Below are 42741 nucleotides of genomic sequence, written 5' to 3'. Positions count from 1 at the left end.
TGGGAAGGGGAGTCCGAGGGGAAAGCCCTTTCTGCAAGAAAGGGTTGCCCCTCGGAAAACAATACCTGTCCCCTGCGCGGGGCGCGGCTTGCTCCCAGGCGTGATTTGCACTATGAAGCTCGGGCCTTGCCGAAAGGCGTCCACATGGACGGGTTTCGGCGGCAAGCCGCTGGTATCGGGATATCGCAGGCAGTGCGGGTATCCCTTTTTCTTTGTCCGCTATCGGTTGCGGACGCACCTTCATCCCATACGGAACAACGACCATGATGCGCGATCTTCCCATGTCTTTTGCCGCTGGACTCCAGCCCGATAACGATGGTTCTTCTTGCGAACAATATGTACCCCAGGGCGTCTGCTCCAAGCACATCAGCTACCAAGTGCGGGACGGCAAGGTCTATGGCGTGCATTTTACGGGTGGGTGTGACGGCAACCTCAAGGCCGTTGCCGCCCTGGTGGAAGGCATGGCGCTGGAGGATGTTTTGGAACGGCTGGAAGGCATTACCTGCGGCAAGCGTGGTACGTCTTGCCCGGACCAGTTTTGCCATGCCCTGCGGCGTCATCTGTAGCCCGTCCAGGGCTGCTGCCGTGGGAACGTCCGCGGTGGTGGCTGTGCGGGGCTGAACCCCGTGAATGCCGCTTACCGGCGGCGGATGCTGCCCTGGCTTGCGTTGCCGTCTTGGTGGTGCTGGTGATCGTTGATGATGCCTTTTCCATTGTCCGGGGAAGGGGTGGTCTGGCGTGGTGGGCGGGGCGAAGAGGGGGCCGGATTTTCTTGCTGGTTGATCCTGTCCTTGGCTCCGCTGCTGTTGCCAGTACCCTGGGCTTGTCCGGGAGGGGTTCCTCCGGTGCCGGAGCCGCTCAGGTCGCGGGAAAGCATGCCTGCGAGGTGTGTTACGGCCACGGCAAAGTTCAAATTTTGCCCCCCGTCATAGTAGAACGTGTTGATGCCCAGCACCTGGCCTTGTTCATCCAGGAGCGGACCGCCGCTGTTGCCGTGGGAGATGGCCGCCGTGGTCTGCACCAGGCTGACGCCTTCTTGGGTGCGTAGGCCGCTGACCACGCCTAGGGAAATGGAATTTTCCAGGCCCAGGGGGTGTCCGATGGTCATGACTTCCTGGCCGACCTCCGGCGGTGTTTCGGCCAGAGGCAGGGCTGTGCCGGGGTGCTGCACGCGGATCAGGGCCAGATCCTGCCGTCGGTCGGCATACACCAGCCGCAGGGAGTGTTGGGTTTCGCCGTCGTTGGTTTCCACGTCGATGGATCGGGCGCCTTCCACCACATGATGATTGGTTGCCACGAGCGATCCGTCCCCCACAAAAAAGCCTGTGCCTTCGGAGATGGCGTTTCCCGTGTCGCAGATCACGCGCACCACGGAGCCTTGCACTTGCTTGTACAGTGTGCGGGCATCCAATGTGCGGGCGTCTGAGGGCAGGGGATGCATGATGGTCAGGAACAGAAGGGTCAGCAGAGTGATTCGAAGGGGCTGGTGAGCGGCGTTCATGAAAATTTCTCCACACGGGGGTAGTGTCGGCGCAGGGCGTTTTTCGGGACGCCCCGGGCCGGCGCGGACGATGGTCCGGCAGCATTCGGGGAGCGGATCACTGCCAGGGCATTGGTTCGTGGGCAAAAGCAATACGTTGAAACATGCGGCATTGGCAAGGCCGGGCAGCGTATCGTGGGTTGTCTGGTTTTGTAATCTGACGGAATTGGTGTAATTTATTTTTACCACCAGTGTGGTCTGTACTTTGCAGCTTGGTACGGTTGGAGGATTCTTTTTTCTGGGGGAAAACCGGTATTGGAATTGGGACAGAAGTGTGCGAAACTTCGGAATTGTAAACACCGTACGCGCCGCTCGCAAAAAGGGTATCTGCTTTTCTGCCGTTTTGCATGGTGTCCTAGAGCGGTGCGTCGCCGTTTCAACATTGGGCGCAATGGTGCGGCTGATGCTTGTGCTTGTTGTTTTGTGGCCGGTATGATTCACAGTGTGGATGCGCGATGAACCGACCGGCTCCCCCACCCCACAAAAGGAGATCCACCAATGAAACGTTTTCCGCTGATCGCGCTGTTGCTTGCCGGTCTTTTCCTTGCGGCTTGTTCGGGCGCGCCCACGCTTGACGCGTCTTCGGACGAGGCGCTCAATGCGTCGCTGACAGCCATGGCTGAGGAGCTGTCCACCGAGAAAAAGGAACAGCTGGCGGGGTCCATGTTGCTCTTGGGTATGAAGGGCGCTTTTTCCGGCAAGGAAGGGGCTGCCGTGTTTGCGGAGTATGATGGATGGACCGCGGAGGAGCTTGTGGCGGAAGGTCGCAAGCTGGCGGCGCAATCCAAAGAATAGACGGGTCAGGCAATGTTGAGAGAAAGGTTTTTGGTTCCACGCGCCGCAGGAAATTGCGGATGGCGTGTGGAAGCGTTTGAACGGGAACCCCCCTTGAACGAATAGAACAACGTTTGCAGCATTGCCGTACACAAGGCTCCGGTCGCTTTTGAAGAGTGACCGGAGTCTTTTTTTGCGTGGAGTCGAAAAGAGGGATGTTTCCCGGGCCGGAACGCCGGATCCTTCCGGAACGCTGTTGCAATGCGTCGGCGTGAAGCAAAAAGGATCGAAATTTCAGCATATTCAAATCAAAAAAGCCGTGTTGCACGGTTTTTTATCAAAATCACTTGACGAAGTCTTTGAGCGCTCGTAAGGGTAGGGAAACAGTTTTTAGAACGACGTTTCGCACAGTGGAACGAGCTACAAACTGTTCCATTCGAAGCGCCCGGGAGCGGGGTTCGAATGCGTCGTGGGACTGCTCCGGTGTCGGATGCCGAATCCTTGATTTGAGGAACGGCGCGCAGGGCAAGCAAACAACGGCGCACCACCGATGGGAGTGGCGCGGTCACACGGCGAAGCGGCAAGGGTTGGGAGTCGGGAAATGAATAAACACAACCACAGCTGTTGTTGTGTTGCATGGGCGGTCCCGAAGGAAGAAGGGACCGGGAGTGGTACCATGAGGGAGTATGTTTTGAGTATCTTCGGCCTACATGCGGACTTTGGGGAAGAAGCCGTGGAGCGTCGTGGTCTGAATCACAGAATATTCTGGATTCCGTTTTTGTTGATCACCGCGTCCATTGCCGTGGCCTTGCTGGTTCCGGAAACCTTTGAAAAAGTGGTTTCCGTTGGACAGACGTACATTCTGGACCATTTCAGCTGGCTGTTTTCCTCAACCGGGCTGTTTTGTCTGATCCTGGTGACCGTTGCCTATTTTTCCAAGTTCGGCAACGTGGTCATCGGCGGAAAGGATGCCAAGCCCATGCTCAGCCGCTGGCAGTGGTTCTCCATCACCCTGTGTACCACCATCGCAATCAACATTCTTTTTTGGCCTATTGTTGAGCCTCTGCAAGACATGCTGGCACCGCCGGCTGCTATGGGCTTAGAACCGAACTCACACGGAGCTGCGAAATTTTCGCTCTCCTCCATGTACATGAACTGGGGATTGATTCCCTATGCGATCAACGCGCTTCCGGCCCTGGTGTTTGCGGTCTGCTACTACAACTTGAAGCGGCCCTTCAGCCTCGGCTCCATTCTCTACCCCATTCTCGGCAGTCGGGCCAATCGCGGGGTCGGGAGCGTGGTTGACGTGATTTCATTGTACGCTTTGGCCCTGGGCATGGGTACGTCCCTTGGTACGGGCGTGCTCATGCTCGCCAGGGGGCTTTCCCGGGTGCTGCCCGGTTTGCAAAACACGCCGGGGCTTTGGGCCTTTTTGCTCAGCACGGTGGTGGCCATCTGCATCATGACCTCGGTGAGCGGGGTGCTGCGCGGCATGCGCATGGCCTCGGAATTTAACGCCAAGCTGTTTTTACTGTTGATCATTTTCGCATTCATGGCCGGTCCCACGGTGTTCATCCTGGACTTGAGCACCGAGGCGTTCGGCTCCTTTGTGGATAACTTCTTTGCCCGGTCCCTGTTCACGGACGCGTTCCGGGTGGATTCCTGGCCCCAGCAGTGGACGGTGTTTTCCTTTGCCAACTACATGATCTGGGCGCCCATTTCAGCCCTGTTCCTGGGGCGCATCTCCCGCGGGTACACGGTGCGGCAATTTTTGAGCACCAACGTGATTCTGCCCGTGACCTTTGTATTTATTCACTCGTCCGTGTTCAGCGGCACCGCCATCTGGCAGCAGATCGTCGGCGGGGTGGACCTGCAGGCCAGCATTGCCACGGGCATTGATGAGGCCGTGTACATCCTGCTGGAAAATCTGCCCTTGGGCGGATTGGTGGTGCCGCTCTTTCTCTTCATCGTGCTGGTCTCCTTTGTGACGGCGGCGGACTCCTCCACCAATGCCATGGCCTCGCTGACCACCACGAACCTCACGGAAGACAATCAGGAAGCCCCGGTGTTCCTGAAAGTGGCCTGGGGAGCCATTATCGGCGCTCTGGCCTTCATTATGTTGGTGTTCTCCGGGTTGGACGGCATGAAGACCCTGACCTACCTCGGCGGTACACCCATCACCCTGGTGATTATTGGCGCGGCATTCTCCCTGGCGCGGCTCATCCGCACCGGAGACCGCTACAACAACGTGTAACGTTCCGAATCGGACAAGCATTGGAAAAGAGGGAGCCAGAGTTGTCGAATCTCATCAATTCCGTGGAGCGCGCCCTGGATGTGTTGCTCTACCTCAACCGTGCGGACGGCCCGGTGGGGGTGTCGCAGATCAGCAAGGACATGGGCATGCACAAGAGCACCGTGTTCCGTACCCTGGCCACCTTGGAAAGTCGGCGGTTCGTGTTCCAGAATCCGGATTCCGGTAAATATTCCCTGGGTGTGAGCCTCTATTCCATGTCCAACAAAATTCAGTTCTACGATGTGTTCAAGCCGTTTGCCCGGCAGCTGGGCGAGGAATTCAAGGAGGCGGTCAACGTCTCGGTTCTCGAATCCACGGCCGAAGGCGTGTTTCGCAGCACCATCGTGGTCAAGGAGGACAGCAAGGACAATGTATTATCCGTCAGCCCAACGATCGGGACGAGCATGGATTGTTATTGTTCGTCCGTGGGAAAGTGCCTGCTCGCCTTTTCCCCCGACGTCCCGGTGGAGTCACTCAAGAAGTATTCGTTCGCTCGGTATACGCACAAGACCATAGCCGGTCCCGAGGAATTGGCCGAGGAACTGGCCCGTGTGCGCGCCATCGGGTTTGCCGTGGATGACGAGGAGCAGGAGATCGGCCTTACCTGCGTGGGCGTGCCGATTTTCGATCCGTCAGGACAGGCTGTGGCGGCCATGAGTATTTCCGGTCCCACGCCGCGCATGCAGGCCCACGATACCGAGAAACTGGCCCAGCGCCTGCGCGAAGTGGCCGCGGAAATCACCACATTGCTGTAATGGCCGGGCGGCATCGGCCGCCCCCTGCTCTGTTCACCCTTAACCGTATTTTACGAACATGGTTGTTCGTATAATGTTTCAGGAGCGCAGAATATGAAGATTCTGGCCATCAACCCGGGCGGAACCTCCACCAAGATCGCCGTATTCGACGGTGCGGAGGAACGGCTCAACGTCAACGTCAAGCACGCCGAGGACGAGCTGCACCGGTTTGCCGCTGTGTTTGACCAGCTGCCGCTGCGCAGGCAGGCGATTCTCGACGTCCTCAAGGCCCAGGGCGTGGCCCTGGAGGATCTGGCCGCCGTGGTGGGTCGCGGCGGGCTGTTGCGGTCTGTTTCCGGCGGCACCTACGCCGTGAACCAGGCCATGGTGGACGACCTGCGCAACGCGGTCAGCGGGGAACACCCCTCCAACCTGGGTCCGGTGCTGGCCAAGGACATTGCCGACCCTCTGGGCATTCCTTCCTTTATCGTGGACCCCGTGTCCGTGGACGAGTTCGACGAGGTGGCCCGTGTTTCCGGCCTGGCCGACATCGAGCGCCCGAGCTGGCTGCACGCCCTGAACCACAAGGCGGTCTGCCGCAAGGTGGCCGGGGAGTTGGGCGGCTCCTACGCGGACTTCAACTTCATCGTGGCCCATCTCGGGTCGGGCATTTCCATTGCCGCGCACCGGCGCGGGCGCATGGTGGATGGCAGCGGCGGGCGCTCCAACGGCCCGTTTTCCCCGGAACGCTGCGGATCCTTGCCGGCGTATCCCCTGGTGGGACTTTGCTTCAGCGGAAAATACACCCATGAGGAGCTGGTGCGTAAGATCAGCACCCAGGCCGGCATGTTCGATTATCTCGGCACCAAGGACATGGTGGAGATCGAACGCCGCTACGCCGAGGACGATGCCGACGCCGTGCTCGCGCTGAACGCCTTTGTCCTTCAGACCTGCAAGGACATCGGCGGATATGCCGCGGCCCTGGAGGGCAAGGTGGACCGCATCATCGTCACGGGCGGCATTGCCCATTCCGACTTGATCCTGCGGCTCATCCGGGAACGCGTGCAGTGGATTGCGGACGTGGCCGTGGTTCCCGGGGAAATGGAAATGCAGGCTCTGGCCCTGGGGGCGCTCCGCGTGCTCGACGGCACGGAGTCCGTGGTGGAATACGCTTTTTGACCGTTGGAGCATACTATAATGATAGCCGATTTTCAGGAGTTGATCAGCAAGGTGCGCGGCGGCCGGGTTTTCCGGCTCTGCGTGGCCGAGGCCGGAGATCAGGAGCTGTTGCAGGCCGTGAAAATGGCCGTGGACATGGGCTTTGCCTATCCTGTGCTCACCGGTGACAAGGACCGCGTTCGGGAAGCGGCCTTGGCCGTGGGACTGGAGGAGTACGAATTGCTGGCCGGGGACTGCCCGGAGCAGAGCGCGGCCCTGGCCGTGCAGGCCGTGCGAGAGGGACGCGCCGACGTGCTCATGAAGGGCGCCATCAATACCGCACACTACATGCGCGCCATCCTGAACAAGGAGAACGGGTTGCGGAGCGGCCGGTTGCTCAGCGCCCTGGCCGTGTACGAGGTGCGCGAGTACCACAAGCTCATTTTCTGCAGCGACAGCGGCATCAACGTGGCTCCGGATCTGGAGCAGAAAAAGGACATTCTCGCCAATGCGCTGGAAGCCATGCGCCGTATGGGCATGGAATCGCCCAAGGTGGTGGCGCTCACAGCCAATGAGGTGGTGCACCCCAAGGTGCAGGCCACGGTGGACGCGGCCGAGCTGGTCCGCCTGGCCGGGGAGGGAGCCTTTGGTTCCTGCATCGTGGAGGGACCCATCGCCTTTGACGTGGCCTTTGACCGCCATGCCGCGGAGCACAAAGGCATCGACAGCAAGGTCAGCGGCGAGGTGGACCTGATTTTGGCCCCCAACATTGAAACGGGCAACGCCCTTGGCAAGTCCTGGCTGACCCTGAATAAAGCGAAGTGGGCAGGCTTGGTGCTTGGAACCACGCACCCCGTGGTGCTCGGATCGCGGTCCGACACTGCGGAGGTGAAGATCAATTCCATCGCCCTGGCCTGTCTTTTGGCCCAATCGTAGCAACCCGGTACGTGTATTCAATGAGTTGTTGAATAATCCGGACGCTGCGCTTCGTCGTTCGTCAACCCGCAACGACTATGCAACCTGAGGAGTGGAGCAATGCAAAAGAGTCTTGGTTTCAGCCCCCGCGTGTTCATCACGCTGTTTTTTGCAGGCATGGCCTATGCCATCACCTACGCGGTCCCGTTCGTCCAGTATGTCTTTTATGATCCCACCCTGCACGCCCTGGGCGCCACCAATGCCCAGCTGGGTACGTTGATCGCCATCTTCGGCATCGGCAACATCGCGGGCGCGCCCCTGGGCGGTCTCCTTTCCGACCGCTACAACCATAAGACCATGTACATCATGGGCCTGATGGGTACGTCCCTGCTGTCCATCCTGCTGGCCTACAACCTGAACTATCCGTTCGCGGTGTTCGCCTTCTTCGGCTTCGCCATTTCCGGCCTGTTCCTGCTCTTCCCGGCCCACATCAAAGTGGTGCGCCTGCTGGTGGACGAAACCCGCCAGGGTAAGGCGTTCGGCTGGGCGGAATCCTTTGCCGGCATCGGCAGTGTGATCATCAACGCCATCGCCATGTGGGTTTTTGCCCGCTACGTGAACGAAGTGCTCGGCTTCAAATCCGTGCTCATCTTCTTCGGCTTGTGCGGCATCGCCTGTTCCGTGGTCCTGTACTTCCTGGTGGACAACCCGGCCAAGGCCATGTCCCGTCGCGGCAGCGAGGAGCAGGAAGAAAACAAGAACAAGGCCGCCATCACCCTGAAGGACTTCTTCATCGTGTTGCGCTGCCCGGGAACCTGGTTCTCCGGCATTGCCGTGTTCGCCACCTATACTCTGTATTGCTCCCTGTCCTACTTCACGCCCTACTTCACCAACGTGCTCGGCGTGACCGTGGCCTTCTCCGGCTGGCTGGCCATTTTGCGCCAGTATGTGATCCGGTTTGGATTCAGTCCTCTGGGCGGATTCCTGGGCGACAAATTCAACTCCGTGACCAAGGTGCTCTTTGTGAGCTGGCTGGGCGCCATCGGCGTGCTGCTGACCATTCTCTTCCTGCCCGAAGGCACGCCCCTGGTGCTGGCCATCGGCCTGATGCTGCTCATGAGCATGCTGACCTTCTCGGCTCGCGGCGCCATGTTCGCGGTGCCGTCCGAGGTGAAGATCCCGGTGAAATACGCGGCCATCACCGCAGGCATCGTCTGCGCCATCGGCTATTCCCCGGATCTGTTCATCTTCATTCTCTTTGGTAACTGGATCGATACGTACGGCAACGACGCCTACAACATGATCTTCATCTACAACATCGTGGTCTGCACCATTGGCGTGATCAGCGCGTTGCTGACCTTCCGCTACAAGAAGTCCCTGGCCGACAAGGTGCAGGAAGAGCAGGCCCGATAAACCCTTACGGTTTGCACGCAAACCGTAGAAACACATTGTCAAGAGGATTGCTATGGAGTCCATCATTGTCAGATCGGAACGGTGCAAGCAGTGCGGATTGTGCGCTGCGCACTGCCCCAATGACGCCATCAGCTTTTCCGAAGAGTTCAACGAGGCAGGCTACAACTTTGCCTGCGTGGACGAGGAAAAGTGCGTCAGGTGCGGCATCTGCTACACCATGTGTCCGGACGGCGTGTTCGCCATCGTCAAGGACGCGCAAGCCGCGGGAGGTCAATAACATGGGCGATATGATGAAAGGAAACATCGCCATTGCCGAGGCCGCGGTACGGGCCGGGGTGCAGCTCTATGCGGGCTACCCCATCACCCCGTCCACCGAGATCATGGAATACCTCTCGGGACGTTTGCCCGAACTGGGGCGCAGCTTTGTGCAGGCCGAAAGCGAATTGGCCGGCATCAATATGGTCATGGGCGCTTCCGCCTGCGGATTCCGCGCCCTGACCGCCTCCTCCGGTCCCGGCATCAGCCTGAAGCAGGAAGGCATTTCCTGCATTTCCGACGAGGAATTGGCCTGCGTGGTCATCAACGTGGTGCGCTACGGCAACGGCCTGGGTACCCTGTATTCCTCCCAGTGCGACTACTTCCGCGAGACCCGGGGCGGCGGCAACGGCGACTACCGCTGCATCGTGCTCAGCCCCTCCAGCATTCAGGAAGCCGTGGATCTCATGGTCCCGGCCTTTGAGCTGGCCGAGAAGTACCGCATCGTCACCGTGTTCATGACCGAAGGCGCCCTGGGCCAGATGATGGAGCCGTGCGACCTGCCCGACTTCATCGAACCGGAGCGGCACGCCTGGGCCTTGGACGGCAAGTACACCTACAAGAAGATCGGCATCTTTGACCGTGATTCCATGAAGGAAGCGGTGGAGCTGAACGAAAAGCACGCCTTGATCAAGGCCAATGAGCAGCGCTGGGAATCCGGCTATGTCGAGGACGCGGACTATGTGTTCGTGGCCTACGGGCTGCCCGGTCGCTCCGTCATGGGCGCGGTGGAAGAACTGCGCGCCGAAGGCCGGAAAGTGGGCTTCATTCGTCCCATCACCACCTGGCCCTTCCCGGAAAAGGCTTTTGCCGAGGTCAACCCCGGGGTCAAGGGCTTCATCTCCGTGGAGGCCAACGCCACGGGTCAGCTCATCGACGACGTGGCCCTGACCGTGAAAAAGACCTTCCGCGAGCGCAACGTGCCTACGTGGTGCCTGCCCTGCGTGTATGGGGTGCCGTCCATCAAGTCCACCAAAGAGGGACTGGCCCGCATCATGAACGGCGAGCTGAAGGAGGCGTACTAATGGCCAAGGAAAGAAAAGTCCCCGCACTGATCGACAACGCCATGTCCTTCTGCCCGGGCTGCGGCCACGGCATCGTCATCCGGCTCATTGCGGAATGTCTGGAAGAGCTGGACCAGCAGGAGAACATCATCTTCCCCATCGGGGTGGGCTGCTCCAGCCTGCTCGGGGGCGGCTTGGTCACGGACCGGCTGCATTGCCCCCATGGTCGCGCCTCGGCAGTGGCCACGGGCATGAAGCGCGTGACCCCCGAAACCACCATCATCGCGTATCAGGGTGACGGCGACGCCTACAGCATCGGCATCGCCGAGACCATCAACGCGGCCTACCGCAATGAAAACATCACCATGATCGCCATCAACAATACCAACTTCGGCATGACCGGTGGCCAGATGAGCTGGACCACCATGCCCGGCCAGGTGACCACCACATCGCCCAAGGGCCGCGACTGCGGCATCACGGGGCAGCCCATCCGCTTCCCCGAACTGGTGGCCCAGGAATTTGGCGTGGCCTACTCGGCGCGCGGCACCGTGACCTCGCCCAAGCACGTCAATAAGCTGAAGAAGTACATCAAAAACGGCATTCAGGCCCAGATCAACGGCGAGGGGTACTCCGTCATCGAAGTGCTCTCCCCCTGCCCGACCAACTGGCGCATGAGCGCGCTCAAGGCCATGGAACGGGTGGAACAGGAGCTGATCCCGTACTACCCGCTGGGTGAATTCAAGACCAGAAAGGAGAATAAGGATGCGTGAGATTCTCTTTGCGGGATTCGGCGGCCAAGGCGTGCTGACGTCCGGTCTGGTCATGTCCCAGGTGGCCGTGTTCAAGGGCCAGAACGCCACGTGGATTCCCTCGTACGGCTCGGCCATGCGCGGCGGAACCGCCAACTGCACCGTGAAGTACGGCGAGGGCATGATCTACAACCCGGCCCAGGAAGAGCCGGACCTGCTGCTGGCCATGAATGGTCCGTCCTTGCAGGCCTTTGCCCCCATCGTCAAGCCTGGTGGCATCATCCTGGTGAACAGTGATATCGTGTCTGAGGACCAGCAGGTGCGCGACGACGTGAACGTCTACCGTGTGGCCTGTTCCACCCTGGCCCAGGAAATCGGCCAGCCCCGGGGCGCCAACATCATCATGGCCGCTGCCGTCATCAAGCTGCTGAATGATTTCAGCATGGAGGACGGCATCCAGGGCATGAACGACATGTTCCGGAAAAAAGGAAAAGAAAAATTCGAAAGCGGAAACGTCCAGTCTTTCGAATGCGGATACAACGCGGTCTAGTCTGAAAACCCCTGGCCTCCGGGCGTGGTGCGGTCTTTCGCCCGGGGGCCGTTTTTTCAGCCGGACATTTTGTCCGCAAACAAATTATTCCGACTGCCTGCTTGGAACGAATTTTCCGCAGGAGCCGCAATGCCTTGCCCAAGGAGGGCGTATGTGTCCCTTTGATCAGTTTGTATCGAATCTACGAAATACTTTTCCCGAGGAACGGGTCCACACCGATGAGTTGTTGGTGAAGGCCTATTCCGTGGACGGCAGCCCGTTCGAGCCGCGTGCCAAGGCCGTGGTGGACGTGGCCTCGCCCGAGGATTTGCAGGAGTTGCTGCGTCTGTCGCGCGAGCACAAGGTCAGCGTTACGTTCCGTGGCGCGGGAACCGGCGTCAGCGGCCAGACCATTGCCGAGGAAGTCACGGTGCGGTTCGTGGGACCGCACTGGAAGCGCATCGACGTGCTGGACAACGGCGACCGCGTGCGCGCCGGCTGCTGCGTGGTGGGCGGCGATGTGAACGAGGCGCTCAAGCCCTACGGCCGGTTCATGACCTCGGACCCCTCGTCCGTGGGCAGCGCGTTTATCGGCGGCATGGCCGCCACCAACGCCGCGGGCCTGAGCTGCGTGGTGGCACGTAACATCTACCACATGATGACGGACCTGCATTTCACGCTCATGGACGGCGCCACCGTGGACACGGCCGATCCGCAGAGCGTGGCCGCGTTCCGCAAGAGCCACAAGGCCATGCTGGACGAATTGCTGGGGCTGCGCGAACGCATTTTGAACAACGAGGAAATGGACGCCAAGGTTCGCCGCAAGTTTTCCATCCGCAACACCGCGGGCTACAGCCTGAACGCCTTCACGGACTATGACGATCCCGTGGAGATCCTCCAGCATCTGATCATCGGTTCCGAAGGCACCCTGGCGTTCATCCACGACATCACCCTGCGCACCGCGCCCCTGGAGACCTTGCGTTCCACGGCCCTGGTGGGCTTCGACTCCCTGGATACCGCCATTGAGGGCGTGCTTCAGCTGGAGGCGAATTGCCCCATGTATGCGGTGGAGTTTTTGAACTCCGTGTCCCTGGGCTGCCTGATGGAGTTGGAAGAGTTCCCCGAAGGGCTGCGCGGCTTGGGCAGCGATGCCTGCGCCCTGCTGCTGGAGACCACGGCCGTGGACGAGGCCCAGCTCACGGAGCGCGTGAATAAGGTCACGGAACTGCTCACCCCGCTCAAGCCCGCTCTGCCCGTGAAGTTCGAGACCGATCCCGCCGTGTGTGAGCATCTCTGGAACCTGCGCCGGGCCTTGTTCCCCATCCTGGCAGGCACCCGGGCCCCCGAGGAATATGCCTATTCCGAGGACTATTGCGTACCCATCAAGAATCTGCCCCAGGCCTGCAACTCCTTTGTGGAGATTCTGAACAAGCATGGGTTCACCAAATCCGGTGTACACGGTCACGCCCTGCACGGGAACATCCATTTCTCCATTCCCTTGCAGCTCAACAATCCCACCGAGGTGGGCAAGGTGGCCATGGTCATCGATGAGGTGGCCGACGTGGTGCTCTCCCTGGGGGGCGCGCTCAAGGCCGAACATGGTACGGGCCGCGCTGTGGCGCCGTTCGTGCGCCGGGAGTGGGGCGACGATCTCTACAAGGTCATGCAGGATCTCAAAAAGGCCATCGACCCGGACGGCCTGCTCAACCCCAACGTGATCCTCAACGACAACCCCAATTGTCACCTGGAAAACCTCAAGTATGCCGGTCCTGTGGATCGGGCCATCGACACCTGCGTGGATTGCGGGTTCTGCGAATACGTGTGTCCCTCCGGCGAGGTGGGATTGTCTTCCCGGCAGCGCATTTACACCCTGCGCGCCATTGCCGGGCTGATCCAGGCCGGGGAAACCGAAAAGGCCGAGCGCTGGCAGAAGAAGTTCGATGAAAAGGGCCGGGATACCTGCGCCACGGATGGACTGTGTTCCAAGCGTTGTCCCCTGGGGCTGGATATTGCCGGGTACATGCGCAAATTGCGGCACCAGGCCGCCACTGAACGGACCCACAAGGTGGCCGGAAAAATCTGCTCCAACTTTGCCTTTGCCCAGCGCGCCGCCTCCACCATGCTGAATGTCGCTTCGGCCGCGCATAAGCTCATGGGCCACAATCTGGCCCGAGGCACGGGCAAGCTGACCAAGTCCATGATGGGCATGCAGATGCCGGACCTGCGTGAGGTGAACCTGCGCGGCGGCTCCCCGTTGCCGCTGCCGGGGCGCGCCCTGGGGCGCGACAAGGTCGTGTATTTCCCGTCCTGCGCCGTGCGCAGCATGGGCTACACCAACGACGAATCGCACCACAACCGCCCGCTCATGGAAGTGACGGTGCGCGTGTTGGAAAAGGCCAAGTTTGACGTGGTGCTGCCGCATAAGACCAATGATTTGTGTTGCGGCAAGGCTTTTGAAACCAAAGGTTTGTTCGAGGAGGCGGACCTCAAGGCCTCCGAGCTGAACAAGGCGCTTCTGGAAGCCACGGAGAACGGCAAATATCCCGTGCTCTGCGAAACCAGCCCCTGCCTGGCGCGCATGAAAAAGACCCTGGACGAGCGTCTGGTGCTCATGGAGCCGGTGGAATTCGTGTTGCAGTACCTGGCGGACCGGTTGCGGTTCAATCAGGTGCCGCGCAAGGTGGCGCTGCATGCCACCTGCTCCATGCGTGAGATGGGCCTTGTGGAAAAATTCCGGGAAGTGGCTGAAAAGTGCGTCACCGACGTGGTCATTCCCGAAAAGATCTTCTGTTGCGGATTTTCCGGCGACAAGGGCTTTACGCATCCGGAGCTGAACGCTTCGGCCCTGAAGACCCTGGCGCATCAGATCCGCGATTGTTCCGAAGGGTACAGCACTTCGCGCACCTGCGAGGTGGGCCTGACCCTGCACGGCAAAAAGCCGTACCGGAACATCTTGTACCTTATTGACGAGTGCACTTCCGGCATGTAGGCGCGGCCCCCCCCTCCCCATCACGCTGAATGTGCCTGTGCGCACGGCCTGCGTGCCGGATTCCCGTCACCTCCAGGCGGCGGCCATAAGGTCGCCGCCGACCCTCCTCCCCCTGGCGATGCACCGGACGGAAGCATTGCCCCATGACCGGCGGGCCGCCACCCGTCGGTCTTTTTTTCAGGAAGCCCGGCGCGGTGTCCTTGTTCGGTGTTCAGCCAATGGATTCGTTCATAAACGCCAGGCAATCCCCGGCCCGCTGGGTCCAGGACCGGGCCTGATGGCTGGTGCGGCAGCGCTTTTGCAGTGCATGGGCCAGAGCGGGGTTCGTGGCCAGCTCGCGGATGGTGCGGGCCAGCGCCTCCGGGCTTTCGTCTCGGGCCAGGAGCGCGGTTTCGCCGTGCCGGAGTACGCCCGTGATGGCCGGAACAGGCGTGGCCACCGTGGGAATGGCAAGGCCCATGGCCTCGTAGAGCTTGATGGGGGAGAAAAATTCCGCGCCCGAGCTTTGCGGCACCACGAAGATATGGCAGTTGCGCAGATCCGCGGCCAGCTCCAGGGGGCTGCGATGCCCGGCAAAGCGCACCCGCTCGGCGCCGTTGGGCACGTTGCGGGCCATTTCCCGCAGGCGTTCCAGCTCATGGCCGGGATTGCCGCCCAGCACCAGGAGCCGGAAGCGGTCGGGCAGGTGGGCCATGGCCTGCACCAGGTTGTGGATGCCCTTGCCCGGGTAGAGGCTTCCGGCATAGGCGCAGCGCACTTCACCGGAGAGGTCCACATCCGGCATGGGCGAGAAAATGGCGTCGTTGTAGCCCATGGGAGAGACAAAGACCGGCAGGTCCGGAGCGTAGACCCGCTGGAGGTCGTCGCGCAGCACCGGGCTGATGACCACGATTCCGTCCAGCTCGCGTAGCAGTTCGCGTTCCATGGTCTCGTAGCGGTCCGCCCTGCCCGTATCCAGCAGCCGATGCTGCTCGGAGAGGATTTCATGCATCTCGAAGAAGAACGGGATACGCAGCCGCAGACGGCGTTTCAGCCGGGCCAGAAACAGGGCTTCCTTGATGTCGCGGGAATAGAGCACGGTGTGGGCGTCGGCTGTCAGGCACCGACGGGCCAGGCCAACGCGGAAGTGCAGGCCGTAGATCCCTTTGTGTCCGCCGCCCAGGGCCGTGAGGTCCAGGTCCGGTGTGGGGCGCAGGGCATAGCCGCGCTCCAGCTCGGTTTGAAAGGCGCGGCGATCCCTGGCGCGGAATCCCGGCAGCAGGGTGGTGCGCACTCCATTGGCCGCGAACGCATAGGCCATGGTCAGGGATTGCAGGGCATTGGCCGCCCGGGACGGGAGGATGAATTTTTTGGCGAAAACAAGGCGCTGGATGGTCATGCCGGGGCTATCCTTTTTGGAATACGCCCACGAGACTGAGTCCCTTGCTCCCGGGCAGCAGCGCGTCCACATAGGGCATGACCCACAGCGCGGCGTTGATGGCCTTGAGGGTGCGGTTGTTGAATGTGGTGGAAAAATTGGAGCGTTTTTGACGGCGGCGGCGATAGGCCATGGCCCCGGGTTTGTTCATGGCCCGCAGTTGCAGGGTGGTGAACCCGCAGCCGGAGAACAGGCGTTCCAGGGTTGCGGGATCATAGCGCCGGAAATGCCCCGAGGCTTCGTCCATGGGCGAATACATGGAGCTGTCCGCAGGCACCTTGATGCAGGCCACGCCGCCGGATCGGAGCTTGCGGCCCAGTTTGGCCACGCTTTCCGCGTCGTCTTCCATATGTTCCAGGACATCCAGGGCGATGAAGGCGTCAAAGGTGCTGTCCGGCAGAACCGAGCAGTCCCCGCGCAGATCGCAATGAATCGCGTCCAGGTTCAAGTTCGCGTACCGGCCGCGCAGCCGTTCCAACAGGGTCGGATTGTAGTCCACGGCGGCCACGTGTTGGACCTGATGGCGGTAGGTGTCGATGAAATGTCCGCCGCCCGCGCCCACTTCGAGTACGTCGCCCCGCAGATAGGGCAGGAAATGGCGCGCTATCCAGCGGTAGTAGTTGGGCATGAGCGCCAGCTTGTCCTGCGGCGCATCATAGGCGCAGTCCGTATTCACTTGTCGGGGCATGGACCCTCCCTGTTGTTTTCCTGGTGCTAAATCAAAAAGGGAAATTTCTCAATTTGCGGATTTTCCGTTGCCGCGTTGCGGCGGGTCGTGTTGCGTCATGGACAACGGTGCGGATCTGTGCTTTGTTGCGGCAGCGGAATACCGGCCCTGATGGTCCGGTGTCGGCGTGGTCCGCACTCTTGGACTCGCGCCGCAGCACGTCGCCGCATTGTTACACCACAGCACAAGAGGGATCGTAAGCGTGAAGGTTGTTGTTCTTGTTCCGGCCTACAACGAGGAAGCCCGCTTGCGGGAGGTCATCGACGGATTGCGGGCTGTTGCCGATGCCTCCGAGGAGCATTCCGTTTCCATTTACGTCATCAACGACGGTTCCGCGGACCGTACCCCTGAGATAGCCCGGGAAGCCGGGGCCGACCGTGTGCTGACCCACCAGGTGAACCTGGGATTGGGCGCGGCCGTGCGCACCGGCCTGCTGGCCGCCGGGGACGACGGATTCGACGTGGCCGTGAAGTTTGACGCGGATCTGCAGCACAGCCCGGACGACGTGCTCAAAATGGTGGTCCCCATCGCCGGGGACGAGGCGGACGTGGTCTACGGCCACCGCTTCAACAAGATCAGCTACCGCATGCCCTTTGTGCGCCGTACCGGGAACAAGGCCTTCACGGGGCTGATGCGCTACCTCACGGGTTGGGATCTCAAGGACAGCCAGCCCGGAATCATCGCCATGTCCCGCCGGTATTTTCAGGATTTCTACATGCCCGGCGACTACAACTACACGCAGCAGATCCTCATGGACGCCTATCTGCGGGGAATGCGCTTTGCTCATGTGGATGTGCATTTCAACGAGCGCACCACGGGTTCCTCCTTCATCTCCTGGAAGTATCCCTTCAAGGTGCTTTTGCAGATCGCCCAGGTCATCGTGGGCATCAATCCCATTCGTCTGTTCGGTCCCATTGCCGTGGCGCTTATTCTGCTCGCGACCCTGGTGGGCGGGTTCGACCTGCTGGACTGGGTGTTCGGCGACGCGGCCAAGCCCATCGAGCACGTAAACTTTACGCTCGGCGTGGGATTGTTTGGCGTGCAGACCCTTTTCTTTGGTCTGCTGGCGGATTTGATCGTCAAGATGGGCTGTCGGCGGAAATAGTCCATGGCGTCTTTCTGGAGCCGAATACGCAACGCCCTGACCGGATGGGATCGCCGCCGGCACCTGCTGGTCCTGCTGTTGCTGTTCGTTCCGGTGTTTTTCGGGTTTTCCCTGGGTAAGATGGAGCCGACCGCACATCCCGCCGGGGACGCGCCGCAATACCTCAACGGCGCGTATAACCTCTTGCAGCACAACGTCTATTCTTCGCAGTCCGCGCCTTCGCCCTCCATGGTCCCCGAGCCGGACGCGTTTCGCCCGCCCGCGTATGCGTTTTTTCTTTCCCTGGGCATGCGCGTGCTGCCCCCGCTGTGGGATGCGGATGCGTCCTGGTTCCATGACAACAAGGCCCATGCCCTTGATCCGGCGTATATTTGGCTGAAATATTTGCAGGTGCTTTTGCTTTTGGCCACGGCCCTGGCTGGCGCGTGGATGGTCTATGACATTACCAAAAGCCCGGCATACGCCCATTGGTGTTTGTGGCTGCTGGCCTTCAATCCGGTGTTGCAGCGGTATGTCGAGCGGTTCTACTCGGAAATGTTCGGCATTTTCCTGGTCACCATGTTTGCGGCGAGCCTGTACAAAGCCATGCGCGACCGTTCGTTCCCGTATTTTTGCCTTGCCGGGCTGCTTTTTGGCGGGGTGACCCTGACCTTTGCCCAGTGGGAATACGTGTTGCCTTTTGTGGCCTTGTCCCTGCCCGTAGCCGCCCTGTTTACGCGGCGCGACCGCGGCCGGATTTTGGCGGGGTTCGTATTGCTGCTGCTGGGGGTGGGGCTGGTGGTTGGTCCCTGGCATTACCGCAACTCCCAATTGCTGCATCGGCACAGCCTTTCGGACCGGGGCGGCAAGGTGTTGTTGCTGCGTGCTCACTACAACCGCATGGATCCGGCCACCTACGGGGCTTCATTTTTATATTGGAGCTACGGCCTGCCCAAGCAGCTGCTCAAGGCCTTTGCCGATGAACAGACCTATCAATTTCTGGACCGTGAATATCCTGAAGGTGCGCGCATCAGCGCCCTGCAAGAATACGGCGAACTCAGCGAAACCTTTCGGGACGATCCCGCGGCCCTGGACGGACACCTGCGTTCCCTGGCCATCCAGCGCATTCTGGAACACCCGGTCCGCCACCTGTTGGTGAGCATCCCTATCGGCTTTCGCAATATCCAGGATCCCACGTTCAGCGTGTTCATGGTCCTGGTGTACGGCATGTACGCGTACGGCATGGTCGCGGCTTTGCGGCAGCGGCGGTTCGACATGGTCTGCGCGCTTCTGGCCGTGATTCCGCTGGTGAGCTTCAACGCGCTTGTGACGCATGGTCTGCCCCGGTACAGTTGGCAGATAACCCCATTGGTCTGGTCCGGTGCCTTGTGCGGCCTGCATGCCTGGCGTCGGCGGCGTTCCGGCTAGAACCACGGCTCCGGGACACGAATCGGCCCGCACCTCAACCGAAAATCACATCATATGACCAGAAATCTTCCCCATTTTCTTCACATCGGCGCGGCCAAGTCCGGTTCTTCCTGGATTTATGAAGTGCTGCGCGAGCATCCCGGCATCTTCGTACCCATTGCCAAGGACGTGTCCTATTTCGACCATCAGTACGATCTGGGGCTGGACTGGTATGCCCGGCATTTCGAGGCGGCCGGGAACCGGGTTCGGGGCGAGGTGGCCCATGATTACTTCCTGGACCGCGCCTATGCCGAACGCATCCGCGAAGCCCTGCCGGACGTGAAGCTCACGGCCTGCCTGCGCGAACCTGTGGCCCGCATCGTTTCCCGGTATAATTACGCCCTGAGCACGGAAATCGATCCCCACACGAGCCTTGCCGAATATCTGAAGTCCACCACGGTGGAGCGCGACAGTGACTACCTGCGCAATCTGAAGCCGTTTTACGAGCTGTTCCCCCGGGAAAATATCCGGGTATTTCTGTTCGAGGAGGTTTTTGCGGATCCCGAGGCGTTCTGCCGCGAACTGTACGACTTTCTCGGCGTGGACTCCTCTTTTGTTCCGCAATGCCTGCATCAGCGGGTCCGGCCCGCCCGGCGGGCGCGGGTGCCAGGTCTGGCGCGGCTGGCCTGGCGCACGGCCAAGGCTCTGCGGCAGTGGGGGAAACCCAACTGGGTGGGCGCGGTCAAACGCAACCGGCTCTTCAACCGGCTCATGTTCCAGGAACACAAGACCCACGCCGTGGTGCCGGAAGAGGAAAAAGCGGCCCTGCGGGAACGCTTCGCCCGGGATATTCCGGAATTGGAGCGTCTGTTGGGGCGGTCCGTTGCCAAGGTCTGGGGGTACTGAGTCATGACGCGTCTGGGCGGGCATCTCGTGCGTTCCCTGTGCGGATTCGCCTTTGCCGTGGGCGTGTTTTGGCTGCTGATCCATCTCTCCGGGTTCCGTTGGGCAGACTTCGTGGCCACGGTGTCCGGCATTTCCGCGAGCACATTCCTGATCTTTGCGCTGCTCTCCCTGGCCGCCATGCACTGCGCCGTAAGCAAGTGGCGGCTGCTCTGGTCCGTCCGGGAGGGCGCGGCTCCGGCATGGGGTGTGGTCATGCGCTACCAGACCCTGGAAAACCTGCTTTGCCAGGTTTTGCCCAAGGCCGCGGCCCCGCTTTTGGTCAAGACCTGGGCCATGCGCCACCACGGAGCCTCCCTTAAGCTTGGGTTCGGCACGGCGTTGCTGGACAAGATGTTCGACACCCTGGTCATTGTCTGTCTTTTCCCGGGACTCCTGGCGTTGCTGGCGGGATGGAGCCAGGTGTCCATCGGGCTGCTGACCCTGGGCGTCTTGGTCGGCGCCGGTGTGCTGCTGCTGGCGTTCCGGCGCATGGTCCCCGGGCTGGTCCGGCTGGCCGCGCGCCTGCTGCGGCGGGAACAGGACCAAGGAAGCGTTCGGTTTTGGGAGGCCGCGACAGCTCCGGGACGCGTGACCGGGCTGTATATCTGGGCCGTGTTGCGCATCGGGCTGTTGGGCGTTCGGGCCGCTGTGCTGGCGCTCTGTCTGGGGCTTGATTTGCCGTTTGTTCCCGCTTCCATTCTTGCATGCACGTCGCAACTGGCTGGAGCCTTGGGCCTGACCCCGGGTGGGGTGGGGCTGTTCGAGGGCTTGTTTTATTTCACGGCCCAGGCCGCGGCATTGGCGTCCACGCAGATCGTGGCCTTGCTCCTGGCACTGCGGATGCTGCAATATCTGGCCACATCAGTGCTGGCTCTGCTGTTCTGGCTTGTTCCGCTGCTGCAAAGGCTTACCCGCAGCAACGGCTGACCCTTCGGATACGGAAAAGGCGGGTTCGGTCCGCTCCTTGTGCACAAGCGCGCCCGGCGTTTCGTGCGGTGGGCCGGGGCTGTCGATTGCAAAGGAATCGACGTTCCAGGGCCGAACGCACGCTTCAGCCAGGAATATTGCTTGCGCCGAGTAGCGCCGCATATCTGAAGGATCGGCGGATCGGATCGCCTCAAGGGGTGGCGAGAAAAAACAACCGGGTGGATGTTTTTTTCGCAGGGAATATGCCTTTGGGGGCAGCATTTTTTAGTTCAATAAAAAAGGGTGAATAGATGGGGAACAACAGGGAAGCCGTGTTGTTTTTCTGGCCGTGTGTGGCTTGACGTTGAAAACGAATTTCAATATCAATTTTCCGCGCACAGGGAAGGAGAGTGCCATGAAAATGATGGAACAGATGAATTCCGGCGATGTTTCGAGCGCTGGCGGAGACACGCCCGACATGCCGGAGTCGGCTGCGTGCCGGGGAAAGGATTCGTGCCGGGAAAACGGATTTGTCTTTGATCGGGAGCAGAGCGTGTTGCGTCGGGCCGAGACCGTTCTACAGCATTCCGACCGAATCGGAACCGAGGACTTTCAATGGCTCGTGGATGAATACCGCAAATTGCACCGTCAGGCCCGGCGGCTGGTGACCATGGGAGACCGCATGCAGCGTTCCCTTGGGGCGTTGAACCATCGGCTGGCCGTGGGCGAGGAAAAGTATCGCAGCACCTTTGAGCATGTGGCCGAGGGCATTTTTCGTACCGGCACCCGTGGCGAGCTTCTGGAGGTCAATCCTGCCATGGCCGCCATGTTCGGTTTTGCCTCCCCCGAGGAGATGATCGGTCGGGTGCGCCGGGTGGAGGACTTGTTTTGTCATGAAGAGGCCTGTTCGCGTTATGTTCGCGAAATGGAGGGCCGGGGGCGGATTCGCCGCTTGGAAGCCGAGCTTTGCGATGTCCGGGGATGCCGGGTCTGGTGCGAGGTCAGCGCGGCCCTGCTTTGCCATGTGGACGAGGGAGCGGTCGAATCCGGGGAAAGCCGGGAATCCCCATGCTTTTGTCCTGGCGGCGCCTCGGGGCGGGATGTGCACGCTCACGGCTGCGTGGGGGTGATCGCGGACGTGTCCGAACGCAAACGCGCCCTGGAGGAAATGTGCCGCCTGGCCCGGACGGACGCGCTGACCGGTCTTTGGAACCGGGGATATTTTATGGAACTGGCCCGGCAGGAGTTGCGCCGTTCGGCGCGAAGCGGCTCGCCACTGTCCCTGCTCATGTTGGACGTGGATCATTTTAAGCGGGTCAACGACACCTATGGTCACGACGCGGGCGACGCGGCTCTTTGCGTCCTGGCACAGGTGCTTACCAGGACAGTGCGCGAAGTGGACGTGGTGGCCCGGCACGGGGGCGAGGAGTTTGTTCTCATGTTGCCGGAAACCGACAGCCGCAACGCGCGCAACGCCGCGGACCGGCTTCTGGAGCAGGTGCGCGCCTGCGAGGTGCGTTGCGGGGGCAAGCTTTTTGGCATGACCGTGAGTGTGGGGGTGACCACCACCATCGGCGGGGCGCACACCTTGGACGAGTTGCTCAAGCTGGCGGACATTGCCTTGTATGCGGCCAAAAAAAACGGGCGCAACCGGATGGAGTTTTACCGCCGCGAACTTCCATAGCCCGCTGGAGCGGTTCGGCGTTAGAGGGGCGCCGCGGGGTGGGGATGACCCGGGCGTCGCGTTTTACCCCGGCGCGGAGAGGGGATGATGGTATCGGTCTTGGGTGGATCGGGTGAAGCTGATGAAAATGAAAATCAAATTCTAGTGAAGGTGTCCCCTATGGAATGGATTTCCGCGGCAGCGGGGCGCGTGGCCGCCTGGAGCGTTCGCCGCAAAATGAACGTGTTGTTGCTCGTTACGCTGGTTTTACTGCCCTTGTCGCTGTTGCTTACGGGGCAGGCACTGGGTCCGAAGACACAGGCCAACGTTATTGTGGCGTTGCTGGTGGGCGCGGTGATTCTTTTTGCGCCGTTGTCGTGGCTGTTGAGCCATTTGATGGCTTCGCGCAGCATCCGCGAGCTGAACGACCAGTGCTACCGGCTCAAGCAGGGGGATTTCACATTGGAGGAATTGCCGCCGGAACGTGGTGAGGAGCATGATTTCCTGCGGCTCAAGCGCAATCTGCATTGGATGGGCTATGCCCTTGCCGCTCGCGAAGAGCGGCTTTCGTCCGCCATGCAGCGGCTCTCCGAGGCCCAGCATCAGATCGGGGAGAGCATTGATTATGCGGCGCTGATCCAGCGGTCTTTTCTGCCGGACGCCGCCGATCTCGGCACGCTGTTTTCCGATCATTTTCTTCTTTGGGACCAACGCGACCGCGTGGGCGGGGACTCCTATTGGATGCGCCGTACCGGGGACGGATTTTTCGTGGCCGTGATCGACTGCACGGGCCACGGCGTTCCCGGCGCGTTCATGACCCTGATCGTGCACGCACTCTTTGAACAAGCTGCCGACACCTGCCGCCGCCAGGGACGGGAAACCGATCCAGGGTCCGTGCTTTCGGAACTCAACCGCCTCATCAAGGATGCCCTGGGCCAGAACGAGGGGGGTGGCATGTCCGACGACGGGCTGGACTGCGGGCTTTGCCATGTGAATCCCCAGGCCGGGGAGCTGGTCTATGCCGGCGCCAGAAATCCGCTCTATGTGCTGGAGGACCAGGACGTGCGCGAACTGCGGGGCGACCGCTGCGGCATAGGGTATGTGCGCTCCCCGCGTGATTTCGCCTTCAGCTCCCAGCCGTTGCGTTTTGCCAAGGGACAGCGGTTCTACATGGCCACGGACGGTGCCGTGGATCAGGTGGGCGGGACCAAGCGGTTCCCGTTCGGCAAGCGTCGTCTCAAGGAATTTTTTCTGGAACATGCCAAGCTGCCCCTGGCCGGACAGGACAGACGTCTTGCCGAGGCGTTGGAGCAGTACCGGGGCGAAGAACCGCGCCGGGACGACATCACCGTATTGGGATTTGAGATTGAGGAGAAAGGGCAATGACACACGATGTGTTGCGTCATTACGAAATGGTACGGCAGGACGGTTTGATTCTTTCCTTCAGCGGTCCGGTTTCCCAGGGCGTGGTTGAAGGATTGGCCGAGTTGATGCGTGAGCAGATGCGCACCGAGCTTACCGAAGAACGGTTGGTACGAAAGGTTTTCGCTATTTTGGTGGAACAGCTGCAAAATATCGTTCGGTATTCCTCGGAGCGGGTGCCCGGCACTGGTGGCGAGGAGGAAATGGCCCAGGGCCAGGTGTTGGTGGGTCGTGAACCCGACGGCCGGTATTTTGTGGCCTGCGGCAATAAGATCCCCCGCGATGAAGGGCAGCGCCTGTTGGAGCGGGTGGGGCGGATGCGCTCCATGGACCGCGAGGAGTTGAAGGCGCTCTACAAGCAAATGCGCCGCCAGGGACCGGACCCGGAATCCAAGGGCGCGGGCCTGGGATTTATTGAAATGGCGCGCAAGGCCGAACGGCCATTGGATTGTTCCGTGGTGCCTGTGGACAACGAAACATCCTTTTTTTCCATGAAGGTGGTGGCCTAACGGTCGCGGCCCGCATGCGGCAACAGACAGCAAAAGAGAGGCAACCATGACCCGATACACTGTGCAGGGGACCAAATCGTCCCCACATATCGACTTCGACCCCATGACCGGGGTTTTGCGGATGCAGGGGGAATCCTATCCGGAAAACTGCTCACGGTTTTACGGTCCCATGTTCGAATGGCTGAACGGCTTTCTGCACGATCCCGGCGTTCCCCGGGTGCGCCTGGATATGGAGATCGTGTATTTCAACAGCTCCACCTCAAAGACGTTTATGGATTTGTTCGATCTGCTGGACGATCATGCCGGTCAGGGCCGGGATATTGAAGTGAACTGGCGCTACCATGAGGACAACGAAACCGCCCAGGAGTGCGGCGAAGAGTTTCTGGAAGACGTGCGCCACGTGCGGTTCAACCTCGTGGAAGTGGGGGACTGATGCCCTCGGCGGACGTAGAAGAGCGCTCCGGGCGCTTCTGGTGGACCCGGGTGGGGCTGCGTGCGTGGCTCCTGGCCTGCGGTGCTGGAGTATTGCCCCCGATTGCGGCCGGGCTGCTTGGATACGCGGCCGGCCGGGGGAGTCTGGCCGGGGGCTGGTGGCTTGCGTTTGTCGCGGCCCTGTCAGGCGTGCTCGTGGTCACGGCCGTTGTGGGCGTGTTGTTGCGCCGGATCATCTGCCTGCCCTTGCGGGATATTCGGGAGGCGTGCCGCAGTGCGGCCCAGGGGCGGTTCGATCGGCTCCCCGAAGAAGGCCATCCCCATGAGTTGGGGGAGATCGGGCAATCCCTGCGTGATGTCTTTCATTCCGTTCAGCAGGACGGCAACGACGCCGAAGCCATGCGCAAACAGGCCTTCAAGGAGGCGCACAAGGCGGCGCGTGCCTTGCGCCGTGCCGAACGCGAGGCCCGACGTGCCGAGACCGCTCATGCCGAGGGATTGGAGGCTGCCGCCTCCCGGCTGGAGCGTGTGGTGGAGGATTTGCGCCGTACCGCCGGAACCGTTCTGGACGTGGAACGGGAAGCCGGACACGCCGTGCGGGAACAGCGGCGGGAGCTTTCCGAGGCTGCGGAACTGGTGGAACGCGTCAGCGAGGCGGCCACGGGAGTCGCGGTCAATGCTTCCCGGGCCGAGGAATTTTCCCAGGACGTGTTGGAGCGCGTGGAGCACGGCAGTGAATTGGCCTCGCGCAGCCATGAGGCCGTGGCCCGGTTGGAACGCAGCTATGACGCTCTGACCGAAAACATGGCCCGTCTGGCCAGGGAAACCACGAGCATTGAACAGGTTATTTCCGTGATTTCCGATATTGCGGACCAGACCAACCTGTTGGCCTTGAACGCGGCCATTGAAGCGGCCCGGGCCGGTGACGCGGGCCGGGGGTTTGCCGTGGTTGCGGACGAGGTACGCAAACTGGCGGAAAAAACCATGAACGCCACCGGCGAGGTGGGGCGTATCGTGGATTCGGTGCGCGTGGCTGCCAAGGACAATATTCAGGGCATCCGCGATGCAGGCGGCGCCATGGGCGTGGTGCGGGAACTGGTGCGCGACTCCGGCGACGCGCTGAAGCAGATCGAGACCGTGACCAGGGATGCGGAAGTGCAGGTGCGGGATATTGCCTCGGCCGTGGAAGTGCAGGCCGAGGACGCCGGGCGGATCCGCCGGATGATCGAATCCACCTGCGCGGTGTCCGACGGCACGGTGCAGGCCACGGCCCAATCCTGCCGGGCATTGGAGAGCGTGACCAACGGGGTGGAGGAGTTGCAGGGCATTGTGGAGGGACTGCGGCGCGACGGCTCGGAGCGGAGCGGGGAGAAGCCGCCACGCGAAGCGGACACGGCCGAACGGTCCGCCCGTCGGGTCCGGACGTCGTCGAAGCAAGCGGTTTCGTCAGGCTCGTCCGAGATGCAGCCCGTGGGACGCTCCAGAAAATCGAATGCAGAACCCCGCGAATCCTCGGAGTGCTCGTCCATGACCAGCGGGAAGCCGTCCTGGCAGCCCGCTCCGGCATGAGCGCAATACTAATTTGTCCCGAAATCTTTACTAGTAAATCATGATAGTCCGTCCGCTTTCTTCGTCCATATCGGGTCGGGAGCGGATACGCATACGCAGGAGGGATTGAGGTGGAACGATCGGCAAGGGAAGTTTTTTTGCACTATTTGCAGGACAGCGGCATGAACATGACGCCGCAGCGCGCCACCATTGTGGAGGTGTTTCTGCGCGAGGAAGGGCATTTTTCGCCCGAACAGCTCTATGAGGCCGTGGGCCGCGTGGACCCGGCCATTGGTCAGGCCACAGTGTACCGGACCTTGAAACTGCTCACGGAATCCGGTCTGGCCGTTACTTTGGACACCGGGGACGGGGCCACGCTGTATGAGCACGGGTACGGCCATGAGCATCACGACCATTTGGTATGCCTGCATTGCGGCAACAAGATCGAAATCATGGATCCGACCATTGAGGAACGGCAACAGCGCATTGCCCGGGAAAACGGATTCGAACTGACCCGGCACACCATGTTGTTGTACGGCATCTGCCCGGAGTGCCGCGACACGTCCGAGCATTGATTGTTGCAGAGTGGAGCGCCCCGCTGCAGGCGGCGGAGCGTGTCCTCAAGTCAAGGAAACCAGGCCCAATGCATGGCAGCGCATGTCACGGGCCTGGTTTTTGATTCTTCTTCCGCGTTTGCCACGCTGCAACGCTCCATGCCGGGGTTGCCTATTCCCCGAGTTCGTCGTGCCGGCACTGGCCGCAGCGCACATAGCCTTTGGGCGCGTGTCCGCAAGCGCCCATCCGTTCCCTGGGGCGGGTCTCCGTGGAGGGTGACGCCTCGACGGAGCCGTGGTCGCGCTGCTTCATGCAGGCCTTGCAAATGCCCCGCAACTCCATAACGCATTCATACAGATGAAATCCCTCTTGCCGGGCCACCTCGTGCTGGAGGCAGTGGAGGTAGGGGTTGTCCAGCGGCACGCGCTTGCCGCAGTGTTCACAGACCAGGCGGCAGTAATGACCGGTCAGGCCTTCATACCGCGTCACGCCGTCGCTGTGCAGCATGCAGCGCGCCACACCGGACTGCATCAGGTGCTTGAGCGTGCGGTAGACCGTGGAAAGGCTGATCCCGGCGTCCATGCTGTGAACTTCCTGAAACAATTCTTCCGGCGAAACCGGCCGGTCAAGCGTGATGAAGACGTCCAGTATCAGCTTGCGCTGGTGCGTGAGCTTGAGATTGTTGCCGGAAAGGTACTCTTTGAAGATTTCAGTTTGTGTGCTCATTGGTTGCCGTGTGGTTGGTGTTGCAAATCGTTGTCATTGCCGTTCTGCCCCGCCGGGTGTTTTTTTCTTAAAATTGAAAATCATTTTCATTTGGTTCTTTTTATTGACCGCTTCCGTGCCGGGGGTTATCCCTGATACCGAAATTCATTCTCAATTGCAACGCGGTGCAAATGAGAGCTTTTGGAGGAGGAACCCTCGTTGAAGACGTTAAAAACGATGCAGCCTGGCGATTTGGCTCTGGTTGTGGCTGTAGATGGTGGCTGCCGGGTACGAAGTCGTCTGGAATCCCTGGGGATTCTCCCTGGCACACAAGTGGAAGTATTGAATAACGGCAACGGGCCCATGATTGTTTCCCTGGGCGAGGGCAGCTTGATGATCGAGCGGGGCGTGGCTGAAAAAATTCTCGTGGTCTGATCCGTTGCAAGGGCGTTTGCCTCATGGGGTTGTCGTGCGCCGCGTTGGTGCGGGGCAACGGGCTGGGCGGCCTGCTTCGGTTCAATAGGCCGGGGAGCCGTTATTTTTGTCCCGGGCCAAGGGGTGAACGGTCTTGTCCGATACCAATCGTTCGACGTTCGGACGGTGCGGACCAACATTTTGAGGAAGGGAGTTTGAGGATGAAATTGAATGAAGTGGGGCCGGGCATGCGATGCCTGATGCGCGATCTGAGCGCGGAGGGAGCGTTGGGCCAGCGCCTTTTGGATTTGGGGTTCTACCCCGGGGCTGAAATACGTGTAGTGCGGAACGCTCCCTTGGTGGACCCTGTCGAACTGGAGTTGGACGGCTACCACGTGACCCTGCGCCACGATGAGGCCCGTAAGGTGGAGGTGGAGCTGCAATGAGTGGAAAACGCGTATTGGTGGCGCTTTCCGGACAGCCAAACTGCGGAAAATCCACCATTTTCAACATGCTTACCGGGGCGCGCCAGCATGTGGCCAACTACCCCGGTGTAACCGTGGAAAAGAAAACCGGCCGCTATTCGGTGGACAAAACCGAAGTGGAGCTGGTGGACCTGCCCGGTACGTACAGCCTGACCTCGTATTCCCTGGAAGAGCGCGTTGCGCGGGATTTTCTGCTGCATGACCGGCCCAGCGTGGTCGTGGACGTGGCGGATGCTTCCAACCTGCGGCGCAACCTCTACCTGGCGTTGCAGCTCCTGGAGATGGAAATCCCCATGGTGCTGAACCTGAACATGATGGATGTGGCCGCCCGGCGCGAGATGAGCGTTGACGCCGAAGGACTGTCCGAGCGGCTGGGCGTTCGCGTAGTGCCTACCGTGGGCAAAAAATCCCAGGGCGGCAAAGAACTGAAGCGCGCCGTGGCCGAGGCCGCCGCCGAAGGGAACCGGCCCGGATTTCAGGTGCACTACGGTCCCATGGAAAAGGAACTGGAGCAGTTGCGCCAGCTCCTGGCCGAGGATTCCGGAGCGCTGGCCACCTATCCTGTCCGTTGGCTCTGCGTGAAGCTCATGGAGGGCGACGAAGAAGCGGCCCGACTGCTGGAAAAATCCCATCCTGATGCCGCGTTCATCAAGGGCGAAGTTGCCTCGCTGCGAAAATCTTTTGAGGCGGAAAACAAGATCGCTCCGGAGCGGCACATCGCATTTGCTCGTCAGCGGCTTTCCGCAGAGCTGCATCGCCAGTTTGTGAAAAATCCCGAGGCCAAGCGTTGTTCCCTTTCGGACCGGGCGGACCGGTTCGTCTGTCACCGTTTTTGGGGTCCGTTGATCCTGCTGGCCATTTTGCTGGTATTGTACGAAGTGGCCATTGTCTTCGGCAACTGGTTGGCGCTCAAAGCCTGGCCCATCTGGGGCAGCGTGGAGGCGTTCACCGCCGGCATTCTTCCCGCTTCAGGCTTCCTGGAGGATCCCCTGTTGCGGTCCCTGGGCGTGTGGACCGTGAAAAGCGTCACCGCCATTCTCAACTATCTGCCGATTTTCTTCCTGCTGTTCGGGTTGATCGCCATCCTGGAGGACAGCGGGTACATGCCGCGCATGGCCTTTATTCTGGACCGGCTGTTTCGCCGGTTCGGTCTGCACGGGCAGTCCACCCTGCCGTTGATTCTGGGCGGAGTGTATGTGGGCGGATGCGCCATTCCCGGCGTCATGGCCACCAAGGCCATCCCGGACGAGCGCGCCCGGCTGGCCACGATTTTGATCGTCCCCATGATGAACTGCCTGGCCAAGGTGCCTTTGTACCTGTTGCTCATTGGGGCGTATTTCGCGGACCAGGGCGGTTTGGCCATGTTTTTCATCGCCACGGTGACCCTGTTCATGGCCCTGCCCGTGGCCAAGATTCTGTCCATGACCGTGCTGCGCAAACGGCCCAGCGCCCCTTTCATCATGGAAATGCCGCCGTATCACGTGCCCACGGTGGGCGGCGTGTTGCGCCGGGCCATTGAGCGCATTTGGCTGTTTTTGAAAAAGATCGTCACCGTGGTGGTGGCCGTGGCCGTGGTCGTGTTCGTGCTCATCAACTTCCCGGGTCTGCCGCAGGATCGCATGGACCACTACCAGGGCGAGCAGGCAGCCGCTGTGGAAGCCTTTATGCGCGATGTGGACAAAACCAGCTTTGCCGGAAAAATCACGGCCGAACAGATCACGCCTTTGATCCTTTTTCAGGAAGGCCTTCGGGACGCCAAGCGCGGGGTCACGGATTCGGAAAAGGCCGATGCCATCAACCAGTCCTTTGCCGAGGCCAATCCCGTCTTTTATGCCGTGGTCAAGCGCCAGGGCAAGGACGGAAAGAAATTGAACCGTTCCCTGAAAAAGCTGGTGCGCAAGCGCAAGAAGCTGCGCTACGACATGCGGTCCGAATTGTTTGAGGACAGTTTCCTCGGCATGGCGGGCCGCGCCCTGGAGCCGGTGACCCAGTATGCCGGATTCAACTGGCGTATCAACATCGCTCTGCTTTCGGCCTTTGCGGCCAAGGAAAACAGCGCCGCCACCCTGGGGGCCATCTACGGCATCGACGGCACCGAAGCCTCGGTGCAGGACAGCATGAAGCGGGCCGAAGGCGGCTTCACCCCGCTGCACGCCCTGGCCCTGATGCTGTTCATGGCGCTGTATCCTCCCTGCGTACCCGCTTCCATCATGGTGCGCATGCAGGCCAACTCTACCAAATGGATGCTTTTTTCCATCGCCTATCAAACTCTTCTGGGGCTGGGCGTGGCTTCGCTGGTCTTTACCGGCGGGCGGCTGCTCGGACTCACCGGATTCCAGACCATGTGGGCCTTCTATGGCCTGTGCGTGGCGGTCACGATCATCATGGCCTTGATTCCGGAACGGGAGTCGGCGGCGGATTCGACAAACACAACCCCCCTGCCCAAAGGGGAATGCCCTGAAGGAGCGCAATCATGAAGAAAGGAATCATCGCACTGTTTTTGCTGGCAACCATGGCCTTTGGCGGTCAGGCCTTTGCTCACACCCCGCTCTGCGACTGCTTTGACAATGGTGACGGCACGGTAAGCTGCGAAGGCGGTTTCTCCGACGGCTCGTCCGCCTCCGGCGTGACCATGCGTGTCCAGGACGGCTCCGGCAATGTGGTTACTGAGGGAAAAATGAACGAATACAGCGAATTCATGTTCGATAAGCCCGAAGGCGAGTACAAGGTCGTGTTTGACGCCGGTGAGGGGCATACCGTGGAAGTGAACGGCTCGGACATCGTGGAGTAGACGGTCTTACCCCGGGACGCCTGCGCCCCGGCAAGCAATTCAACCAGCGCCGCGCCATCGGGACCGGCCCAGTGACGCGGCGTTTTTTACGAATAGTTGATGAAATTGAGTGTCAAAATCAGGACAAAAAAGGAGAACCAGATGAAAAAAGGACTGATCGCGGCGTTGTGCGCCCTGGCCGTGCTGACCATGGCCCTGCCCGCTTCCGCCCACTTCATGATGCTGAATACCCCGGAGATCGCCCTTGAAAAAGGCGGCGACCTGGATTTCCGCATCGTGTTTACGCACCCCGCTGAAGCCGGACACACCATGGATATGGGCGGTGCCGAGGACTTTTACGCCATCTATCAGCGCGGCGACAACCCCGCGAAAAAGATTGAGCTGAAATCCTACCTCCAGGAAATCAAATGGACCAACCCCGCGTCCAGCGGAACCGGTTTCTCCGCCTTGATCCCCAAAAAGCTCGTCCGCTCCATGGGTGACTACACCTTCGTGTTCAAGCCGGGCTACTACTTTGAGGAAGAAGAAGGCATCTACATGCAGCAGATCACCAAGCTGGTGGCCAACGTGGGCGGCATCCCGGGCAACTGGGCCGAGCCTGCGGGTCTGCCCTGCGAAATCGTGCCCCTGATCAAGCCCTACGGCGTGTGGACCGGTAACGTGTTCAAGGCCCGCGTGCTTTCCGACGGCAAGCCCGTGGCCGGTGCCGAGGTGGAAGTGGAATTCATGAGCCACATGCCCGACTTCAAGGCCAACGCCATGCACGAGGCTTCCTCCGTGGACTACCCCCACGACGCGTTTGTGACCCAGACCATCTTCTCCGATTCCGAAGGGTACATCACCTTTGGCGTGCCCAAGGCCGGTTGGTGGGGCTTTGCCGCTCTGGGCGTCGGTCCCGACACCGAGTACAAGGGCAAGGAACTCTCTCAGGACGCGGTGCTTTGGATCAAAGCCGTGGATATGAAGTAAGCTCTTCCCCCCGATGGCGTGTTCACGCCTGAGCCGCGCGGCGGGCTGCCTCCGAGGTCCGCCGCGCACTTGAAGTTCATTGTGTCCTTGTTGCCGCTCCCTTCCGGCCTCCCCCCGCAACGGCCACGGCAACAAGGATCCCACCCCGCCGCCCGCGTACCCATGTGCGGGCGGTTTTTCAGTACTTTCTGCGGGACATTGTTGACGAAAATGGTCATCCATGCCTACGAAGAAAAACAGTGTTTTTTGATTGCTTCGTTGGCGCGTGACGGGAGGGAGAGGGCGTGACCAATCCGGAACAATACCGGCCCCAGGTGCGGGCCTATGATCCTGAGCGTATTGAGGACAGAGCCTCGTCCGGAACCAAGGCCTTGTTTTGGGTGGCCCTGGCTCTGTGCGTGGTGTTGGTCGGTTCGCTGATCCTGCGAGGCGGCCTTACGGATGCCGATGCGGAACTCGCTGTAAGTGTCCAGGATACCACGATGGATGGGGCGGCGTCGGAATCCGTACCGGATGCATTGCATCTGGCTGTACGGACTTCGGCCCATGCCGCGGGAACCGCGTTGTCCCGGTAGCCTGTGAATGTTGACTGAATTTTTTTTGGTCGGTTGCGGGCCAGGCGGCCGTACAAGACTGATTATCTAACACACTGTAATTTTACTCTTTCATTGCGGTTTACCGTGACTTGAAACGGTGTTCCGAGAATCGGTATGGACGGTGTGTGGGCGGTTGCCCGCTTGCCCCCGGTGTGGTACTGCCCCCCGATTCGGGGGCTGTTGTCCATGCAACCAAGGATATCACCGTGTTGAACTCCCTTTCCGGGCGCATCGAACGCGCTTTTATGCCCATCGCCCTGGCCTTCAGTGCTGCCGCGCTGCTGCATCCGCCATTGTTCATCTGGCTTAAGCCGCACATCGCTCCGGCTCTGGGGCTGATCATGTTCGGCATGGGGCTGACCCTGAACGTTTCCGACTTTGCCGCGGTGTTGCCGCGCTGGCCGTTGTTGATTGCGGGGGCCACATTGCAATATGTGGTCATGCCGTTGCTGGCGCTTATGGCCAGTACGCTGTTTGGTCTGGACATTGAAGCCGCCCTGGGTCTGGTCTTGGTGGGCGCGTGTCCGGGCGGCACCGCCTCCAACGTGATCTGTTATCTGGCCGGTGGCAATGTGGCGCTGTCCGTTACCATGACCATGGTGTCCACGGCCCTGGCGCCTCTGCTGACTCCCGCCATTGTCTACGCGCTCTACGATAAGCAGATCGCCATTGATTTCTGGGCCATGGCCGCGTCTGTTTTTTGGATCGTGGTCTTTCCCCTGGTGGACGGTCTGATTTTGCGCCGGTTGCTCCGCCGCCGTGTGGAAGGATTGGTGCGTGTGTTTCCGTCCATCTCCATTCTGACCATTTCCGCGGTCATTGCCTGTGTGGTGGGGCTGAATCAACATACGATCCTGGGACTTCCACTGCTGGTGCTGGGCGCGGTTTTTCTGCACAGCGCCGCGGGGTTCGGCGTGGGCTATGCCGCGGGTAAAGTGCTTTCCTCGGACCGGCGCGATGCCGTGACCCTTTCCATCGAGGTGGGCATGCAGAATTCCGGATTGGGCGTGGCCTTGGCCAACAGCTTTTTTTCGGCACGGGCCGCGTTGCCCGGGGCGTTGTTCAGCCTGGTGCAGAACCTGCTCGGCGTGAGCATGGCCCGCGTCTGGAAGCAGCGTATCCGCTCGGGAAAGGTGACGGGCGCGTTCAGATAGGCTTGCCCGGAACGGGAGGCATCCTTGTGGCTCTCGTACCCACGCGCTCTCGTGGCAATGCGTGGGGAGAGCCTTGGTCCCGGACCTTGCTGTTCCTGAAGCCCGTGGAAGAATGTTTGATTTCCGATCGTGGCCGCGCTGGTGTTGGTGTCCGGCTGGGTTCCAGATTCGCTTGACGGGTTTTCAGGGTTCCGGTGTGCCGGTGCAAACGTACTTTTTTATGATGGAAGGACACTGAAAAAGAATCGTGGCCAGGCGGAATGACCGCAGCAACCACGGCATGCCGCGGGTCGGCATAAAAAAAGGCGGGGAAAACCCCGCCTTTGTATCTTCCCAAAGGAACAGTCGGCTCGCAATGGGCTATTCGCAGACCTTCCACTTGCCGTCTTCCTTGACCAGGGAGATGGTTTCATCCATTTCATCGTTCTTTTCGTCGTCCGGACCTGTGGCACTGATGCTGCCGGTCACATGCACTTTGGCAGCGTCGTCGCTCTGCTCCAGCACTTCGTACTTCAAGCCGGAAAAGTCAAAATCATACTGTTGCAATTCTTTGGCGATCTCGTCGATCAGCTCCTGGGGCGGCATGTCTTCCAGCATGCTTTTGCAGAAAAAGTCGGTGGCGCTTTTGAAGTCGCCGCTGATGGTGGCTTCCAAGGCTCCCTGAGCCGCTTCTTCCGGGCCGGTTCCGCCGCAGCCCGTCAAGAGAACACTGAAAAGAAACAGGACCGCAGCCAGATGCGTGGCCTTGCGCAGCATATTGGTACACCTCATGGTTCTGGTTGGTGGGATGCGCCCCACATGCGTCATAATAGATCATTTCCTAGCCTTGTGTACTTGTTCCGTCAAGCCGTTGCAGAAATTGTCCTTCTTTGCGTTCTGTGTGCAAAATATGCGCTCAATGCGTATGCTGCTGTGAAGAATTTTCCATGATCTCGGCCTATTGCTCTCTGGTATGGCGTTTGCTTTCCCAGAATGATGACCCAAAGGCGCGATACCGAAGGCTTGCCTGACACGAGAGGCACGAGGGACCGCCGGTGCGCGGGCGGCCGCCGTTGTTTCACAGCAGCGGCGGTCGTTATGCGCGGCGTATCGGCGCGGTGGGCTTGTCGGTTCTGCTGGGCGGCCTGGTTTGTGCTGGCCGTAGCCGGCGCGGGCCTGGCCACGCCGGCGGATTCGACCCAGGGACAAAATGTGGAGATTATTATTCGCGGATCATTGGGAACAGGGCCGGAGGTGGTTCGCCCTGCGCTGGATCCGGTGCCGGCATTGAAGGTCACGGACCCGGCTTCGGTCCAGCAGGAAGAAGCACCTATCCCTTCGGAGGAAATACTTCCGGGAGGCCCACTGCATCCTGTGGATCCGGCCGAAACGGAGTAGAGCGGGGCGGGTTGTTGCAGGGGGCTTGGTGGATATTCCGAGCTATTGTGCAGTGTATCGCAATACCACGCTGTATCGTGCAAAATAGCGCATTGTTCCGGTTGCGCGATTTGGACCATGCAAAAGTGCCCGGCCCCGCAGGACCGGGCACGGAACCACCCTGCCGAAGCAGGGACCGGCTCAGGCATTGACCGGACGGCCGTTTCCCGGAGTGGAAAACAGGTCATCCGAAACAGTGTCGGTCTTTCGCACCAGTTCGTACCCGAATCGCGCCGCCATGAAACGCAACGGCGCCAGGTTGCCGGTGGCTTTCATGATTTCCATGAGGGTTTCCACGCCCACCTTGGCCGTGGTGTCGTACGGGTTGGCTTCGCGAAGCATGGTGGAGTAGGGCTTCCCGATTTCCGCAGAAACGACTTTGGCGGGCTTTCCACCCTCAAGAATGCTTTGTTGGACGATACGGGTCAATTCATACGCGTGCATGACGATCACTCCTTCCGTTGTTGCCCAGGCCGGGAGTCGGATGCTGGAATCTATACAAGAATCATGCCCTGGGATGATTCTCATGCGTTGCGCGATGTGCTTGTGCATGAGTTTTCGTCCATAATAAAAAAAGGACGCAAAGTACGTCCTTTTTTCGTCGTGGTCGGCGGAAAAACAGCCGTTGTCAGTTGGCTTCGTCCTTGATCAACCGTTTGGCGATCTCCACGTCGTAGAGGGCGAGCGGATTTCGTTCCGCACCGCGTTCCTTGTACATTTCCGCAGCGGCCTCGATCACGTCGAAGGGCAGCCATTCGTGACGATCCCACACTTCGGCGTGATTGGCGTTCCAGAGTCGGAACTGGATCACGCCGTCCACGCTACGCACATACATGCGGGTGTCGGTATCCTGCATGGAGGGAAGATAGTAGAGTCCGCGTTCGTCTTTCATTGCAGTTCTCCGGTGGACCGGCGGAGCCGGGCAGCGGGTTGAGGGGCGTGGCGCCTGCGTTCGGGCCGGGCAGGAGTGCAATGCGGTTTGCGCTGCATCCTCCGGCAGGAACGGTTCCGATGGTCGCGGCGTTGTGGCTCAAAGGCGCACGGGGCTTTTGCGCAGCACGGTGCGCCCCTGCTCGTGGTGCACTTCCAGGCCGATGCCTGCCAGAACCAGGTCCAGGGACCGGCCCAGGAGAAAGTCCATGGCTTCGGCGGGCAGTCCGGATTTTTCCGGCACCAGTTCACGCAGATTGGCGTCATAGGCCAGGATTTCGCCCAGCTCCTCCAGCGCCTGTTCCTCTCCGCTCACAACGCGTCGGGCCAGGGAGGTGAGCTTGCGGGGAGAGCAGCGGCGGTCGTGATCCTCCACGATTTCCAGCAGGGGGTGGCCCTCCGGGAGCAGATCTCGACGGCAGAGCCGATCCTTATCATACATAGCTTTGAGCCGTTCGTCGTTTTCGCAGAGCAGCTCCCGGCATTCCGCGGGGCGGTTTTCATACACGGCGCAGGTTTTGGCCGCGTCGTCATAAAGCATGCAGGCCGTGGACCCTGGGGCCGAGCGGATTTTAATGATTTCCTCCACCAGCGGAACCACTTTTCCCAGGGGCTGGTCCATGACCATTTCGCCCACGCGCAGGGTCAGGAGCTGTTCCATGGGCAGCACGCCGCCCACCAGGGAGGCGTCCTGGTCGTGCAGGGCGGGGCCGCCCTTGCTACAGCAGATGCCGCAACGACGACATTCGGTATTATTTTTGGAATCGGTCATGCGTTTCTCCAGCCGGTCAGGATTGCGGAATTCCGCTTCCGGCCGAGGGGAGGGATACCTTGCCACGCGCCTCATGGCAAGGGGGCGAGCCTGAGGGAGCACGGGATCCGGGGCTTGTGCAATAGCAGTGCAGACGGTGGGTTTCCGGGGATTATGGGTTGACAAAGAACTACCGATGTCCTTAGAAGTGTTGGCAGCTTGTGCCATTTGTCACAGGTTTTACCGAACGAACCGCGCTCCTTCGTCAAGGGGCGGCGGACGTTCTTTCAATAGCACGGAAAGATGCCCGGACGCCCCGCCAAGCGGGTGGCGCATCCGGACGCGCTATCGGTGATGAGGGTAGTATCTTAATCCAAACGTTATGGAGGTTAAGGGAATGGCGAAACACAAAACCCCCCTGTTGGACCAGCTGGAAAGCGGGCCGTGGCCCAGCTTTGTGTCCGACATTAAGCAGGAATGTGAAAACCGAGCCAAGAATGAAAAGGGAGTCGAATTTCAGATTCCCGCCGACTGCCCGGAAGACCTGCTGGGCGTGCTCGAGCTCTCCTATGTTGATGGTGAAACTCACTGGAAACACGGCGGCATCGTCGGCGTGTTCGGTTACGGCGGCGGCGTTATCGGCCGTTACTGCGACCAGCCCGAAATGTTCCCCGGCGTGGCCCACTTCCACACCATCCGTGTGAACCAGCCCTCCGGTAAGTACTACACCACCGAGTTCCTCCGCCAGCTGTGCGACCTGTGGGAGTTCCGCGGTTCCGGTCTGACCAACATGCACGGCGCCACCGGCGACATCGTGTTCATCGGCACCACCACCCCGCAGCTTGAGGAAATCTTCTACGAGCTGACCCACAACCTGAACACCGACCTGGGCGGATCCGGCTCCAACCTGCGTACCCCGGCCACCTGCCTGGGTATGTCCCGCTGTGAGTACGCCTGCTACGACACCCAGGCTCTGTGCTTCAACCTGACCAACGAGTACCAGGACGAGCTGCACCGCCCGGCCTTCCCGTACAAGTTCAAGTTCAAGTTCGACGGTTGCCCCAACGGTTGCGTGGCCTCCATCGCCCGTTCTGACTTCTCCGTGATCGGAACCTGGCGCGACGAGATCCGCATCGACCAGGAAGCCGTGGCCGGTTACGTCGGCGGCGAGCTGGCTCCCAACGCCGGTGCCCACGCCGGTCGCGACTGGGGCAAGTTCGACATCCAGAAAGAAGTCATCGACCTGTGTCCCTCCGAGTGCATGAGCTACGAGGACGGCAAGCTGTCCATCGACAACAAGGAATGCGTCCGCTGCATGCACTGCATCAACACCATGCCGCGTGCCCTGCGCATCGGTAACGACCGCGGCGCCTCCATCTTCGTCGGCGCCAAGGCTCCGATCCTCGATGGCGCGCAGATGGGTTCCCTGCTGGTGCCCTTCGTCAAGGTCGACGCTGGTAACGACTACCAGGAGATCAAGGACATCGTCGAAGGCATCTGGGACCTGTGGATGGAAGAAGGCAAGAACCGTGAGCGTCTCGGCGAGACCATGAAGCGTATGGGCTTCCAGAAGATCATCGAGTCCGCCGGCGTGCCCGTCGACGTCCGCCAGGTTCAGGAGCCGCGCACCAACCCCTACATCTTCTGGAAGGCCGAAGATGTCGAGGGCGGTTGGGACCGCGATATCGCCGAGTACAGAAAACGTCACCAGCAGTAAGCAAGGGAGGAAAAGACATGGCTTTTATCTCTTCTGGATACAATCCCGAAAAGCCGATGGAAAACCGCATCACGGACATCGGCCCTCGTGAATACAAAGAGTTCCTGCCGCCGATCATCGAAAAGAACTTCGGCAAATGGGTCTACCACGAAATCGTCGAGCCCGGCATGCTTATGCACAAAGCCGAGTCCGGTGACGAAGTCTACACCGTGCGTTGCGGTGGCGCCCGCCTCATGTCCGTCACGCACATCCGCGAGATCTGCGATATCGCCGACAAGTTCTGCGACGGCCACCTGCGCTTCACCACTCGTAACAACATCGAGTTCATGGTGGACAGCCTGGAGAAGGCTCAGGAGCTGAAGAAGTACCTGAACGACCAAAAGTTCTCCGGCGGCTCTCATAAGTACCCCGTGGGCGGCACCGGTGCTGGCGTGACCAACATCGTGCACACCCAGGGCTGGGTCCACTGCCACACCCCGGCTACCGATGCTTCCGGTACCGTGAAGGCGACCATGGACACGGTCTTTGATGAGTTCCAGAACATGCGTCTGCCCGCCCCGGTGCGCATCTCCATGGCTTGCTGCCTGAACATGTGCGGCGCGGTGCACTGCTCCGACATCGCCATCCTGGGCATCCACCGCAAGCCGCCGATGGTCGACCACAAAGTGCTCGACAACATCTGCGAAGTGCCCCTGGCCGTTGCCGCTTGCCCCACCGGCGCCATCCGGCCGACCAAGGTCGAGATCGACGGCAAGTCCTACAAGACTGTCGCGGTCAAGGAAGAGCGCTGCATGTTCTGCGGTAACTGCTACACCATGTGTCCGGCCATGCCGCTTTCCGACAAGGAAGGCGACGGTGTGGCGCTGATGGTTGGCGGTAAGATCTCCAACCGTATCACCAAGCCTGCGTTCTCCAAGGTCGTGGTTCCGTTCATCCCGAACGAGCCGCCGCGTTGGCCTACGATGACCAAGGTCATCAAGCAGATCCTTGACGCCTACGCCGAAGACGCCCGCAAGTACGAGCGTCTGGGTGACTGGGCCAACCGTATCGGTTGGGAGCGCTTCTTCGAGAAGTGCGGTCTGGAGTTCACCGAACACCTGATCGACGACTTCCGCGATCCCGCCTACTACACCTGGCGCCAGACCACGCAGTTCAAGTTCTAAGAACTGGTTGAAACAAAGGGCGCGGGGTTTTTCCCCGCGCCCTCACATACAACAAAGGAGAGGGCTATGCCGCTCGAAATGGAAGCCGCGAAAAAAGAAATCGTGGACTTTTGCCACTCCAAGAGCAAGAGCAAGTCGAAATTCTACTTCAATGACTTCACCAAGCTTTTCCCGGATGCCAAGGCCCGTGAAGTCAAGAAAATTCTCACTGCTCTCGTGAACGAAGGCGTGATGATTTTCTGGTCCTCCGGCAGCACCACCATGTATGGTCTGGCCGGTGAGGGCAAGCAGACCGCCGGTGAGGGCGAAGGCTAGTACTCCGCTTATCACGACGTGTCTCAGAGGCCTTGTCCATATTTTTTTGGACAAGGCTTTTCCTATCCCTGGCGTGCCATAACCAAGGGTGAACATTGACTTCCGAACCCAACGTTACGCGGTACCCCCGACTGGTGCTGGCCGGGCTTTCCGGCGGAAGCGGCAAGACCATCGTCAGCCTCGGGCTTGCCCGTGCCTGGGCCGATGCGGGCTTGCGCGTCAAGCCGTTTAAAAAAGGCCCGGATTATATCGACGCTGCCTGGCTCGGGCTTGCCGCCCGGCAGGAGTGCACCAATCTCGATCCAGGACTCTTGGACCGTGCCTCCCTGCTGACGCTTTTTCAGGAAAAGGCCTGTGCTTCGGATTTGGCCCTGGTGGAAGGAAACCGGGGGCTGTTCGACGGCAAGGATGTGCGCGGCTCCTGTTCCACGGCGGAGCTGGCCCGCATTCTGCGCGCGCCGGTGGCTCTGGTGGTGGACTGTACCAAGATGACCCGCACCATTGCGGCTGTTGTGCAGGGCTGTGCCGGGTTTGAGCCGGATGTTCCTCTGGCCGGGGTGATTTTGAACCGCACGGCGGGCCAACGACACCGCACCATGCTGCGCCGGGCCGTGGAGACCTATACGGACGTCGCGGTTCTGGGAACCCTGCCGAAGCTGGCGGAAAATCCCATTCCCGAACGGCACATGGGGCTTTGGTCCGGCGAGGAGCTTTCCGACGGCGGCAATCAGTCCCTGCAGGCGCTGGGAAAGACCATGGCCGAGAATCTCGACCTGGAGCGCCTGCTCGAAGAAGCGCGCTGCGCTCCGGCGCTGGATGAGCAGCGGGCCGAAATCTGGCCCCGTGCCGAGGCCGGACCGCAACCCACCATCGGCTATGTGCGGGATGCGGCCTTCTGGTTCTACTACCCCGAAAATCTGGAAGCCCTGGAGCGTGCCGGAGCCAGGCTTGTGAAACTCAGCCTGCTGGACAACGAACCCTGGCCCGAGCTTCACGGTCTGTATCTCGGGGGCGGATTCCCTGAAACGCTGGCCGAGCAGTTGGCAGGCAACCGATCCCGGAGGGACCAGGTTCGGGAGCTGGCCTTGTCCGGCCTGCCCATTTATGCGGAATGCGGCGGGTTTATGTACCTATGCCAGCAGCTGGAATTTGACGGAAAGGATTGGCCCATGGCCGGAGTGTTTCCGCTACGTACGGGATTTTGTCAGCGGCCTCAGGGCTTGGGCTATACCGAGGCCGAGGTGCTTCGGGACACACCGTTTTATCGCGCCGGGGAAATCGTGCATGGCCATGAATTCCATTACTCCCGATGCGTGGTGCCTGGTCAGGACGGAATACCGGAAATGACCATGCGCATGCGCCGGGGCAAAGGCATGCTTGACCAAAAGGATGGAGCGTTTTTTGCCGCCACCCAGGCGGGGTACAATCATATTTTCGCTTTGGCCACTCCCCAATGGGCGCCGAACTTTGTACGGGCCGCCCGCGCCCGGCTTCTTCAAACTTCAGGAGATTGTTGATGAAAAAAATTATTGCCGCGCTTATTTGTCTGAGCCTGCTTGTTGGAGCGGTCACGGTGCACGCTGCGGACGCCGACGGTGCCGAGCCGGTCCGGGTGAACATCATGACCACGGAAGGCAACATCGTGTTGGAGCTTTGGCCGGACAAGGCACCCAAAACCGTGGAAAACTTTTTGCGCTATGTGGAGTCCGGTCATTACGAAGGGACCATTTTTCACCGGGTCATCAGTAATTTCATGATCCAGGCCGGAGGATTCGACGAGCAGCTGCACCCCCGTCGGGCCGCGTTTGCCCCGGTCGTGAACGAGGCGGACAACGGACTGAAAAACCATACCTACACCATTGCCATGGCCCGCACCAGCGAGCCGCATTCCGCCACTGCGGAATTTTTCATCAACGTGCAGGACAATGCGCCGTTGGATTTCCGTTCCAAAACGCCGCAAGGTTGGGGATATTGCGTATTCGGCAAGGTCTACGCAGGCAAGAACGTGGTGGAACGCATCCGCACCATGCCGGTCAAGGCGCAGGGACGCCCCCCGTTCGCCCATGTTCCCGTGCGGCCCGTGGTCATCAAGCGGGTCATGGTACTTCCCTAGCTGAAACGCAAGCGGCAAAGCGTGCAGAAGCAGGATTGCTGAACGCCGCCTGAGACAGCCCGATACCGTCCCATCCCCTGTATGGCATTGCCGTGCGGGAGATGGGACGGTTTTTGTGGGCCTGACATTGTTGCTCGATGGTTTGTTTTGGCAGAACACGGGACACGGGTAAGAACCGCAGTGGAATGGTGTGC

The 42741-nt window shown here is 60.5% G+C and carries 43 protein-coding genes; 35 read left to right on the top strand and 8 right to left on the bottom strand.

Going from position 1 to position 42741, the window contains the following annotated elements:
- Window positions 1-263 precede the first annotated feature (263 nt).
- On the top strand, window positions 264-566 hold the full coding sequence (locus B5D49_RS07935; RefSeq protein ID WP_078717148.1) for a TIGR03905 family TSCPD domain-containing protein: 303 nt from the start codon (window positions 264-266) through the stop codon (window positions 564-566).
- A gap of 71 nt (window positions 567-637) precedes the next feature.
- Here B5D49_RS07935 and B5D49_RS07930 read toward each other — a convergent pair whose 3' ends face one another.
- Window positions 638-1501, bottom strand: coding sequence for a S1C family serine protease (locus B5D49_RS07930; RefSeq protein WP_078717147.1), 864 nt, complete (start codon window positions 1499-1501; stop codon window positions 638-640).
- 537 nt (window positions 1502-2038) lie between these two features.
- Between B5D49_RS07930 and B5D49_RS07925 the strand changes: the two genes are divergently transcribed.
- The 11 genes from B5D49_RS07925 to B5D49_RS07870 all read left to right on the top strand — a co-directional run bounded on the left by B5D49_RS07925 (window position 2039) and on the right by B5D49_RS07870 (window position 14413).
- Window positions 2039-2335: a DUF6694 family lipoprotein gene (locus B5D49_RS07925; protein WP_078717146.1), complete on the top strand. Its 297-nt coding sequence runs from the start codon at window positions 2039-2041 to the stop codon at window positions 2333-2335.
- A gap of 655 nt (window positions 2336-2990) precedes the next feature.
- On the top strand, window positions 2991-4568 hold the full coding sequence (locus tag B5D49_RS07915; protein ID WP_159447170.1) for a BCCT family transporter: 1578 nt from the start codon (window positions 2991-2993) through the stop codon (window positions 4566-4568).
- Between the two features lie 41 nt (window positions 4569-4609).
- Window positions 4610-5362: an IclR family transcriptional regulator gene (locus B5D49_RS07910; protein ID WP_144019296.1), complete on the top strand. Its 753-nt coding sequence runs from the start codon at window positions 4610-4612 to the stop codon at window positions 5360-5362.
- 93 nt (window positions 5363-5455) lie between these two features.
- Complete coding sequence (gene buk / locus B5D49_RS07905) at window positions 5456-6520, top strand: butyrate kinase (protein WP_078717142.1); 1065 nt, start codon at window positions 5456-5458, stop codon at window positions 6518-6520.
- Window positions 6521-6538: 18 nt separating this feature from the next.
- Window positions 6539-7435 carry a phosphate acyltransferase gene (locus B5D49_RS07900; protein ID WP_078717141.1) on the top strand — a complete coding sequence of 299 codons (897 nt, stop codon included), beginning with the start codon at window positions 6539-6541 and terminating at the stop codon, window positions 7433-7435.
- 99 nt (window positions 7436-7534) lie between these two features.
- Complete coding sequence (locus tag B5D49_RS07895; protein WP_078717140.1) at window positions 7535-8827, top strand: MFS transporter; 1293 nt, start codon at window positions 7535-7537, stop codon at window positions 8825-8827.
- A 52-nt stretch (window positions 8828-8879) separates the two neighbouring features.
- Complete coding sequence (locus B5D49_RS07890; RefSeq protein WP_078717139.1) at window positions 8880-9104, top strand: 4Fe-4S binding protein; 225 nt, start codon at window positions 8880-8882, stop codon at window positions 9102-9104.
- A gap of 1 nt (window position 9105) precedes the next feature.
- A complete protein-coding gene (locus B5D49_RS07885; RefSeq protein WP_078717138.1) occupies window positions 9106-10167 on the top strand; it encodes a 3-methyl-2-oxobutanoate dehydrogenase subunit VorB in 1062 nt (353 codons plus the stop codon).
- Entirely contained in the window at window positions 10167-10916 is a 750-nt protein-coding gene (locus B5D49_RS07880; RefSeq protein WP_078717137.1) for a thiamine pyrophosphate-dependent enzyme, read from the top strand. Before B5D49_RS07885 ends, B5D49_RS07880 begins: the two co-directional genes overlap by 1 nt.
- The gene (locus B5D49_RS07875; RefSeq protein WP_078717136.1) at window positions 10909-11445 is read left to right on the top strand and encodes a 2-oxoacid:acceptor oxidoreductase family protein; all 537 of its coding nucleotides are present in this window, start codon (window positions 10909-10911) and stop codon (window positions 11443-11445) included. Before B5D49_RS07880 ends, B5D49_RS07875 begins: the two co-directional genes overlap by 8 nt.
- A 151-nt stretch (window positions 11446-11596) precedes the next feature.
- The gene (locus B5D49_RS07870) at window positions 11597-14413 is read left to right on the top strand and encodes an FAD-binding and (Fe-S)-binding domain-containing protein (protein WP_078717135.1); all 2817 of its coding nucleotides are present in this window, start codon (window positions 11597-11599) and stop codon (window positions 14411-14413) included.
- Between the two features lie 211 nt (window positions 14414-14624).
- Here the strand turns inward: B5D49_RS07870 and B5D49_RS07865 are convergent, their stop codons facing one another.
- Both B5D49_RS07865 and B5D49_RS07860 read right to left on the bottom strand, forming a co-directional pair.
- Window positions 14625-15791 (bottom strand): glycosyltransferase family 4 protein, encoded by a 1167-nt coding sequence (locus B5D49_RS07865; protein ID WP_159447169.1) that lies wholly within the window; start codon window positions 15789-15791, stop codon window positions 14625-14627.
- A 7-nt stretch (window positions 15792-15798) separates the two neighbouring features.
- Window positions 15799-16518, bottom strand: a complete 720-nt coding sequence (locus tag B5D49_RS07860) for a class I SAM-dependent methyltransferase (protein ID WP_078717133.1) — start codon at window positions 16516-16518, stop codon at window positions 15799-15801.
- A 241-nt stretch (window positions 16519-16759) separates the two neighbouring features.
- Between B5D49_RS07860 and B5D49_RS07855 the strand changes: the two genes are divergently transcribed.
- The 10 genes from B5D49_RS07855 (at window position 16760) to B5D49_RS07810 (ending at window position 27048) form a co-directional block, all read left to right on the top strand.
- Window positions 16760-17662, top strand: a complete 903-nt coding sequence (locus B5D49_RS07855) for a glycosyltransferase family 2 protein (RefSeq protein WP_159447168.1) — start codon at window positions 16760-16762, stop codon at window positions 17660-17662.
- Window positions 17663-17665: 3 nt separating this feature from the next.
- A complete protein-coding gene (locus B5D49_RS07850) occupies window positions 17666-19069 on the top strand; it encodes a hypothetical protein (RefSeq protein WP_078717131.1) in 1404 nt (467 codons plus the stop codon).
- A 54-nt stretch (window positions 19070-19123) separates the two neighbouring features.
- Complete coding sequence (locus tag B5D49_RS07845; RefSeq protein WP_078717130.1) at window positions 19124-19954, top strand: sulfotransferase family protein; 831 nt, start codon at window positions 19124-19126, stop codon at window positions 19952-19954.
- Window positions 19955-19957: 3 nt separating this feature from the next.
- The gene (locus B5D49_RS07840; protein ID WP_078717129.1) at window positions 19958-20920 is read left to right on the top strand and encodes a lysylphosphatidylglycerol synthase transmembrane domain-containing protein; all 963 of its coding nucleotides are present in this window, start codon (window positions 19958-19960) and stop codon (window positions 20918-20920) included.
- Between the two features lie 394 nt (window positions 20921-21314).
- Window positions 21315-22583, top strand: a complete 1269-nt coding sequence (locus B5D49_RS07835; RefSeq protein ID WP_078717128.1) for a sensor domain-containing diguanylate cyclase — start codon at window positions 21315-21317, stop codon at window positions 22581-22583.
- Between the two features lie 159 nt (window positions 22584-22742).
- Entirely contained in the window at window positions 22743-23948 is a 1206-nt protein-coding gene (locus B5D49_RS07830) for a PP2C family protein-serine/threonine phosphatase (protein WP_078717160.1), read from the top strand.
- Entirely contained in the window at window positions 23945-24493 is a 549-nt protein-coding gene (locus tag B5D49_RS07825; protein WP_078717127.1) for a SiaB family protein kinase, read from the top strand. The genes B5D49_RS07830 and B5D49_RS07825 overlap by 4 nt, the downstream gene beginning before the upstream one ends.
- 46 nt (window positions 24494-24539) lie before the next feature.
- Window positions 24540-24926, top strand: coding sequence for a DUF1987 domain-containing protein (locus tag B5D49_RS07820; protein WP_078717126.1), 387 nt, complete (start codon window positions 24540-24542; stop codon window positions 24924-24926).
- Window positions 24926-26494, top strand: coding sequence for a methyl-accepting chemotaxis protein (locus B5D49_RS07815; RefSeq protein ID WP_078717125.1), 1569 nt, complete (start codon window positions 24926-24928; stop codon window positions 26492-26494). Before B5D49_RS07820 ends, B5D49_RS07815 begins: the two co-directional genes overlap by 1 nt.
- 110 nt (window positions 26495-26604) lie before the next feature.
- Entirely contained in the window at window positions 26605-27048 is a 444-nt protein-coding gene (locus B5D49_RS07810) for a Fur family transcriptional regulator (protein ID WP_234990660.1), read from the top strand.
- 151 nt (window positions 27049-27199) lie between these two features.
- Here the strand turns inward: B5D49_RS07810 and B5D49_RS07805 are convergent, their stop codons facing one another.
- Window positions 27200-27754 (bottom strand): Fur family transcriptional regulator, encoded by a 555-nt coding sequence (locus B5D49_RS07805; RefSeq protein WP_078717124.1) that lies wholly within the window; start codon window positions 27752-27754, stop codon window positions 27200-27202.
- A 198-nt stretch (window positions 27755-27952) separates the two neighbouring features.
- Between B5D49_RS07805 and B5D49_RS07800 the strand changes: the two genes are divergently transcribed.
- The 7 genes from B5D49_RS07800 to B5D49_RS07770 all read left to right on the top strand — a co-directional run bounded on the left by B5D49_RS07800 (window position 27953) and on the right by B5D49_RS07770 (window position 34142).
- Complete coding sequence (locus tag B5D49_RS07800; protein ID WP_234990659.1) at window positions 27953-28168, top strand: FeoA family protein; 216 nt, start codon at window positions 27953-27955, stop codon at window positions 28166-28168.
- Window positions 28169-28368: 200 nt separating this feature from the next.
- On the top strand, window positions 28369-28593 hold the full coding sequence (locus tag B5D49_RS07795) for a FeoA family protein (RefSeq protein ID WP_078717122.1): 225 nt from the start codon (window positions 28369-28371) through the stop codon (window positions 28591-28593).
- Window positions 28590-31109 carry a ferrous iron transport protein B gene (feoB, locus tag B5D49_RS07790; RefSeq protein ID WP_078717121.1) on the top strand — a complete coding sequence of 840 codons (2520 nt, stop codon included), beginning with the start codon at window positions 28590-28592 and terminating at the stop codon, window positions 31107-31109. The genes B5D49_RS07795 and feoB overlap by 4 nt, the downstream gene beginning before the upstream one ends.
- Window positions 31106-31423: a hypothetical protein gene (locus B5D49_RS07785; RefSeq protein ID WP_078717120.1), complete on the top strand. Its 318-nt coding sequence runs from the start codon at window positions 31106-31108 to the stop codon at window positions 31421-31423. The genes feoB and B5D49_RS07785 overlap by 4 nt, the downstream gene beginning before the upstream one ends.
- A 141-nt stretch (window positions 31424-31564) precedes the next feature.
- Window positions 31565-32392 carry a DUF4198 domain-containing protein gene (locus B5D49_RS07780; protein WP_078717119.1) on the top strand — a complete coding sequence of 276 codons (828 nt, stop codon included), beginning with the start codon at window positions 31565-31567 and terminating at the stop codon, window positions 32390-32392.
- Window positions 32393-32676: 284 nt separating this feature from the next.
- A complete protein-coding gene (locus tag B5D49_RS07775; protein WP_078717118.1) occupies window positions 32677-32967 on the top strand; it encodes a hypothetical protein in 291 nt (96 codons plus the stop codon).
- A 227-nt stretch (window positions 32968-33194) separates the two neighbouring features.
- Window positions 33195-34142, top strand: a complete 948-nt coding sequence (locus tag B5D49_RS07770) for a bile acid:sodium symporter family protein (RefSeq protein WP_234990658.1) — start codon at window positions 33195-33197, stop codon at window positions 34140-34142.
- A gap of 360 nt (window positions 34143-34502) precedes the next feature.
- Here B5D49_RS07770 and B5D49_RS07765 read toward each other — a convergent pair whose 3' ends face one another.
- A complete protein-coding gene (locus B5D49_RS07765) occupies window positions 34503-34898 on the bottom strand; it encodes a nuclear transport factor 2 family protein (protein WP_159447167.1) in 396 nt (131 codons plus the stop codon).
- Window positions 34899-35219: 321 nt separating this feature from the next.
- Between B5D49_RS07765 and B5D49_RS07760 the strand changes: the two genes are divergently transcribed.
- Window positions 35220-35519 carry a hypothetical protein gene (locus tag B5D49_RS07760; RefSeq protein ID WP_078717116.1) on the top strand — a complete coding sequence of 100 codons (300 nt, stop codon included), beginning with the start codon at window positions 35220-35222 and terminating at the stop codon, window positions 35517-35519.
- A gap of 180 nt (window positions 35520-35699) precedes the next feature.
- On the opposite strand, the gene B5D49_RS07755 is transcribed toward B5D49_RS07760, so the two are convergent.
- From B5D49_RS07755 to B5D49_RS07745, 3 genes are all read right to left on the bottom strand, one after another.
- Window positions 35700-36110 (bottom strand): phage regulatory CII family protein, encoded by a 411-nt coding sequence (locus tag B5D49_RS07755; protein WP_327083013.1) that lies wholly within the window; start codon window positions 36108-36110, stop codon window positions 35700-35702.
- A gap of 76 nt (window positions 36111-36186) precedes the next feature.
- A complete protein-coding gene (locus B5D49_RS07750; RefSeq protein ID WP_078717114.1) occupies window positions 36187-36450 on the bottom strand; it encodes a hypothetical protein in 264 nt (87 codons plus the stop codon).
- Between the two features lie 138 nt (window positions 36451-36588).
- Complete coding sequence (locus B5D49_RS07745) at window positions 36589-37260, bottom strand: YkgJ family cysteine cluster protein (protein WP_078717113.1); 672 nt, start codon at window positions 37258-37260, stop codon at window positions 36589-36591.
- Window positions 37261-37636: 376 nt separating this feature from the next.
- Between B5D49_RS07745 and dsrA the strand changes: the two genes are divergently transcribed.
- From dsrA to B5D49_RS07720, 5 genes are all read left to right on the top strand, one after another.
- The gene (gene dsrA / locus B5D49_RS07740) at window positions 37637-38956 is read left to right on the top strand and encodes a dissimilatory-type sulfite reductase subunit alpha (protein ID WP_078717112.1); all 1320 of its coding nucleotides are present in this window, start codon (window positions 37637-37639) and stop codon (window positions 38954-38956) included.
- Between the two features lie 17 nt (window positions 38957-38973).
- The gene (gene dsrB, locus B5D49_RS07735; RefSeq protein WP_078717111.1) at window positions 38974-40119 is read left to right on the top strand and encodes a dissimilatory-type sulfite reductase subunit beta; all 1146 of its coding nucleotides are present in this window, start codon (window positions 38974-38976) and stop codon (window positions 40117-40119) included.
- A 78-nt stretch (window positions 40120-40197) separates the two neighbouring features.
- Window positions 40198-40434: a dissimilatory sulfite reductase D family protein gene (locus B5D49_RS15035; RefSeq protein WP_234990661.1), complete on the top strand. Its 237-nt coding sequence runs from the start codon at window positions 40198-40200 to the stop codon at window positions 40432-40434.
- Window positions 40435-40529: 95 nt separating this feature from the next.
- Window positions 40530-41951 carry a cobyrinate a,c-diamide synthase gene (locus B5D49_RS07725; protein ID WP_078717109.1) on the top strand — a complete coding sequence of 474 codons (1422 nt, stop codon included), beginning with the start codon at window positions 40530-40532 and terminating at the stop codon, window positions 41949-41951.
- Window positions 41951-42547, top strand: coding sequence for a peptidylprolyl isomerase (locus B5D49_RS07720; RefSeq protein WP_078717108.1), 597 nt, complete (start codon window positions 41951-41953; stop codon window positions 42545-42547). The genes B5D49_RS07725 and B5D49_RS07720 overlap by 1 nt, the downstream gene beginning before the upstream one ends.
- Window positions 42548-42741: the final 194 nt, after the last annotated feature.

The organism is Paucidesulfovibrio gracilis DSM 16080 (assembly GCF_900167125.1).
Lineage (GTDB): Bacteria > Desulfobacterota > Desulfovibrionia > Desulfovibrionales > Desulfovibrionaceae > Paucidesulfovibrio > Paucidesulfovibrio gracilis.
Note: the sequence above shows the minus strand (reverse complement) of the source record. Positions and strands in the feature narration are given on the sequence as shown.

Excerpts from the sequence above, each read along its gene's own strand:
- B5D49_RS07805 (WP_078717124.1), bottom strand. The coding sequence starts at position 27,754 with ATGAGCACACAAACTGAAATCTTCAAAGAGTACCTTTCCGGCAACAAT.
- B5D49_RS07895 (WP_078717140.1), top strand. The coding sequence starts at position 7,535 with ATGCAAAAGAGTCTTGGTTTCAGCCCCCGCGTGTTCATCACGCTGTTT.
- B5D49_RS07875 (WP_078717136.1), top strand. The coding sequence starts at position 10,909 with ATGCGTGAGATTCTCTTTGCGGGATTCGGCGGCCAAGGCGTGCTGACG.
- B5D49_RS07795 (WP_078717122.1), top strand. The coding sequence starts at position 28,369 with ATGAAATTGAATGAAGTGGGGCCGGGCATGCGATGCCTGATGCGCGAT.
- B5D49_RS07765 (WP_159447167.1), bottom strand. The coding sequence starts at position 34,898 with ATGCTGCGCAAGGCCACGCATCTGGCTGCGGTCCTGTTTCTTTTCAGT.
- B5D49_RS07835 (WP_078717128.1), top strand. The coding sequence starts at position 21,315 with ATGAAAATGATGGAACAGATGAATTCCGGCGATGTTTCGAGCGCTGGC.
- B5D49_RS07890 (WP_078717139.1), top strand. The coding sequence starts at position 8,880 with ATGGAGTCCATCATTGTCAGATCGGAACGGTGCAAGCAGTGCGGATTG.
- dsrB (WP_078717111.1), top strand. The coding sequence starts at position 38,974 with ATGGCTTTTATCTCTTCTGGATACAATCCCGAAAAGCCGATGGAAAAC.
- B5D49_RS07900 (WP_078717141.1), top strand. The coding sequence starts at position 6,539 with ATGATAGCCGATTTTCAGGAGTTGATCAGCAAGGTGCGCGGCGGCCGG.
- B5D49_RS07860 (WP_078717133.1), bottom strand. The coding sequence starts at position 16,518 with ATGCCCCGACAAGTGAATACGGACTGCGCCTATGATGCGCCGCAGGAC.
- feoB (WP_078717121.1), top strand. The coding sequence starts at position 28,590 with ATGAGTGGAAAACGCGTATTGGTGGCGCTTTCCGGACAGCCAAACTGC.
- B5D49_RS07925 (WP_078717146.1), top strand. The coding sequence starts at position 2,039 with ATGAAACGTTTTCCGCTGATCGCGCTGTTGCTTGCCGGTCTTTTCCTT.
- B5D49_RS07755 (WP_327083013.1), bottom strand. The coding sequence starts at position 36,110 with ATGCACAAGCACATCGCGCAACGCATGAGAATCATCCCAGGGCATGAT.
- B5D49_RS07780 (WP_078717119.1), top strand. The coding sequence starts at position 31,565 with ATGAAAAAAGGACTGATCGCGGCGTTGTGCGCCCTGGCCGTGCTGACC.
- B5D49_RS07745 (WP_078717113.1), bottom strand. The coding sequence starts at position 37,260 with ATGACCGATTCCAAAAATAATACCGAATGTCGTCGTTGCGGCATCTGC.
- B5D49_RS07850 (WP_078717131.1), top strand. The coding sequence starts at position 17,666 with ATGGCGTCTTTCTGGAGCCGAATACGCAACGCCCTGACCGGATGGGAT.
- buk (WP_078717142.1), top strand. The coding sequence starts at position 5,456 with ATGAAGATTCTGGCCATCAACCCGGGCGGAACCTCCACCAAGATCGCC.
- B5D49_RS07840 (WP_078717129.1), top strand. The coding sequence starts at position 19,958 with ATGACGCGTCTGGGCGGGCATCTCGTGCGTTCCCTGTGCGGATTCGCC.
- B5D49_RS07820 (WP_078717126.1), top strand. The coding sequence starts at position 24,540 with ATGACCCGATACACTGTGCAGGGGACCAAATCGTCCCCACATATCGAC.
- B5D49_RS07750 (WP_078717114.1), bottom strand. The coding sequence starts at position 36,450 with ATGAAAGACGAACGCGGACTCTACTATCTTCCCTCCATGCAGGATACC.
- B5D49_RS07830 (WP_078717160.1), top strand. The coding sequence starts at position 22,743 with ATGGAATGGATTTCCGCGGCAGCGGGGCGCGTGGCCGCCTGGAGCGTT.
- B5D49_RS07815 (WP_078717125.1), top strand. The coding sequence starts at position 24,926 with ATGCCCTCGGCGGACGTAGAAGAGCGCTCCGGGCGCTTCTGGTGGACC.
- B5D49_RS07870 (WP_078717135.1), top strand. The coding sequence starts at position 11,597 with ATGTGTCCCTTTGATCAGTTTGTATCGAATCTACGAAATACTTTTCCC.
- dsrA (WP_078717112.1), top strand. The coding sequence starts at position 37,637 with ATGGCGAAACACAAAACCCCCCTGTTGGACCAGCTGGAAAGCGGGCCG.
- B5D49_RS07885 (WP_078717138.1), top strand. The coding sequence starts at position 9,106 with ATGGGCGATATGATGAAAGGAAACATCGCCATTGCCGAGGCCGCGGTA.
- B5D49_RS07935 (WP_078717148.1), top strand. The coding sequence starts at position 264 with ATGATGCGCGATCTTCCCATGTCTTTTGCCGCTGGACTCCAGCCCGAT.
- B5D49_RS07865 (WP_159447169.1), bottom strand. The coding sequence starts at position 15,791 with ATGACCATCCAGCGCCTTGTTTTCGCCAAAAAATTCATCCTCCCGTCC.
- B5D49_RS15035 (WP_234990661.1), top strand. The coding sequence starts at position 40,198 with ATGGAAGCCGCGAAAAAAGAAATCGTGGACTTTTGCCACTCCAAGAGC.
- B5D49_RS07760 (WP_078717116.1), top strand. The coding sequence starts at position 35,220 with ATGCGCGGCGTATCGGCGCGGTGGGCTTGTCGGTTCTGCTGGGCGGCC.
- B5D49_RS07915 (WP_159447170.1), top strand. The coding sequence starts at position 2,991 with ATGAGGGAGTATGTTTTGAGTATCTTCGGCCTACATGCGGACTTTGGG.
- B5D49_RS07720 (WP_078717108.1), top strand. The coding sequence starts at position 41,951 with ATGAAAAAAATTATTGCCGCGCTTATTTGTCTGAGCCTGCTTGTTGGA.
- B5D49_RS07930 (WP_078717147.1), bottom strand. The coding sequence starts at position 1,501 with ATGAACGCCGCTCACCAGCCCCTTCGAATCACTCTGCTGACCCTTCTG.
- B5D49_RS07880 (WP_078717137.1), top strand. The coding sequence starts at position 10,167 with ATGGCCAAGGAAAGAAAAGTCCCCGCACTGATCGACAACGCCATGTCC.
- B5D49_RS07845 (WP_078717130.1), top strand. The coding sequence starts at position 19,124 with ATGACCAGAAATCTTCCCCATTTTCTTCACATCGGCGCGGCCAAGTCC.
- B5D49_RS07825 (WP_078717127.1), top strand. The coding sequence starts at position 23,945 with ATGACACACGATGTGTTGCGTCATTACGAAATGGTACGGCAGGACGGT.
- B5D49_RS07785 (WP_078717120.1), top strand. The coding sequence starts at position 31,106 with ATGAAGAAAGGAATCATCGCACTGTTTTTGCTGGCAACCATGGCCTTT.